This window comes from Streptomyces yangpuensis (genome assembly GCF_001005295.1).
GTDB classification, from domain to species: domain Bacteria; phylum Actinomycetota; class Actinomycetes; order Streptomycetales; family Streptomycetaceae; genus Streptomyces; species Streptomyces yangpuensis.
Genome location: NZ_LBMK01000011.1, coordinates 1 through 57,671, shown reverse-complemented (window position 1 = coordinate 57,671; position 57,671 = coordinate 1). Strand labels below are relative to the sequence as shown.

The window sequence follows — 57,671 nt, the reverse complement described above, 5'->3', positions numbered from 1 at the left end:
GTTCCTCCAGCCGGGCCCCGCCACCGGCGGCGGATCCGACACGGCGTCCCTGCGCGGCTGGCTGGGCGCGCGCCGGCCGTGCCGAGGAACTGGCCCAGAGCCTGCTGCTGTGGCGCGCCCGCAAGGACCTCGGCCAGGACGCTCCGTTGCCGTCGTACGAGACCACGCGCCGCCACCGCTGGACGGGCGCGGAGCTGGAGCGGGCCAAGGTGCACCGCACGGCCCTCGTCTCCGGGGCGCCCGAGCAGGTGCACGCCGTACTGACCGGGCTCGCCGCCACCCACGGGGTCGACGAGCTGATCGTCAACACCCTGACGGCCGACCCCGCCGACCGGCAGCGCTCCTACGAGCTGCTGGCCGAGGCCTTCGCCCTCCCGGCGGCCCGGCGGGAGGCGGCCGTGCCGGCCGTCGGCTGAGGCCGTGACCCCCGGATCCTGTGTGCCCGCGACGCCCGCACCGGGCGCCGCGGGCACGGGCCGGATGATCTACGGTGAGCGGCGGGGGCGCCGTCGGCCGGCGGCGCCCGAAGGCGAGGGGGAGCAGCGATGGACCGGCACGTCGCATTCGAGCGGCTGCACAACTTCCGCGACCTGGGCGGCTACGGGAGCCGTGACGGCGGGACCGTCCGGTGGCGGACCCTGTACCGCGCCGATTCCCTGGGCAAGCTCAGCGGCGCCGACTGGGACAGGTTCCTGGAGCTGGGCATCGGCACCGTGATCGACCTGCGCTACCCGTGGGAGATCGAGGCCAAGGGCCGGGTGCCGGAGGCGGAGCGGTTCCACTACGTCAACCTGAGCATCGAGCACCGGCCCTACGACCAGGCCGAGATCGACCCCGGCATCGACCCCTGGCGCTATCTCGCCGACCGGTTCGCGGAGGTCACCGAGGACGGCGCCGAGGAGATCCGGCAGGTCCTGGAGACCATCGCCGACGCGGACGGGCCCGTGGTCTTCCACTGCACCTCGGGCAAGGACCGGACCGGGCTGATCGCCGCGTTCGTCCTCACCCTGCTCGGCGTCCCCGAGGAGCAGGTCCTCGCCGACTTCGCGCTCACCGAGCTGGCCACCGAACGCCTCGCCGCCGACTGGCGGGCCGCCAACCCCGACCGGGTCATGAAGTGGCCGGGCTACGGCCGCGCCCCCGCGGTGGTCATGGAGCTGGTGCTGGCGGACCTGGAGGCCCGCCACGGCTCGGTGCACGGCTACCTCCGGGACCGGGTGGGACTGCCGGAGCGGACCGCGGAGCGGCTGCGCGCCCGGCTGCTGACCGCTGCCGCTTGACGACAGAGCCTCGGCGTGAACCGGCGTGCGCGCGGGCGCTGCCCGGCGACGCGAAGTCGCTCTGGTGGCGCTGCCGGAGGATCCCTACCATCGGAACAGGGGCGGGGGAGGGGGTGCGTTGATGGCAGCGCAGGTCGGGCGGCTGGAGCGCTTCGTGGCCTGGGTGCTGCGCAACGCCGATGTCGTCGTCGCCCTCTGTGTGGCGATGGGCATCGGCTTCCTGGAGATCTTCGGAGACGTCGTCAGCGACGATGTCTCCTCCGGTGCCACCCTCGTCGTCCTCGGCCTTCTCGCGACCGGCTCGATCGTCGAGCGCGTCCGCCGGCCCGCCGTCATCCACGAGGCACTGAGCGGGACCCGCCAGGCCCTGGAGGACCTCGCCATGGTCCGCTCACTCTCCGGCAACGAGGTCGGCGAGGCACTGCGCAAGGCCAGGCAGCACACCAACCTCTGGTACTTCAAAGGCGGTACGGGCACCTACCTCAGGGCGGTCACGCTGCCGCTGTGCGTGGCCGCCGCCAAGGAACAGCGCTCCCAGCTCAATGTGAAGATCGACATCGTCAACCCGGCCGACGAGCGCGCCTGCGCCGCCTACGCCCGGTTCCGGCAGATGTTCGGCGGGCAGCGCGGGGGCGACGAGGTGTGGACCACCGACCGGGTCCGCCGGGAGTCGTACGCGACCGTCCTCGCCGCCTGCTGGTACCAGCGGCAGCTGACCACCCTCGAGATCAGCGTGCACCTCTCGTCCGCGGTGCCCACCCTGCGCTTCGACCTCTCCGAAACCTGCCTCGTCATCACCCAGGACGACCGGTCCCGGGTGAACCTGCTGGTGGAGCGCGGACAACCGCTCTACGACTACTACGTCACCGAGTTGCACCAGAGCCGCGAGCAGGCCACCGTGCTCGATCTGCGCGTCGCGTCGCCCCTCGGCCAGGAACCCACCGTCGACGAAGTGCGGACGCTCTTCGACGACCTCGGGCTCCCGCTGCCGCGCGTCTTCACCGACAGCGACATCGGCAGGATCATCGAGAAGGCCCTGCACGCGGAGGACCCCTACAGGAGGTGAGGCGCTCCGGCGCGCGTGCCATGGACCACGAGCTCGAAAGGACCCTTGTCTCCCTGGAGGAGATCGCCTCCGGGGAACGCGAGTTACGGGCCGTCCGCCATCCCCTCGGGTTCCTGTGCCTGCCCCTGCTGAGAGAGGGCCTGCGCGGCACCTGCGTACACCTCTTCGAGGCCGGCAGCCGCGCCGAGCCCGACGCCTCCCCGATGCACGCCCACAGCTGGGAACTGCACAGCCGCGTGCTGTACGGCCGGGTCGCGAACCTGCCCGTGCGCACGCGGGCGGTGCCCGACGGCGAGGAGGGCGCCACCCACCGGGTGTTCGAGGTGCACAGCCACAGCGACGGCGTGGACGAGATCCGCCCCACGCCCCTGCTGGTGCGCAGCGAGCCCGGGCCCGCCCGCATCAGCACCGGCGGCGAGACCTACACCTTGCCCGCGGGCGAGTTCCACGCCACCGCGCTGGAGGGCCCGGAACCGGCGGCCACCCTCGTGCACGGCCTGTCGGTCCCCGGCCGGCGCGACCTCTCGCTCGGCCCGCTCGACGGCCGGCCGCGCCGCACGACCCGCCGGCTGTGCGACAAGGCGCAGACCGTGCACAGCGTCCACACCGTCCTCAGGAGGATCGATGCCCAACAACGGGCCTGATTTCGCCCGCGAGCGGCAGATCGCCGTCGCCGCGGCGGAGGAGGCGGGCGGTCTGCTGCGCAGGCGCTTCGGCGCGGTGCACTGTCTGCGGACGAAGGACGAGTACGGCGACGTACAGGTCGACCTCGACCTCGCCGCCGAGCAACTCGTCCTCGGCCGGATCCGGCGGCACTTCCCGGACGACCGGATCCTGTCCGAGGAGGCCGGGCTCCTGGACGCCGCCGGCGAACGCACCTGGCTGGTCGACCCGCTGGACGGCAGCAACAACGTCGTGATCGGACTGCCCGCCTACGCGGTCGGCATCGGGCTGTGCCTGGCCGGTGTCCCGGTGCTGGGCGTGGTGCACGAGCCGGTCACCGGAGAGACCTGGCACGCGGTCAGGGGCCACGGAGCCCACGGCTCCGCCGGGGCACTGGCCGGGCCCGCCCCCGGGTTGCCGGCCGCCGCACCCGTCGTCGCCTGGACCCAGGGGTACGCCGTACGGCGTGGGGACGCGACCGCGGTCGCACTGCGCGGCGTACTGGAGCTGCACTGCCGGCGGGTGCTGCAGCTGTGGGCGCCGCTGCTCGGCTGGAGCCTGCTGGCGCGCGGCACCATCGACGCCTTCGTCGGCTACCGGGCCGAGGGCGTGGACCTGCCGACGGGGGCGCTGCTCGCGGCCGAGGCCGGGGTGGAGCTGCGCACCCTGGCCGGGGCGCCGTTCACCCCCGGTTTCGCCGGGGACGACTCCGGGCGCAGCTTCGTCGCGGCGCGCGGCGAGACCCTGGCGTACCTGCTGCGGGAGGTCGGCGCCGTCATCTGAGGGGTGCCCTGCCGGCTCAGGTGGTGGCGGCCAGCGCCAGCGTCGCCGACAGGGTGCCGGCCACCGAGAGGACGAGTCCCGTACCGAGGAAACGGCGCAGGTCGATGCGGGTGCCGTGCCAGCGGCACCGCTCGAACCACAGCAGGGTGGCCAGGGACGCCCACGGTGTGATGACCGGGCCGACGTTGACGCCGATGAGCTGCGCCAGCAGCTGCTGGTGGTTGGCCTCCGGGATGGCCGCCTCGCCCGCCAGGTACGCCGGCAGGTTGTTGAGCACGTTGGAGAAGCCCGCGCCGACCGCCGCCGACCGCAGCATCCCGACGAGGCCGTTGTCCGACCCCATCGCCGCGGCCAGGAGGTCGTGCAGCCCGTGCGCGTTGACGGTCTCCACGACCAGGAACATGCCCGGCACCAGCACGAGCAGCCGCCACGGCACCAGGGACAGGCGCAGCGCCCCGCGGTTGCGGATCGCGAAGGCCGCGACCACGACCAGGGCCGCCGTCATCGACGCCGACCACAGCGGCACGTCGGCGAGGAGCAGCGCCACCAGGAACCCGCCGCACGCCACCGCGCACACCCGGAACAGGACACGGTCCTTCGGACTCGGCGGCGCCGGCGGCGCGTAGCTGACCGCGCCGCGCCGCCCCGGACGCCAGTAGAAGCCCCACAGGCAGGCCATCGTCACGGCTATGGCGGCCAGCTGCGGCGCCCACATGGTGGCGGCCATCTCCGACGGGGCCAGCGCGACCCGGTCGGCGGCCAGCAGGTTCGTCAGGTTCGACACGGGAAGCAGCAGGCTCGCCGTGTTGGCCAGCCACACCGTGGTCATCGCCAGCGGCACGGCCGCGATACCCACCCGCGTCGCCAGCGCCAGCATCACCGGGGTCAGCAGGACCGCCGTCGTGTCCAGGTTCAGGGTGATCGTCGTGACGGACGCGAACGCGACGCAGAGACAGAAGAGCAGGGCGTAGTTGCCGCGGCCCACCCGCGCCACCCAGGTGGCGACCACGTCGAAGACCTCGGCCTTGCCCGTGAGCTCGGCGAGGACGATGACGGTGGCCAGGAAGACCACCAGGGGCCCGATGCGTTCCAGGACGTCCCCGGCGGGTTCGCGCGGCAGCAGGCCGGTGGCGACGCAGAGCACCCCGAGGGCGAGCAGCCCGCCGGCCAGCCAGTCCAGTGGATGCAGACGCCTGAGGAGAGACACGGCGAACAGAGTCGCACACGCACGCGCCCCGGCGGCAGGCGGTCCCGGCCGGAACCGGACACCCCTGCCGGGCCGGGGTGAGCGGACCCGCACGCTCCGCGACGCCGCCCCGTCGGGACCGGGGCGCGGCCGGAGCCCCCGCCCTACCATGGTCCTCATGATGACGGACGGGCAATTCGGGGCGTCAGTACGGGAGTTCGACTTCTTCATCAGCTATTCGCCGGCGGACGAGCCATGGGCGGCGTGGATCGCCTGGACCCTGGAGGAAGCCGGCTACCGCACGGTCGTCCAGGCCTGGGACTTCGTACCGGGAACCAACTTCATCGACTTCATGGACCGCGGGGTCAGCGAGTCCGTCGCGGTGATCGCCGTCCTGTCGCGCCACTACGAACGCTCCACCTACGGGCGCATGGAGTGGCAGGCCGCGCTCCGCGCCTCCCCCGAGTCACCCGAACGACGTCTGCTGACCGTCCGGGTGGACGAGATGCCCATCGAGGGGCTCCTCGCCACCATCACCTACGTCGACCTGGTGGGCGTCGCCGACACCGACACCGCCCGCTCCCTGCTGCTCACCCGGGTCGAACAGGCCGTCGACGGACACGCCCGCCCCGGCCGGCGGCCCGGCTACCCCGGCAGCGCACCGGTCGGTGCGCAGGGCGGCGGACCGGGCGTCCCCCGCCTCCCCGCGCAGGCCCACCCCGGCGGACTCCGGCCGAGCGCGCTCGCCGGCCCCGGCTGGGCGGGCCGCCGCCGGCCGGCCCGCGCGCCCCTCTACCCGCAGGCCTCCCCGGGAGGCCTCCCCGGCCGCGCCCAGGAGGCCGTGACCGTCCTGCACCTGGCCGGGCCCGACTTCGGGCGGGGCCGCGAGCCCGACGCGCTCAGCCGCCAGATCCGCGGCGACCTCATCATGCTCAGGGACGCTGGAGCGCCGTCCCCGGACCTGATGGTGGTCACCGGCGACCTCACCGCCTCCGGCAGCCCCCGCGAATGCGACCAGGCCCTCAGCTTTCTCACCACCCTGCGCTCCCAGCTCGACCTGTCGCCGCAGCGGGTGATGGTCGTACCCGGCGCGCAGGACGTGAACCAGGCCGCCTCCCAGGCCTACTTCCACACCTGCGAGGCCGACGAGGTGGCACCGCAGCCGCCGTACTGGCCCAAGTGGCGCCACTACACACGCCTGTTCCGCGGCCTCTACCAGGGACTGGACACCGTCTTCGACAGCGATCAGCCCTGGACCCTCTTCCCGGTGCCCGAACTGAGCACGGTCGTCGCCGGATTCAACTCCTCCATCGCCTACAGCCACCGCCAGGAGGAGCAGTACGGCTTCATCGGCCGTGACCAGGCCGCCTGGTTCGCCGAGGCCATGCGCCGCTACGAGGACGAGGGCTGGCTGCGCATCGGCGCCCTGCGCCACCCGCTCACCGACGGCCGCCGCCCCGGCGACGCAGTCGGCGGCCCCGGCGGACTGCGCGACGCCGACACCTTCGCCCGGCTGGCCGCCCCACGGCTGCACCTGCTCCTCCACGGCCCGACCGGCGGCCCCCGCACCCTCTCCGCCACCCCCGCCCACAGCCGGCTCACCGGACCCGCCGGCGGGCTGCCGCTCTTCGGCTCCGCGGCCCCCGCCCGCTTCCAGCTCCTCCGGGTCACCGCGGACGCCGTCACCCGCTGGGACGACCGGATCACGTCGGACGCCGAGCGGTTCCCCGGCGAATGGCGGCACACCCGCCGGGTGTTCCCCGTCCCCGAACTGCCCCCCGTGATCAACGTCGAGCACGCCCAGGGCCGGGCCCCCCTCGACGACCCCGCCGCCGCGCTCGCCGAACGGGTCAAGGAGATCTGCCGGGTGCGCAGGCCGGGCGTACGGCTGCGCGACGTCCCGCGCCGCGAGCCGGGCGACATGGTCCAGATCATGGCCACCTGGCAGGAGCAGGAGGACGACGTCGTCCAGCAGCAGCGCATCGCCGTCCACCCCGGGACGCCCACCGAGGAGGAACTCGACCGGTTCGTCGGCCAGGTGCACGCCACCGACTCCGGCTCCGAGGCCGTCCTCGTCCACGGAGGTGACGCACCGGCCGGCGTACTGCGGCACCGGGCGGCCGCCCACGGCGTACGGGTCCGGGTGCGCAGCTTCATCGAATTCCAGGGCCTGCTCGACCTGCGCGGCTACGTCGCCGCACAGACGGCCCGGCTCAGCAGCAGCGAACAGTACGCCCCCGGCCTGTACCTGCCCCAGCGCTACCGCGACGCCGACCGCCCCGACGGACAGGAGCACGACGGCCTCGTCGAGGAACTGCTGGAGCTCCTCGAATCCGACCACGGCCGCTTCGTCCTGCTCCTCGGCGACTTCGGACACGGCAAGACCTTCGCGCTGCGCGAGCTGGCCCGCCGCATCCCCGAACAGCTCCCGCACCTCACGCCGCTGCTGATCCCGCTCAACACCCTCGACCGGGCGCACAGCCTCGAAGGCCTCGTCGCCGCCCACCTCGCCGGCCACGGCGTCGACACCATCGACCTGCGGGCCCTGCGCTACATGCTCGCCCAGGGCCGCGTCGTCCTGCTCTTCGACGGCTTCGACGAACTGGTCCACCGGGTCAGCTACGACCGGGCCGCCGACCACCTCCAGGTCCTCCTCGACGCGGCCGTCGACAACGCCAAGATCGTGGTCAGCAGCCGCACCCAGCACTTCAAGTCGCACGCACAGGTCCTCACCGCGCTCGGCGAGCGCGTCGGACTGCTCCCGCAGCGCCGCGTCCTGTCCGTGGAGGGCTTCACCCCGGCGCAGATCCGCTCCTACCTCGTGCGCAGCTACGGCGACGAAGGCGCCGCCGACCGGCGCTACCAGCTCCTGCGCAACATCCCCGACCTGCTGATGCTCTGCCGCAATCCGCGGCTGCTGTCCTTCGTCGCGGATCTGAGCCAGGACCAGCTCCGCGCGGTCGCCGGAGCGGGCCGCGCGCTCAGCCCGGCCCGGCTGTACGAGGACGTCTTCACCTCCTGGCTCGGCCACGAGGAGGCACGCGGCCAAGGCGGGCCCGGCGCCCCGCCCGGACTCACCGTCGACGAGCTCTGGGCGGCCGTGACCGCGCTGGCCTGGCGGCTGTGGGAAAGCGGCCGCAGCGCCCTGCGCCTGGACGAGCTCACCGAGACCGTCGCCGCCACCCTCAGCGAACTCACCGAGTCCCCGCTGACCCCGTCCGAACGGGCCCAGGCGGTCGGCGCCGGCAGCCTGCTCGTCCGCAGCTCCGACGGCGTCTTCCAGTTCATCCACGGCTCCGTCGTCGAATGGCTCGTGGCGCGCGAGGCCGCCCACCAGCTGGGCCGCGGCAGCCACGCCCTCCTCGTCGCCCGCCCGCTCAGCCAGCTCGCCGTCGAGTTCTTCTGCGACCTCGCCGACCACGAGCTGTGCGCCCGGTGGGTGCGCGAGGTCCTCGACGCCCCCAGCCGCGGGGTCAGCGACGCCGCCCGCGCCAACGCCGTCCGCATCAGCGACCGCCTGCGCGTGCCGGCCAACGCCGACCTGCGCGGCGCCAGGCTGGCCGGTGAGGACCTCTCGCACCGCGACTTCTGCGGGGTCGACCTCTCCGACGCCGATCTGACGGACACCCGGCTCATCGGCGCCAACCTCTCCGGGGCCCTGCTGCGCGGCACCCGGCTGACCGGCGCCCGCCTCGACCGGGCCGACCTCGGCGGAGCCGACCTGACCGGCGCGAACCTCAGCCGGGCCCGCCTGACCCGGGCCGACCTGCGGGGCGCCGTGCTCACCGGCAGCCGCTGGCACCGGGCCGCGCTCATCGACGTCCGCCTGGACGACGCGGTACGGGCGGCCCCCGAACTCGCGACCGCCGCGATCGCCCCCGGCATGCCGGTGGACGCCGGATTCCGGCCGTCGGCGGTCGGCGTCCCGTACGGCTTCGGCATGCGCACCGGCCGGCTGCCCGAGCCCATCGCCTACAGCGCCGACGGCGAACTCCTCGCGGTCGGCAGCGAGGACGGCTCCGTCCTCGTCTGCGGCGCCGACGACGGCCGGGCGGTGCGCACCCTCCAGGGCCACGAAGGACGCGTCTACGCGGTGAAGTTCCGCCCCGACGTCATCGCCACCGGCGGATCCGACGGCACCGTACGCCTCTGGGACCCGGTCACCGGCGCGTGCCGCCACAGCCTGCCGGTCCACCCCGACGGGGTGTGGCCGGTCTCCTTCGACGAGGCGGGCACGATCCTCGCCACCGGCGACAGCGAAGGCCTGGTCACGGTCTGGGACGTGGCCGCCGGCCGCCCCGTCCACCGGCTGCCCGGCCACACCGCACCCGTCTACACCGCCGTCCACAGCCGCGACGGCCATCTGCTCACCGGCGACGCGGCCGCGAAGGCACGGCTCTGGGACCTGAGCACCGGAACGTGCGTCCAGGAGCTCGACGGTCACCAAGGGGCCGTCTACCGGGCCCGGTTCAGCCCCGACGGCACCCTCTTCGCCACGGCGGACCGGGGCGTGGGCGGACAGGGCGGCACAGTACGGATCTGGCGGACCTCGGACGCCCGCCTGCTGCACGAGTTCACCGGCCACACCGGCCGGGTCTACGTCCTCGACTTCCACCCCGACGGCAACCTCCTCGCCAGCGGCTGCACCGACGGCCAGGTCCGGCTCTGGGACCCGGTCGTCGGCACCCCCGCCGGCGTGCTCGAACGGGGAACGGGCGCCGTCTACCAGGTGCTGTTCGGCGACGACGGCAGGCTCCTGACCGCCTGCGACAGCAACGGCGCCGTCCGGCTGTGGACGGTCACCGGCCGCCCCCACGGCTACACGATCGCCCTCCACGCCCAGCAGCCCGACGACCACCGCGGCACCGCCTGGGCGTGCGCCTTCCGCCCCGGCGACACCCAGCTGCTCACCGTCGGCAACGACGGCGGCGCCCAGATCTGGGACACCGCCACCGGCCAGGGCAAACGCATCCTGCGCGGGCACGGCCGCAGGATCAGCACCGTCGCCTTCGGTGCGGACGGCTCCCACCTGGCGACCGCCGGCAACGACGGCGTCGTACGGCTCTGGGACACCCGCACCGGACGGTGCACCGAGGAGCTGTCCGGCCGCGGCGACCGGCTGGTCTCGGCGGCGTTCAGCCCCGTCGAACCCCTCCTGGTCACGGCCAGCAACGACGGCGACATGTACCTGTGGGACCCGGTGGGCGGCCACTACCTGCGCGAGCTGGACGCCGAGACCGAGCACGTGTGGGCGGAGGCCTTCAACGCCGACGGGACCCTGCTCGCCACCGCCAACGACGACGACTCCGTCCGCGTCTGGTTCCGCCCGACCGGCTCACCCGTGTCGAACCTGGCCGCGCACCGGGGCCGGGTCCGGTCCATCGCCTTCCGCTCCGACGGCGACGTCCTGGCCACCGGCTGCGACGACAGCGTCGTACGGGTCTGGGAGGCCAGGAGCGGCCGCCTGGTGGAGGAACTCGGCGGCGCCGCCGGCCACGCGGACCGGGTGTACGGCGTCGCGTACGGCCAGGGCGGCGCCTGGCTGGCGAGCGCGAGCTGGGACGGCAGCGCCGTCGTCTGGCGCGACGGGGAGGCCCGCCTGCGGCTGCGCGGCCGGGGCGGACGGCTGTGGGCCGTGACCGCCCACCCGGACCGGCCGCTGCTGGCCGCCGCGGGCGACGACCGGGCGGTCGCCCTGTGGCACGCCGAGACCGGCGAGCGGGTCACGAACCTCGTCGGCCACACCGGGCGGGTGCTCTCCCTCGCCTTCTCCCCGGACGGCGGCCTGCTGGCGAGCGGCGCCGAGGACGGCACCGTACGGCTCTGGAACATCCCGGCGGACGGGGGGACGCCCTCGCTGCGCGCCACGCTGATGGGCATGGCGGGCGGCTGGGCGGCGCTGACCCCGGCCGGCGGCTACAAGTACGAGGGCGACGTCGCCGGCGAGTTCTGGCACGTGGTGGGCATGTCCCGGTTCGCACCGGGGGAGCTCGACGAGTACCTGCCGGGCATCCACCGGCTGCCGCTCGGCGAGGAACTCTGACGCGCCGCATCCGGCCGCCGCGAGACACCCCCTGAACCGCAGCCGAGGTCCGAGGCGGTCGGTACGACCACCCCGTACCGGTCGGCGACGGTCGCGAGGGCGGCGTGGTGGATCTGTCCGGCGGACAGCTCGACGCCCACCGGCCGCAACGGCCGGGTCGCGCAGGCCGCGGCGGCCACGGTGGGCCGGTTGCCGCGCAGGAAGGCACCCTCGCTCGAATCCACCGGCGCCACCCTCGACCGGATCGCATCCGCCTGCGGTTCACTCCACCGACACCCTGATCCGGGCCTTCCGCCGCACACTCGCCACGACCCACACGGAGTACCGCAACCGCTTCCGTTCCACCATCCGGGTGACGGCTCCCCGCTGGTCGGCCCCCCCGTGCATCCGTCCCGCCCGCGACCGCGGAAGAGATGAGGGAAACCACCACGGTCGACGGCGGAACGGAGCACCTCCATGACCGACACCCCAGGGCACCCGGCCCGGCCCCCCGGACCGCTGTGCCTGGTCACCGGCGCCACCGGATACATCGGCGGCCGGCTCGTCCCCGAGCTGCTGCGGGCCGGACACCGCGTACGGTGCCTCGCACGCACCCCGGCGAAACTGCGCGACCACCCCTGGGCGGGGCAGGCCGAGACCGTCCGCGGCGACGTCACCGACGCCGCCTCCCTCGCCCCGGCCATGCGGGGCGTCGACGTCGCCTACTACCTCGTGCACGCCCTGGGCACCGGCCGCGACTTCGAGGAGACCGACCGCCGGGCCGCCCGCACCTTCGCGGACCAGGCCCGCGCCGCCGGCGTGCGCCGCATCGTCTACCTGGGCGGACTCACCCCCACCGGGGTCCCCGACCGCGACCTCTCGCCCCACCTGCGCTCCCGCGCCGAGGTCGGACGCATCCTCCTCGACTCCGGGGTCCCCACCACCGTGCTCCGCGCCGCCGTCATCATCGGCTCCGGCTCGGCGTCCTTCGAGATGCTCCGCTACCTCACCGAGCGGCTGCCCGTGATGGTCACCCCGAGCTGGGTGCGCACCCGGATCCAGCCCATCGCCGTCCGCGACGTGCTGCGCTACCTGGTCGGCAGCGCCCAGATGCCCGACCACGTCAGCCGCGCCTTCGACATCGGCGGCCCCGATGTCCTCACCTACCTCGACATGATGCGCCGCTACGCCGCCGTCGACGGCCTGCCCCAGCGCCTGATCTTCCCCGTGCCCGTCCTCACACCGCGCCTGTCCAGCCACTGGGTCGGCCTGGTCACCCCCGTACCCCGGTCCATCGCCCGCCCGCTCGCGGAGTCCCTCAAGTACGAGGTCGTCTGCGACGAGCACGACATCGCCGACTGGGTGCCCGACCCGCCCGGCTCGCCCATCACCTTCGACCGGGCGCTCGCGCTCGCCCTCCAGAAGGTCCGCGACGCCCAGGTCGTCACCCGCTGGTCCTCCGCCTCCGTGCCCGGCGCACCCAGCGACCCGCTGCCCACCGACCCCGACTGGGCCGGCGGCAGCCTCTACAGCGACGTCCGCGAGCGCACCGTCGACGCCCCGCCCCAGGCGCTGTGGCGGGTCGTGGAGGGCATCGGCGGCGAGAACGGCTGGTACTCCTTCCCGCTCGCCTGGGCCGTCCGCGGCTGGCTCGACCGCCTCGTCGGCGGGGTCGGCCTGCGCCGCGGCCGGCGCGACGCCAGGCTCCTGCGGATCGGCGACTCCCTGGACTTCTGGCGCGTCGAGGAGATCGAACGGGGGCGGCTGCTCAGACTCCGCGCCGAGATGCGGCTCCCGGGCCTCGCCTGGCTGGAGATGTACGCCGAACACGACGACGAGGGGCGCACACGGTACCGGCAGCGGGCCCTCTTCCACCCGCGCGGCCTGGCCGGCCACGCCTACTGGTGGAGCGTCTCGCCCTTCCACGCCCTCATCTTCGGCGGCATGGCGCGCAACATCGCCCGCACGGCGGAGGCGGCCGCCGACGGCACCACCCAGGGAGCACGGTCGTGAACGCCTCGGTCGTCCTGTTCACCTCGGACCTGCGGGTCCACGACCACCCGCCGCTGCGCGCCGCACAGGGTCCCCGTAACGAGACCGTGCCGCTCTTCGTGCGTGATCCGGCGGTGGACCACGCCGGTTTCGCGTCGCCCAACCGCCTCGCCTTCCTCGCCGACTGCCTCGCCGACCTCGACCGGGGCCTGCGCGATCGGGGAGGCCGGCTCGTCGTCCGTTCCGGCGACCCCGTCGCCGAAGTGTGCGCCGTGGTACGGGAGGCCGACGCCGACGAGGTGCACATGGCCGCCGGGTGCAGCGCCTTCGCCCTGCGGCGCGAGCAGCGGCTGCGCCGGGCCCTGGAGGCCGACGGACGGCGCCTCTACGTCCACGACGGGGTCGTCACCGCACTGCCGGCAGGTGCCGTGACACCGAGCGGATCCGATCACTTCGCCGTGTTCACCCCGTACTTCAGGCGCTGGTCGGGCGCGCGCCTGCGCGCGCCTCTCGCCGCCCCGCGCATCGTCAGGGTGCCCTCCCGCATCCGCTCCGAGGGCCTGCCCGCGCGGCCGGCCGCCGGGGAGGTCTCGGCGGGCCTGGCCACCGGCGGCGAGGAGGAGGGCCGCAAGCGGCTCGCGTACTGGCTCGACCGGTACGCCGACGCCTACGAGGAAGGGCACGACGACCTCGCCGCGGACACCACCTCCCGCCTCTCCCCGTACTTCCACTTCGGCGCGCTGTCGGCGGCCGAGGCCGTGCACCGTGCCCGCGCCCGGGGCGGAGCGGGCGCAGAGGCCTTCGTACGGCAGCTCTGCTGGCGCGACTTCCACCACCAGCTGCTCGCCGCGCGCCCCGCGGTTTCCGACGCCGACTACCGCACCCGGGGCGACCGCTGGCGCAGCGGCCGGCAGGCCGAGGCCGACCTGCGGGCGTGGCAGGAGGGCCGCACCGGCTATCCCGTCGTGGACGCGGCGATGCGCCAACTCGCCCACGAGGGCTGGATGCCCGGCCGCGGCCGGCTGCTGACCGCCTCGTTCCTGACCAAGACCCTCTACATCGACTGGCGCGCCGGAGCCCGCCACTTCCTCGACCTGCTGGTCGACGGGGACGTCGCCAACAACCAGCTCAACTGGCAGTGGATGGCCGGCACCGGCACCGACAGCCGCCCCAACCGGGTCCTCAACCCGGTGATCCAGGGCAAGCGTTACGACCCCGAGGGCGCGTACGTACGCCGGTGGGTGCCCGAACTCGCCGGTCTGCGGGGCTCCGCAGTTCACGAGCCGTGGAAGCTGGCCGGCCCCGAGCGGAACCGGTACGACGGCTATCCCGAGCCGCTGGTCTCCCTCCCCGACGGGCTGGCCCGCTTCCGCAGGGCCCGCGGTCAGGACTGACCCCGTACGCCGGGCCGCCCCGACCCCGACCCCGACCCCGATCCCGTGCCCGCTCCCGCCGCCGCGTCGCAGAGCCCGCGCAACAGGGTCAGCGCCTCCCGCAGCCCGCCGGGTCGCACCGTGCCCGGGGCGAGGGGCTGTCCGGCCCAGCCCGGGCCCGCCGGCACCACCGCCGGCCGGGCGCGGGCGCCCTTGACGCCCCACGCCGTGTCGGCGACGTGCCGGGCCAGCGCGGGACTCGCGGTGGACCGGCCCTGGGACCACAGCACGACCGCGGCGGGGCCGGTCCGGCGTACGGCCTGGTCGAGGGCCTCGGGCGGCACGGCCGCCCCGAACATCAGGGTGGACAGGCCGACTTCGGCCAGTCCCGCCGCCAGCGCCTCCAGCGCGAGGGTGTGCTGCTCGCCCGGTACGCAGGCCAGCAGCACCGGGGGCGCGGCCGAGCGGGACACGACGGGCGGGGGCCCGGCGGCACGGCGCAGCGCGCTCGACACGTGCCAGGACAGCAGGTGCTCGACCTCGACGTACCGGTCGCCGGAGGTCTCCCACTTGCGGCCCACGGCGTGCAGGGTCGGCGCCATCACCTCCTCCCAGGCGGTGACCAGGCCGTACTGGGCGATCACCGAGCCCAGCAGGTCGTCCACGGCCCAGGCGTCGAGGCGTACCGCGGCCCGCCCCAGCCCGCGGCACTCCTGCCGTACGGCGCCCAGGCGCAGGCCGTTGCCCGAACCGGGCCGGCGGCCCGGCCGGGGGAGGGGATCCGGGGCGGCGGGCGGAGCGGCCTCCGCGGACGCCGGACCGGCCAGGGCGGCCCGCGCGGCCTCCGCGGGCGGGATCCCCGACGAGGTCAGCCGGCACATCTCGTGCAGGACGGCGAGGTCCTCGGGGGTCCACCGGCGGTGCCGGCCGTCCTCGCGAGCGGCCGGTCCGATGCCGTAGCGCCGGTCCCAGGAGCGCAGGGTCGTGGGCGCGACGCCCAGCCGACGGGCCACCGCTCCGGTGGTCAGGCCGTGCGCGGACGATGCGGACTGTTCGGACGGTGCGGACCCGGACGGTACGGGCACGGGCGGTGCGGACCCGGACGGTACGGGCTCGGGCGGTGCGGACTCGGACTGCGTCATGCCTCCATGATGCGACGCACAACCGACGCGAGTGGTGCCGAAGGGTGCGCGGGCCGGAATCTGGAGGGGCCCGCCCCGGCCCCGGCCAGGGGCGCACCCGTCCGGCCGACCGGCCGGTTCCGGTCCCGGCCCGAGGAGCAGCCGCCATGACCGCCCGGAGCGCCACCGTCCAGCCGTCCCCCGCGACCGGGGGCCTCCTCACCGACCACGAGGTCGCCGAGGGCTTCGTGCGCGGCGACGAGCAGTGCCTGACCGCCGCGTACCGGCGCTGGGGCGGCCTCGTCCACGCGCTGGCGGCCCGTACCCTCGGGGACCCCCGGGAGGCCGAGGACGTCAGCCAGCAGGTGTTCCTGGCCGCCTGGCGGGGCCGGGCCGGCTACCGGCCGGAGCGCGGCGCCTTCCCCGGCTGGCTCATCGGCATCACCCGGCGGAAGATCGCCGACGCGCTTGCGGAGCGCACCCGGCGGCTCGCCCTGGTCACCGCGGCCGGCGCCGCCCTGCCCCCGCCGGACGAGCCCGGTGCGTGCCCCGAAGCGGTGCTGGACCGGCTGGTCGTCACCGGCGAGCTGGCGCGACTGCCGCGCCCGCAGCGGGAGGTGCTGGCCATGGCCTTCTACGGGGACCTCACCCAGATCCAGATCGCCGAGCGCACCGGCATGCCGCTCGGCACGGTGAAGAGCCACACCCGCCGGGGCCTGCACCGGATGCGCCACCGCTTCGCCGCCGCGACGGCGGCCGCGGACCCGGCCGTGGCGGGGTACGCATGAGCCGTGCCGGGGGTGCGAAAATGACGGCGAGGCGTGCGGCGGAGGGAGCAGCGGTGACGGAGGCGGACGACCGGGTGCCCGGCCCGGCGCCGGTACGGGTGGACGGGCGGACCGAGCGAGGCCGCCGGACCCGGGACAGGATCGTGGACGCCCTGCTCGACCTGCTCGACGAGGGTGTCGTGGAGTTCCCGGCCGAGCGCGTCGCCGAACGCGCGGGCGTCTCCCGCCGGCTGGTCTTCCACCACTTCGCCGACATGTCCGAGCTGGTGGACCTCGCCATCACCCGGCGGCTGGAGCAACTGGCCGAGCAGATCCGGCCGTTGCCCGTGACCGGGCCCCGCCGGGTCCGGGTGGCCGCCCTGGCCGAACAGCGGGCCCGGATCCTGGAGTGGATCACTCCGGCACGGCTGACGCTGATGCGGATCGACCACCCCTCGCCGCGCATCCAGCAGGTGACGGACGAGGCGTTCACGGACGCCCGGCGCCGGGTCGCGGAGATCTTCGCGGAGGAGCTGGGCCGCCTGGACGAGAGCCGGGCGGCCGAACTACTCGACGGTCTGGACGCCGTCACCACGTGGGGGGCGTGGCACCACTGGCGCTCCGGCGGGAAGAGCCCTCAGGAGGCGCGTGCGGCGATGGAGGCCACCGTGCTGAACCTGCTGGCGGCGGGCGACCTACCGCACGGGTGAGCGCCGGGGCGGGAGCCGTCGGCGTCCAGGAGGCCGACGTCCCCGCGCCCGGGCCGTGGCCCGGACCCGGGCTGCTGCTCAGGCCGTCCTGACGTCCTCGGCCCGCGCGGTCACCGTCACGCCGTCCGCGCCCACCGACACGCCCGCGGGCCGCAGGCCCAGCGGCAGTTCGGGCAGGGTCCGGGTCTGCCGGGCGAGCGCCTGCGCGATGAGCGGGCTGTCCGGGTCCAGGGGCCGGCCGGCCACCGAGGCGGCCGTCGGACGCAGTGAGACGACGCCGTCGTGGAGTTCGACACCCGCCGTCAGTACCACGGGCGCGCCCAGCACGCTGCGCCGGATGAGCAGTTGGCCGTTGCCGGCGTCGGAGATCCGGGTGTCGCCCTCCGGCCCGTCGCCCAGCGAGGAGTACGGGGCGGTGAAGCGGGCCGACGCCGTGTCCGCCCGGTAGCCGTCGCCCTCGCGGGAGACGTTGTCGAGGGTGACGTCGGCCTTGATCCGGCTGCCGCGGTCGGTCGTCGCGTCGGCCCGGACCCGTACCTCGGGGTAGGTCTCGCGGGCGGCCCGGAGGAGGAAGGGCAGCCCCTCGATGGAGACGTCCGGGCGTCCCACGAGGTTCGTCTGCCGCTTGCCGATCCGGTCGGCGAGCCGCCCTTCGGCCAGGCCGCGGGCCACCGAGTCGGCGACGGGCAGCGCGAGCAGCAGCACGCCGGCCAGGCCGGCCGCGATCAGGGTGCGGCGGCGCCGGGAGCGGGGCGGCCGGGCGGCGGGCCGGGCCGGGCGGCCGCCCGCGGTGGCGCCGGGGCCTGGGGTGGTGCGGGGGAGCATGCGGTACCTCATCGGGTGGGAAGGGGGTCGCTGGCGGTGGTCCCGCCGGTTCCGGGTGCGGGGAGGCCGGCGGGCCGTCCGGCCGGCAGGGTGAGGGAGCCGCCCTCGATGTCGAGTTCGGGCAGGATCCGGTCGAGACGGCGGGGCAGCCACCAGCCGCGGTCCCCGAGCAGCGCCATGGTGGTGGGGACCAGCAGCCCGCGTACGACGGTGACGTCGAGGGCGACGGCCGCGGCGAGCCCGGTGCCGAACATCTTCACGACGGGGTCGTCCGCGAGCAGGTACGCGAGGAAGACGCTCACCATGATCAGCGCGGCGGAGGTGATGATCCGGCCGGTCGAGGCGAGGCCCGCGACCACCGCGTGCCGGCTGTCCCCGCTCGCCAGCCACTTCTCACGCACCGAGGTCAGGAGGAAGACCTCGTAGTCCATGGAGAGGCCGAAGAGCACGGCGAACATCACCAGCGGTACGTAGCCTGGCACGGGCACCGGCCCTTCCAGCCCGATGAGCCGCGCGCCCCAGCCCCACTGGAACACCGCGGTGAGCACCCCGTACGCGGCGGCCACCGACAGCAGGTTGAGCACGGCGGCCTTGAGCGCGAGCAGCGGCGAGCGAAAAGCCGCCAGCAGCAGCAGTCCGGCCACGAGCACGACGGTCCCGATCACGGCGGGCAGCCGGTCCGCGAGGCGGTCGTTGAGGTCGGCGGCCGTGGCCGCGGCCCCGCCGACATGTGCGGTCCCCGCGCCGTCGGCGGTGGCCGCCGGCAGGGTGTACGTGCGCAGGGTGTCGACCAGGCGGGCGGTCGCCGGGTCGCCGGGGGCGGTGGCGGGAGTGACCTGCCAGCGGACGGTCCGGCCGTCGGCGGTGAGCTGCGCCGGACCGACCGAGGCCACGCCGGGGGTGCCGGCCAGGGCGGTGGAGACCCTGGTGACCCGGGCGTCCTGCGGGCCGGCGGCGGGTGTCGCCAGGGTGTCGGTCACCTGGAGCGGGCCGTTGACGCCGGGCCCGAACGCGTCCGAGAGCTGCTCGTGGGCGGTCCGGCTGGCCGAGCCGACGGGTTTGTCGCCGGCGTCGAGCTGGCCGAAGGCCAGCTGGGTGGCGGGCGCGGCGAGCAGCAGGAGCAGGGCGAGGCCGGCCAGGAGATGGCGCCACGGGCGGGCCGTGACGCGCTCGGCGATCCGCTGCCAGCCGCGGGCGGGGGCGGTCGCGTCCTGCCCGTTCCGCTCGGTGGCGCCTTCCCCCCGGGCGGCGCCGAGGAACCGGGCCAGCAGGCTCAGCAGGGCGGGCAGCAGGGTGAGGGTCGCGGCCACCGCGACGAGCACCGCGATCGCGGGCGCCAGCGCCAGGGCGCGCAGCAGCGGCAGCCCGCCCAGCGCGAGCCCGGCCAGCGCCGCGATCACCGCGCACCCGGCGAACGCGGAGGCCTTCCCGGCGGTGGCCGTGGCCAGGGCGGCGGCCTCGGGAGCCGCCACGCCCCGGCCGCGGAACTCCCGGAACCGGGTGAGGCAGAACAGGGTGTAGTCGATCCCCACGCCGAGGCCGATCATCGCGGCGATGGTGGTGGCGGAGGACGGCATGTCCATCAGGTGCCCGGCCAGGCCGACGACGGCCAGCGACACGACCAGCCCGGCGACGCCGACGACCAGCGGGAGGCCGGCCGCGGCCGCCTTCCGGAAGCCGATGAAGAGGATCACGGCGGCGGCCCCGAGCCCGATGAGTTCGCTGTGCCCGGTGTCCGGCCGGTCCACGGCGGCCGCGAGGTCGCCGCCCGGGGTGACCTGGATCCCGGCCTCCTCGGCCGGCCCGGCCGCGTCGGTGATCCGCTCCGACAGCTCGGGGGTGATGTCGCGGCCGGTCACGTCGAGGCCGACGGAGAGGTAGGCGGTGTGCCCGTCGCGGCTCATCGCGGCGCCGCCGGCCCGGTCGTAGGGCGAGGTGACGCTCACGACGTGCGGCAGCCCGGCGATGGCCCGGGCGCTGCGCTCGACGCCGTCCCGGGCGCTCCCGCCGGTCAGCGCCGGGCCGTCGGGTCCGGTGTGCAGGACGAGCGGCTGCCGGCCGGAGGCGGGTCCGGGAAAGGCCGTCGCCGCCGTGTCGAGGGCGGCCTGGCTGTCACTGCCCGGGATGGTCACCGCCTCGCTGGTCGCACGGCCGTACACCATGACGGCGCCGCCGAGCACGAGGAGCAGCACCAGCCAGGCCCCGATCACCCGTCTCGGCCGACGGGCGCACCAGCGCCCCATCGTCAGGAACATCCGGGCCCTCCAAGATCCGAAGACAATATATTGCACTCTGTGTGCAGCTTTACGCTTGCACTCGGAGTGCAATCATGTCAATCGGGGGCGGGGGCCGGACGGGAGCGCGGCCACCCCGCCGGCCGCGTGCGAAATCGGCCTCGGGCGGATACCGGCCGTCCGGGACGTGCCTTCCCGGTGTGCACCCGCTCGGGCAAAATGCCTGGTGTCACCGGCAATTGCGGGCTTCGTGGCGCATCCGTCCCCCTCGGTGCGCCCCCGGGACCCCGGCGCCCTCGGCTTGGGGAGGAGTGGTCCTGGCGTTGCAGTCCTTACAGTTGCGCCGCATACGAGCGCTGCGCGGAACGGCCTCGGTGCGGTCGGGGACGCACCGGGCACAGTCCTTCCTGATCGTGGCCACCCTGCTCTACCGGGGCAGCCACCTCACGGTCGCCGTCATGGCCGTCGTCCACCGCCCGCGGCACCTCCCCCTGCAGCACCTGGGATTCGCCGCCGCCCTGGGACTCAGCGTGCTGGCCTACGGAACGGCCCTGCGTCGCGGCTGGTTCGACCCCCGGCACATCTGGGCCGACATCCTCGTCACCGGATGCGTCCTGCCCCTGGCCCTGTGCGCCTGGGGAGGCGTACGCGAACCCCCCACCATCGCCTGGGCGATGCTCCTCGGCGGATCGGCGAGCGCCGCCGCGGCCATCACCCTCGACCGCCTCCACGCCGTCGCCGCGGTCGCACTGCTCGTCGTCACCCACTTCATCGGCTACCAGGCCGTGGGCGCGACCCCCGCCGTCGTCGTCGGCCACCTCAACTCGCTGGTGTCGTCCGCCGTGATGACCTGGGTCTTCCGCTGGTACCTGCTGCGCCAGGGCCGTCTCCTCGACGAGGCCAACGCCCGCGCGCTGGCCGCCGAGGCGCACAAGGCGCGCTACGCCGAACGCCTCGAACACCACCGGGCCCTCCACGACACCGTCCTCGCCACCCTGACCACCCTGGCGGCCGGCGCCGTCGACGCCAACGCCCCCGAGGTCCGGCAGCGGTGCGCCCACGAGGCCGCCTACCTGCGCCGCCTGATCCAGCAGACCGCCGATGAGGTCCCCCACCGGGAGATCGGCGCCGCCCTGGAGGAGGCCGTCCGATCCGTGGAGAGCCTCGGACTGCGGGTCACCGCCCAGTACCACGCCCTGCCGCAGGTCCCGCCCGAGGTCGCGGCCGCACTCGGCCACGCCGTGCGGGAGGCCCTCAACAACGTACGGCGGCACGCCGGCACCGGCCACGCCTACCTCACCGCCACCGGCGACCCGGACGGCAGCGGCGGAGCCGTCGTCACCGTCGTCGACCGCGGCCCGGGCTTCGACCCGGAACAGTGCGACGCCGGCCTCGGCCTGCGCGGCTCGGTCCACGGCCGGATGACCGAGGCCGGCGGCCGCGCGACCGTGGACACCGCCCCCGGCGAGGGAGTACGGGTGGAGCTGAGATGGCCCGGGTGATCACCGTCGCGGTGGTCGACGACGACCGGATGCTGCGCGACGGACTGCGCGCCTGGCTCGCAGACGTACCCGACCTGCGGCTCGTGGCGACCGCCGGCACCGTCGCGGAACTCCTCGCCGACCCCGTATGCGGCCCGGGCTCCCACGGCCCCGGCGGGACGGGCGGCCCCCCGGCCGATGTCATCCTCCTCGACCTCGTCCTGCGGGACGGCTCGGACCCCGCCGACAACATCCGCAGGCTCCTGCGCACCGGCGGCCGCATCCTCATGATCAGCACCGTGCCGGACCGCTCCCGGATCATCGAGGCGATCCGGGCCGGAGCCGACGGATACCTCACCAAGGACCACGACCTGCCCACCCTGGTCGCCGCCGTCAAGGACCTCGCGGAGGGCCGGGGCGCCCACTCCATGGAACTCGCCTTCGCCTGCGCCTACGACGACAGCCCCGCCCGCCCCCGGCTCTCCCCCCGGGAACGGCAGATCCTGCTCGACTACGCCTCCGGCATGACCCTCAAGTCCGCCGCCCGGCGCGCGGGCATCACCGTCCACACGGCCAAGGACTACCTCGACCGCGTCAAGGCCAAGTACCAGCAGGCCGGCCGCCCCACCTACACCAAACTCGACCTCGCCCTCCGCGTACGGGAGGACAGCCTCGACGGGGGGTGACCCCGCCGCAAGCCCCCCAAACGGACGGCTACAGGGGGCACCCGCGCCCCGCATATCGTCGACCCGGCGGCGCCCCGGACGGCCCGCCGGGAAGGGGACGAGCCGGTGACCGCACTCTGGCCGGCACGGCCTGCACGGCCTGCCGAACACCGCACCGCCACAGGGCACCTCTGCGGACCCCACCGGGGACGGGGACGCCTCATCGGACGCGGCGCCGAGATGGGACGGATCACGGCCGCACTCGCCGCCGCCCGGTCCGGGCAGGGCGGAGCCCTCTTCGTCACCGGCGAGCCCGGCATCGGCAAGACCCGGCTCGCCACCGCGGCCCTCGCCGCGGCCGCCTCGGCCGACATGGTCACCGTACGCGGGCGGGCCAGCACCGTCGGCCCGCCCGTCCCCTACCGGCCCCTCGTCGAGGCGCTGCTCCTGCTCGCCCGCGCCGGCCTGCTGCCCGCCCCGGAGGAACTGGACGGCTACGGCCCCGTCATGACCCGCCTGCTCGGCGGCACCCCCGGCAGCGCAGGCCGCGAGACCTCGCACATCTCCGTCGCCGAAACGATGCTGCGCCTGCTCACCGCCGTCGGCCGGCAGCGGGGCTGCCTGCTCGTCCTCGACGACCTGCACGACGCCGACGCCGGCACCCTGGCCGTCGTCGAGTACCTCCTCGACAACATCGGACAACAGCCCGCCGTGCTCCTGCTCGTCGCCGGCCGCGCCCCCCGCGCGGCGGCCGAGCTGGCCCGGCGCGCCCGCCAGCGGGAAGCGGCGCAGATCCTCGACCTGACCCCCCTCAGCCACCCCGACGTACGCCTCCTCGTCGCGGCCGAGCTGGACGCCGCACCGGCAGAGGTCTGCCCCGAACTCCTGCACCGGGCGGTCACCGGCGGCGCCGGCATCCCGTTCGTGGTCAAGGAACTCGTCCACGACCACGCCGACCACCCCGTCCACCACGGCGACCGGACCCCGCCCGTGCCCGCCACCGTCGCCGACGACATCAGGCGCCGCACCACCTCGCTCGGGCCGCTCGGCACGGAATTCCTGGGCACGGCCGCCCTGTTCGGCCGACGCTTCCCCCTGCCCGTACTCGAGCATGCCATCGCCGCCGACCCCACGGCCCTGTCCGAGGTCCTGCGCGCCGCCCTCGCCTCCAGCCTGATCACCCCGGACGGGCCCGGCACCCAGTGGTACGCCTTCCACTACCCGCTGGCCGCCCAGGCGCTCCTGGCCGACCTCGGCCCGGGCCAGCGCGCCCGGCACGCCCGACGCGCGGCACACGCACTCGCCCGGCTCCACCCGGGACTGCCCGGAGCCTGGCGCGCACACGCCGCCCGGCTGCACGAGCACGCCGGCGAACCCTGCGAAGCCGTCCGCCTGTACTGCGAGGCGGCGCAGCGGGCGATGGACGAGGGCGCCCTGGAACGGGCCCTGGAACTCCTCACCCGCGCCCATCCCCTCCTCGAACCCGGCACCGCACCCGAACTGCACGCCACGGTCCTGGAACTGCTGCTCGACGCCGCCGCCCGCTCGGGCCGCCTCGACCGCCTGCCCACCCCGCCCGCCGCCGGTCACGCCGTACCCGCCGCACGACGCGCCGGGATCCACGCCCGGCTCAGCGGCATCGCCACCCTGGCCGGGCGTCCCGCCGAAGCCCTGCACCACCTCGACACCGCCCGCGCCCTCCTCCCCGACCATCCCGCCGACGGCCGCACCGCCCTCGTGGACCTCGCCGCGGCCCACGCCGAGCTGAGCCGGCCCGCCCCCGACCGGCTGCACACCGCCGCCCGCCTCGCCCGCCGGGCCGTGGACGCCGCCCGCGGCGACGACCGGCCGGACACCGCCTGCGAAGCCCTGCTGCTGCTCGGCCGGCTCGCCCGGCAGCAGGACGAGCCCGCGGCGACGGCCCACTTCAAGCGGGCCCGCGCGATCGCCCTCGCCCACCGGCTCCCCGTACCGCGCACGGCCGCCGAGGTGCAGCTGGCCCTCACCGAAGCCGGACACGACGACCGGCCGGGCCGCCTGGAGCAGGCCCGGCAGGAGGCCCACCGCAATGGCCTGCTGCCGCTGGCGCACGAGGTCGGCTTCGCCCTCGCCATCGAGCGGATCCGGCGGGGCGCCTACGACGACGCCCGCGACGGGATCATCGACGGCACGGCCGAGGCGTCCCGGCTGGGACTGGGCCGGCCCCTCGCCCTTTTCCGGCTCGCCGACGCCGTACGGTACGCCCACCAGGGACGGCGCACCGAGATGCGCGCAGCGCTCGAACGGCTGGAGCCGCACCTCGACGCCGCACCCGGCCTGCGCCCCCTGTCGTACGGGCTCGCCCGGGCCTTCTGCTCCCTGCTGGAGGAACGCCGCGACGCCGCCGAACAGGAACTCGCCCAGGCACTCGCCCACGACACCGAGAACCCGGCCGCCGACGACTTCGGCCGGCACGGCCTCGCCCTGCTGCTCGGCGTACTGGCCGGACGACTGGGCCGCGGGCACTGCGCGGGCATCGCCGAGGCCGGCGCCGAAGGCACCCGCTGGAACCGCCAGTTCGCGGGCCTCGCCCACGCCGTGCTGCTCGGCCGGGAGGGGCACCGCGAGCGGGCGACGGCAGCCGCGGACCGGGCGCTGGCCGCGGCCGGCCCGTACCCCCTGGCCCGCCGCCTGTGCCTGCGACTGGTGGCCGGGCCCGCGTACGAGGACGGCTGGGGTACGCCGGTCGAGTGGCTGCGCGAGGCCGAGGAGTACTTCCACGGCGCCGGCCTCCACCCGGTCGCCGCCGCGAGCCGGGCCCTGCTGCGCGGCATGGGCGCCCCCGTCCGGCAACGGCGCACGGGCACCGAGCAGGTACCGCCGCACCTGCGCAGGTCCGGCATCACCGTCCGCGAATTCGAAGTGGCCCGGCTGGTCGCGGAACGGATCAGCAACAAGGACATCGCCGGGCGGCTGCACATCTCGCTGCGCACGGTCGAGAAGCACGTGGCGAACGTCCTGCACAAGACGGGCCACCCGAACCGCAGGGCCTTCGCCACCGCCGCCCGCGACCTCACGGCCCGCGACCTCACGGCCCGCGACCTCACGGCCCGCGACCTCACGGCCCGCGACCTCACGGCCCGCGACCTCACCGCCCCGGCCTGAGCGCCGGCCGGCAGTTCCAAAGGGATGCTGGGATCGAGGGAAACGCGCACGCACCGCGCGCGGGTCCCCGCGTCGAAAGGGTGGGAACGACAGGATCCGGGCGGGGGCACGGGGGAGCGCCCCCGACCGGATCCGTCGGGTCAGTTCAGGTATCCCGGGCCGCGCTGCGTCCTGCGGGCCGCCGTGTTCTGGGGCTTGAGTACGCTCACCCGGTGCACCTCCTAGAAGGTCGAACGCGCGGGACGCGCGGCTGGATCAGGACTGGTGCCTGCCGATCGGCACCTCCGACTCAACGCCATCCGCGCCGCCCGCACATGGGCGCCGACCACGGAGGTTTCCCGCCCGCACCACCCATCCCGGCGCCGGCCCGCCGCACCCTGAATGGTGGTGCTCCGCCCCCTCCCGCCACCGCCCCGGATGTGGTAGCGGGAGCGTGCGCAGGGGCCGATCGGTAGAATTCCTGCTGAGGAAGGGGGCGCCGGATGGGCGCGGACCTGAGTCAGTACACGGGCCGGCCCTCCGGGCTGGTCGGGAAGCAGATCGCCGGCTACAAGGTCGAGCGCATGATCGGCCGGGGCGGCATGGCCGTCGTCTACTGCGCCAAGGACCTGCGCCTGGACCGCACGGTCGCGATCAAGCTGATCGCCCCGGAGCGGGCCCGCGACGACACCTTCCGGCGCCGCTTCACCCACGAGTCCAGGGTGGCCGCCTCGATCGAGCACCCGCACATCGTGCCGATCTTCGAGGCGGGCGAGACGGACGGCGTCCTCTACATCGCCATGCGGTACGTGCCCGGGCTGGACCTGCGCGGACTGCTGGACCGGGAGGGCCCGCTGCCCGTGCCGACCGCCCTGCGGATCGCCGCGCAGGTGGCCTCCGCCCTGGACGCCGCCCACGACCACGAACTGGTGCACCGGGACGTCAAGCCCGGCAACATCCTCGTCGCGGCCGGCCCCGACCGGGACCACCCCGAGCACATCTACCTCACGGACTTCGGCCTGACGAAGAAGTCCCTGTCGCTGAGCGGCTTCACCACGGCGGGGGAGTTCGTCGGCACGCTCGACTACATGGCGCCCGAGCAGATCTCCGGCCGTCCGGTGGACGGCAGGTGCGACCTCTACAGCCTGGCCTGCGTCGTCTACGAGAGCCTCGCCGGCGGACCGCCGTTCGTGCGCGAGGAGGACGCGGCCCTGCTGTGGGCGCACCAGTACGACCCACCGCCTCCGCTGACCGAGCGGCGGCCCGACATCGCACCCGCCGCCGACAAGGTCTTCGCGAAGGCCCTGGCGAAGGTGCCCGAGGACCGGTACGGATCCTGCCTGGAGTTCGTGGCGGCCCTGCGGCGCGCCACCGAGAAGGGCCCCCCGACGGAGCAGCGGCCCCGGCGGGCCCAGGAGGAGACCGCGGCGCCACCGGAGCCACCGGAGTGGGCCCTGCCGGTCTTCCGCTCCCCGGCCGGCCGGACATAGTGCTGTGGCCGGAGCCCTCAGAACCCCAGGAGCGACTGCTCGGCCCAGATCGTCTTGCCGACGGGCGCGTGCCGGGTGCCCCACCGCTGGGCGAGCTGGGCCACCAGCAGCAGGCCCCGGCCGCCTTCGTCGAAGGTCCGGGCCCGCCGCATGTGCGGGGCGGTGCTGCTCGCGTCGGACACCTCGCAGATGAGGGTGTCCTTCTCGTGGATCAGCCGCAGCTGGATGGGCGGCTCGCCGTACCTGATGGCATTGGTGACCAGCTCGCTGACCAGCAGCTCGGTGACGAACGAGGCCTCCTCCAGCCCCCACTGCGCCAGCTGGTCGGTGGTCTGCCGACGGGCCTGGGAGACGTTCGAGGGATCGGACGTCAGGTCCCACACGACGACCTTGTCGGCGTGCAGGGCCCGCGTCCGCGCGACGAGCAGGGCCACGTCGTCGTCGGGGCGGTGGGTCAGCAGGGCCGTCAGCACCCGGTCGCAGACCGTGTCCAGCCTGGAAGCGGGCTGGGCGAGCGCGGCGAACATGGCGTCCAGCGCCTCGTCGATGTCCCGCTCGCGGGGCTGGAGCAGTCCGTCGGTGTAGAGGGTCAGCACGCTGCCCTCGGGAAGGTCGACGTCCAGCGTCTCGAAGGGCAGGCCCCCCAGCCCCAGCGGCGGCCCGGCCGGGACGTCGAGGAGGTACACGGAGCCCTCTGGGGAGACCACCGCCGGCGGCGGGTGCCCGGCCCGGGCGAGCGTGCAGTGCCGGGTCACCGGGTCGTAGACCACGTACAGGCAGGTCGTACCGATGCCCCCGGCGCTCTCGTCGACGGCCTCCCGGCCGCCCTCGTCCGCGGACAGGTGGATGATCAGGTCGTCGAGGTGCGTCAGCAGCTCGTCGGGCGGCAGGTCGACGTCGGCCAGCGTGCGCACCGCGGTGCGCAGCCGGCCCATCGTCGCGGAGGCCCGGATGCCGTGGCCGACGACATCGCCCACGACCAGAGCCACCCGCGCGCCGGACAGCGGGATCACATCGAACCAGTCGCCGCCCACACCCGCCTCGGTGCCGGCCGGAAGGTAGCGGGAGGCCGTCTCCAGCGCCGGGTGGTCGGGCAGCGTCTGCGGGAGCAGGCTGCGCTGGAGCGTCATGGTGCTGGTGTGCTCCCGGGCGGACCGGTGCCCGGCGTGGATGCTCGCGGCCGCCCGGCCCGTGAGATCCTCGGCCAGCGCCAGGTCCTCCGGCAGGAACGGCTCCCGGCTCCGGCGGCGGCCGAAGACGGCCACGCCGAGGCTGACGCCGTCGGCGTGCAGCGGCACCACCAGCATCGAATGGGTCCCGTGCGCACCGAGCCAGGCGGCCGCCGGGTCCTGGGCCATCCACTGGGCGACCGCCGGTGCGGTCGACGCGTACACGGCGCCACGCCCCGAAGCCAGGCACTCCGCGGGCGGCGACAGCGGGGGATAGACGGCCGTCTCGCCGACCGCGACCCGGCCTTCGGAACTCCCCTCGACGGCCGAGCGCACCGCCGTACGGCAGACGGTGACCGGCCCCGACGGCGGGCCGGAGGAGTGGCTGTTGCCGCGCGGAAGGGGTTCGAGCAGGTCGACGACGGCGAAATCGGCGAGCCTCGGGACGACCACGTCCGCGAGTTCCTGCGCGGTGCGGGTGCTGTCCTCGGTGGTGCCGATCCGCGCGGCGGCGGCGTCCGGCATGAACATCTGCTGCGTCTCGACCTCGGCTCCCGTCCGGTCGTGCGCGGCGAGGCACACGGCGCGCACCACGCCGTCCGGATCCCGCAGCGGGGCCACCGACGTCGCCCAGCCGTGCTCGGCGCTGACGCCCGTGGCGCGTACGAAGGCCTCCATGTGCTGCGGCTCGCCGGCCTCCAGCGCCAGCCGCATCCGGCGCTCGGTCTCCTCGCTCACCGGGTCGGGGGCGATCTCCGGCAGGCGCAGCCCGAACATCTCGGATTCCGTGAGGGACAGAGTGCGTTCCATGCCCGCGTTCGCCCGGACCAGCCGCAGGTCCGCGTCGAAGACCGCCAGAAAGCACGGGGACTGGGAGAACGCCCACTCATGCAGCGGATCGCCCCACGAGGAGCCGTCACCGCCCCGTACGCCCGCCACCGCGGACACCACGTACCACAGGGTGCCGCCGCCGGTGGAGGTCCAGCGGTGCGCGAGCAGCGACTGCTCGATGCGGCTGCCGTCCCGGTGCCGCAGCGCCACGGCGCCGCTCCACCGCTCCTGCTCCGGCGGGATCCGGCGCGCCTCGTCGCCGACGGGACCGGCCAGCAGGAACGCGGCGTTCCGCCCCACCACCTCGGCGGACGCGTAACCGAGCAGCCGAGCGGCGCCTTCGCCCCACTCGGTGACGATGCCCTGCTCGTCGACGGCGGCCGTCGCCGTGTACGCGGGGTGCTGGAAGGCATCGGTCTGCTCCGGCCGCTCTCCGGGAGAGGTGGGAAGTTGCTCCATCGCCGCTCATCTCGCCCTCGCTAGATCCGTCCCTGCTGTCCCACGGGACCTGCACGGCCAGGGGCCCCACTGACAAGCATCATCCGGCGGGGCAAGGAGCACCAACGCAGTGCTGCCACGGGTGTCAAGTCACGCGTTCACGGGCCGTGACGCCCACCCCGGCGCCGGGGTCCAGTGGGAGTACGCCTCCGTGCGGAGAGCCGGAGGGAGAGGAGGAGAAACGTCGTGTCCGAGTTCTCGTGGATCCGTGGTGTCGTGCTGGCAGCGGCCTCCGTGCTGCTGCTGGGCATCGGTATCGGCCTGCTGGCGACCTCGATGGGCGTCCCCGCCACCCCCGTGCCCCGGCCGGCGGTGCTGCTTCTGCCCCAGGACGGCGGCGCCGTCCACACGGGCCACTCGGCCGTGACCGTGAAGCAGCCCGGCTTCGAGGAGCGGCTGAAGGGGGACCTCGGGGCCCGGCCCGGACGGTGACGGCCGCTGCCCCGCCGGCTCAGGTCTCGCGGGGATCCACCGCGGTGACGTCTCCCGGGCGGCGTCGGTGCCGGCGGATTCCGGGCTGCCGGCCGCGAGGAGCTGCCCGCGCCGGGTGCCGCCCGAGACACGGTGGAGGCCGTACGGCCCAGGCCCGCGGCCTGGCAGCTCATCCGCAGGGGCAGGTCCGCGGGCCCCGAATAACCGTATGACCCGCACCACGTCCTTGGCGCCGTACTGCGTCTCAGCGCAGTACGGCCGCCAGCAGGTCGGCCCCGAGAGCCGTGAGGTCGGGCAGGTTGAGGGTGTAGCGGACGTACCGGCCGCGCCGCCGGGCCGTGAGCAGGCCGGCGCGGCGCAGGACGGCGAGGTGACGGGACACCTCCGGAGGTGAGAGCTCCCAGGCGTGGGCCAGTTCACGGGTGGTGTGCGGGCCGCGGGCCAGGGTGCGCAGCAGCCGCAGCCGTACCGGGTGCGCGAGCGCCTCCAGCCGGAGGGTGACCGTCTCCAGCGACACCGGCTCCGACGGAGCGGGCTCGGCCACCGGGTACTGCACCACCGGCTGCCAGCCGGGCGCGTGCACCACCGCGAGGTGCGGGCTGCCGAACACGCTGGGGATGAAGGTGACTCCGGTGCCGTGGGCGGTGGTCGCCTTGTCCGGCAGCTTGTCCACGACGATGCGGTCCCCGTCCGGTGCCAGGGAGACCGCGCCGGAGACCGCCGCGAGCGCCGCCCCCAAGCCGTGCCGCCTGTGCAGGTCGTTCTTCACGCGCAGGTCGGTGGCGAGCCGTACGGCGACGTCCGCCCAGGCGGCGTCGAAAAAGGCCTCGGCGCACTGCTCAAGGGTGCCGCGCACGCGTGCCCGGACGGCCGCCGGGTCCGCGAGCAGCCGTGCCGCGAAGGCCTCCTGCCGTATGCCGCGGGCCTGCGCCAGGTCCAGGGCGCGCTCCCGCGCGACCGCGTCCGTCAGCGGCGAAGGCGCCCCGAAGCGGACCCGGCTGCTGCCGCACGTGGTGACGAGCGCCGCCGTCACGTACACCTCGTCGTCGATCCGGTCCACGTCGTCCAGCTCCTCCGCGAGGGTCGGCCGGGGCCGGGCGGGGAGCAGGAAGTCGGCCTGCGAGGAACGCCAGAGGAAATCCGCCTCGTGCAGGCGCTCGGCCAGCTCCGGCGGCATCCCGGCCCAGACCTTCCGGGCCCGGCCGGCGAACTGCGGATGGTGCCCCGGCTCGGCCAGTACGTGCAGCATCGCGGTCAGTTCGGCCAGCGGGGAAGCGGCGAACCGCAGCTTTCCGGACGGCAGGCCGCCGATGTCGATCCTCAACGTCACCCGCCCAAGCATCCCCGACCAGGCCGCCCGCGACGTCACCGGGTTGACGATGTCCGTCAACCCACGTGCCCGGCCCGGCGGTCGACCGCACGGTGACGCCATGGAAACCGTCACCACGATCCGGCCCCGCGCCCTCGTCCGGGCCTCCGGTGGTCCCCGCTACGCCGTCGCCCTCGCCGTGGACGCGCTGGGCACCGGCCTGCTGCGGCCGTTCCTGCTGCTCTACGGGGTCATGGTGCTGCGGCTGTCCGCGCCCGCCACCGGCATCGCCATGACAGCCGGGATCGTCGTCGGGCTGGTGTGCATGCCCGCGGTGGGCCGATGGCTGGACCGGGGCGCACGCAGCACGGTCGTGGCGGCGTCGATGCTCGTGCGGGCGCTGGGCGTGGCGCTGCTGCTGGCCACCCCGGCCGGGCACGTGTGGCCGTTCGCGGCGGCGGCGCTCCTCCTCGGCGTCGGCAACCAGGCCTGGCCGGCTGCCCACGCGGCCCTCGTGGCAACGGTCGCCCACGGCCGGGAACGCGACACCGCCCTCGCGGCGGGCCGAGCCCTGCGCAACGCGGGCCTGGGCGTGGGCGCGCTCCTCGCCACCGCCTGCCTGGCCGGCGGGGCCACGGCCCTGCGGGCGATGGCCGTCGCCACCGGGATCGCCTACCTCACCGCTGCGGCCCTGGCATGGTCGGTGCGCCTGCGGGCGCGTCCGGCCGTCGCCCCGGAGGGGGACGCGGCCGCGGGGCCCGCGCCCCGGATGCGCGGACTGCTCGCGGCCAACGTGGTCTACGTCTTCTGCCTGAACGTCCCCGAAATCGCGCTCCCGCTGGTGCTGGTGACGCAGCTGCACGCCTCCCCGGTGTGGCCGGCGGCCGTCTTCGTCGCCAACACGGTGCTCGTCGTCACCCTCCAGGTGCCGGTCACCGTCCTGCTGTCGCGGTTCCCCCGGCGCAACGTGCTGGCCCTCGCCGGTGTGCTGCTCGCCGTGTCCTATCTCGGCTTCCTCGCGGCGACCTCACCGGGCGGCGGCTGGGGCGCCCCCGCCGTTGCCGCCGTGTCCGTCGTCTGCACCCTCGGGGAGATCGTCTACGCCGGCAGTGCCACGGCGCTGGTCACCGCCCTCGCCCCGGCCCACGCCCTCGGCCGCGTACTCGCCCGCTTCGAACTCTCCACGGGCTTCGGCCTCGCCGTCTCCCCGGCGGTCATCACCGCGCTCGCACCCCACGGCCCGACCGCCCTCTGGGGTGGCCTGGCCGGTGCGACGCTGCTCTCCGCCTCCGCCGTCGCCGCCGAGAAGGACGACGACGCCGGCCTCGGCCGACGCTGACGCCCCGCTCCGCCGGCCCGTGCGCGACGGCGCGGGGCAGGAACCGCCGGGCCGTGTGCTCGTACGCGTTCGGGTGCCGGCCGGCGCGAGCCGGAGCCGGGCGGAGGCCGCCCCCGGCCGGCAGGCCCGAGGGGGCGGGCCGCCGTGCCGTGCGGCGCGTTCCGCCCGGCCCGACGGATGGAACAGCAGCAGGCCGCAGCCCCCGTGCGCCGGTCAGCCGAGGCGGCGGGCCCCCGGCGACGGGACGGCCTCCAGTACGGCCGGTGCTGCGAAGCCCGCCGCCGCGAAGGCGTCCGTGACGGCCCGCGCCACGCTCCCGGCCGCCGCGGCCGGGACCAGTGCGATCACGGAGCCGCCGAAGCCGCCGCCGGTCATCCGGGCACCCAGGGCGCCGGCGGCCACCGCGGCCGCCACGGCCAGGTCCGTCTCCGGGCAGGAGACCCGGTAGTCGTCCCGGAGGGAGGCGTGGCCCGCCGTCAGCAGGGGCCCCAGGGCCTCCGGCTCGCCCGCCGCCAGAGCGGCGACCGCCCGGCCCACGCGGGCGTTCTCGGTGACCACGTGCCGGACCAGCGGCGCCAGCCCGTCGGGCAGTCCCGCGAGGGCGCCCGGCAGCTCCGCCTCCGCGAGGTCCCGCAGGGCGGCCAGGCCCAGCAGCGCCGCCGCCCGCTCGCACCCCCCGCGCAGTGCCGCGTACGCCCCGTCGGCGAGGTCGTGCGCGACACCGGTGTCGAGCACCAGCAGGCGCAGCCCGTGCCCGGTGAGGTCGAAGGGGACCTGCCGGACCTCCAGGGTGCGGCTGTCGAGGTGCAGGGCGGCGCCCTCGGCGCAGCAGACCGACGCCATCTGGTCCATGACCCCGCAGGGCACGCCGGCGAAGGCGTTCTCGGCGTACTGCGCCACGCGCGCCAGCTCCGGCCGCGACAGCCGCAGCCCGTACAGCTCGTCGTAGGCGACGGCCAGCGCGCACTCCAGGGCCGCGGAGGAGGACAGGCCGGCGCCCGTGGGCACCGTGCTGTCCAGGTGCACATCGGCGCCGCCGACGGGCAGGCCCCGGTCCCGCAGCGCCCAGACCACACCGGCGGGGTAGCGGGCCCAGCCGGCGACCGCGCCGGGGACGAGGTCCGCCACCGCGAGCTCGGTGATCGCGCCGTCGCCCTGGGCGCTGTGCAGGCGCAGCAGCCCGTCCGCGCGGCGCCGGGCCGCCAGCACGGTGGTCTGCGGCAACGCCATCGGCAGTGCGAAGCCGTCGTTGTAGTCGGTGTGCTCACCGATGAGGTTGACCCGGCCCGGAGCCGCCCAGACCCCGTCGGGGGAGCGGCCGTGGATCCGAGCGAACTCACGGCGTACGGTGGCGGCTTCGGCTGCTGCCCCGGTCACAGGGCCTCCCGCAGCCGCCGGGCCGCCGCCTCGGGCGCGACGTCGTTCATGAAGGCGTCCATGCCGGCTTCGGTCCCCGCCGTGTACTTGAGTTTGTCGGCGCTCCGCCGGACCGTGAACAGCTCCAGGTGCAGCGCCAGTTCCCCGCCCCCGACGAGCGGCGCCTGGTGCCAGGCCGCGACGTAGGGGGTGGGCGCCGCCAGCCCGAAGAGCCGGTCGAAGCGGCGCAGCAGGTCCAGGTACAGGCCGGGGAACTCGGCGCGCTCCGCCTCGCCGAGCCGGGTCAGGTCGGGGACCCTGCGGTGCGGGTACAGGTGGACCTCGTACGGCCAGCGCGCGGCGTACGGGACGAAGGCCGTCCAGTGCTCCCCGGCGAGCACCATGCGTTCGGTGGCCGCGCGGGCCTCTTCGAGGACGTCCTCGAAGAGGTTGCGCCCGGTGCGGGCGCGGTGCGCGGCCGCGGCGGCGATGTGCTTGGCGGTGCGCGGGGTGGTGGTGGAGAAGGCGTAGATCTGGCCGTGCGGATGGGCCAGCGTCACACCGATCTCCGCGCCCCGGTTCTCGAAGCAGTACACCTGCCGCACGCCGGGGCGGGCGGACAGTTCCGCGGTGCGGTCGGTCCAGGCGTCCAGGACCAGCCGGGCCCGCTGCGGGGTGAGGCCGGCGAATCCGGCGTCGTGCTCCGGGGTGAAGCACACCACCTCGCAGCGCCCGGCCTCGCCGGCCAGGGACGGGAAGCGGTTCTCGAAGACGGCCACCTCGTAGTCGGCGGCCGGGATCTCGCTCGGCCGGCCGTCCCGCGACGGGCAGAGCGGGCAGGCGTCCGCCGGCGGGTGGTGGGTACGGGACTGGCGGTGCGCGGCGATGGTGACCCAGTCGCCGGTGGTCGGGTCCCGGCGCAGCTCCGGGGCGCTCTCGACCCGGTCCGGTGGGCGCCGGTCCTCGGCCCCGCGGTCCCGGCCGGGGCCGCTGTCGTAGTAGATGAGCTCGCGGCCGTCCGCGAGTTCGGTGACGGTCCTGTGCACGGGCACGTCCTCGCCTGTCTCGTCGGGGTGACGGCCGGGGCCGACGCGTCCGGCGATCATACGGCCGTCCCGGGGAGTGGATCATCCGACGGCCGCGCGGCCCGGGCCGCGCAGCCGTTTGTCCGCCGCCCGAAGGGGCAGGCGCACAGCGCGGACGGGGCGGGCAGGAGGCGCACCAGCGTGGAAGGGACGTGACGGCGATGAAGGTGGCGTTTCTCGTGGCGCCGGAAGGAGTGGAGCAGGTCGAGCTGGAGAAGCCCTGGCAGGCCGTGCAGGACCAGGGCTGGCAGCCTCGCCTCGTCTCGACCGAGAGCGGCGAGGTCCAGGCGTTCCACCACCTCGACAAGGCGGACACCTTCCCCGTCGACGACGTGGTCGGCGTGGCCGGACCGGAGGAATACGACGCCCTGGTGCTGCCGGGCGGCGTCGCCAACCCCGACGCCCTGCGCATGGACGGGCGCGCGGTCGCCTTCGTCCAGGGCTTCTTCCGCACCGGCCGGCCGGTGGCGGCGATCTGCCACGCCCCGTGGACGCTCGTCGAGGCGGGCACGGTCCGGGGCCGGACCCTGACGTCCTGGCCCAGCCTCGCCACCGACCTGCGCAACGCCGGCGCCACCTGGGTCGACGAGGAGGTACGGGTCTGCCGCGCGGCGCCCGGCACGCTGATCACCAGCCGCAGGCCCGACGACCTGGACGCCTTCTGCGCCGCCTTCGTCGAGGAGTTCGGCGCCGGTCCGGTCGCCGCCGGCCCGGCCCGGCCCTGACGGCGCGGGTGTACGGAAACCCTGCGGTGGAGCCGAGACCGGAGGTGGGCAGTGAGCGGCGGCGGTGAGGGCGGCCTGGCGGATGCGGGCGCGCGCCCCGAGGGCCTTCGGCCGCGGGACGAGGCGGACGACGCGCTGCACGAGGTGCACGAGGCGCGGGCCGACGGGCACGAGGCGCCGGGCGGCGGGCACGACGCGCCGGACGATGCGCACGAGGCGCCGGACGGGCACGACGCGCCGGGCGATGCGCACGAAGCGCCGGACGACGCGTACGAGGCGTTCGGCGACGCGGACGACGCGTTGGACGAGGCGCTGACCGGGACGATCCGCCGGACCGGGGCGTCCGCCGGCGGGGTCCACCTCTGGGCCGGCCCGGAGCACACCCGGCTGGCGCTCGTGGTGCTGTGCGGCGTACCGACCGAGGTGGCGTGGCCGTGGCACCGGATCTCCCCGGCCGACTCCAACCCGGTGAGCGACGCCGTGCGCCAGGACCGGCTGGTCTGGATCGGCTCGCAGGAGGAGCTCGCCCACGACTACCCGCAGGCCGCCGTCAGCCTGCCCTACGAGTTCTGCCTGGCCGCGGCGCCACTGAGGGGCCGGCGCGGCTCCCACGGCGCCCTGCTCCTGGTCTGGCCCGCCGGCCGGGACCGCACTCCGACCCCGCGCGAACAGCACCACATCGTCGCGGCCGCCCGCCGTATCGCCCGGACACTGGACGAGGCCGCCGGCCTGCCCGCGATCCCCGAACGGCCCCGCGTCATCCCCGCCACGTCCTTCCCGGCGTACGCGGGCCGGCCGGCCCAGGCGGCCGCCGACTGGGCCGAGCGCCTGCCGGAGGGCGCCCTGGCCCTGGACCTGGAAGGCCGGATCACCTTCGTGGACGGGACCGCCGCCGCCCTGTTCGGCCGCGGCTCCGGCGAGCTGCTGGGCACCTGGCCCTGGCAGTCCCTGCCATGGCTGGACGCACCCCTGGTCGAGGACCGCTACCGCTCCGCCGTCCTCAGCCGCGAGCCGGTCGAGTTCACCGCCCTGCGTCCGCCGGACGTCCCGCTGCGCTTCCAGCTCTATCCGGACTCCAGCGGCATCAGCGTCCGCGTCACCCGCGCCGCCCGGCACGAGGAGACCCCGCCGTCCGGCGGGCCGACGGGTACCCCCGTCCCGCACACGGGCCGGATCCACCAGCTCCTGCACCTCGCCGCCGCCATGACGGAGACCGTCACGGTCCGCGACGTCGTCGAACTGGTCGCGCACCAGGTGCTGCCGGCGTTCGGAGCCGACGCCCTCGTCCTGTCCGCCGCCGACGCGGGCCGCCTCAGGATCACCGGGTACCACGGGTACGACGCGCGGACCATCGAGCGGCTCGACGGCCTGCCCCTGGACACCGGGCTGACCCCCGCCGGGCAGGTACTGGCCGACGGCGTTCCCGCCTTCTTCGGCGACCGGGCCGCGATGGCCCGCGCGCACCCCGGCGCCACGCGGGTCAGCGGCAAGGAGGCCTGGGCGTTCCTGCCGCTCACCATCTCCGGCCGCCCCGTCGGGTGCTGCATCCTCTCCTACGAGCGGCCGCACACCTTCACCGCCGACGAGCGCGCCGTCCTCACCTCCCTGGCCGGACTGATCGCGCAGGCCCTGGACCGGGCCCGGCTGCACGACGCCGCGCACGACCTCGCCCACGGCCTCCAGCAGGCCCTGCTCCCGCACACCCTGCCCGTGGTGCCGGGCCTGGAGGCCACCGCCCGGTACCTGCCCGCCGGCCACGGCATGGACATAGGCGGCGACTTCTACGACGTGATCCCGCTGGACGCCACCAACGTGGCGGCCGTCATCGGCGACGTCCAGGGGCACAACGTGGCCGCGGCCGCGCTCATGGGCCAGGTCCGCACCGCCATCCGGGCCGCCGCGGGCGGCCCGCCCGGCGCGGTCCTGGCCCGCACCGGCCGTCTCCTGTCGGGACTGGACACCGATCTGCTCGTGTCCTGCCTCTACGTCCACATCGACCTCGCGAGCCGGTGCGCGACCCTGTCCAGCGCCGGGCACCCACCACCGCTGGTGCACGCCCCCGGCTCCCGGCCGCAGCGGGTGGAGGTCGATCCCTGGCCGCTCCTGGGCATCGACACCGGCACGCGGTGCCCCGTCACCCGCCTGGAGCTGGCGCCGGGGACCCTCCTCACCCTCTACACCGACGGGCTGGTCGAGAAACCCACCGCGGCCGGCATCGACGCCGAGCGCGGTACCGACGACATCGCCGCCGTCCTTGCCGAGCACGACGGGGCGGACCTGGACGACATCGTCGAGGCCCTGCTGCGCGGTATCGGGGCGGCCTCCGGCCACACGGACGACATCGCCCTGCTCCTCCTGCGTCTGTGACCGCGCGAGGAGCCGCGCCTTACCCCGGGTCGACCGGTACGGGGCTACAGGTACGGGTCGAAGGGGATGCCCGCCGGCTTGGCCTTCGCCAGGTGGGAGGCGAAGGAGGCGTCCTTCAGGCCGAAGTGCGCGCTGCCGAAGTCGGCCTGGCTGAGCTTGTCCCGGAGCGTCGCCGGGTATCCCGACCAGCCGACCAGCGGGGGGTACTGCCAGGTGCCGCGGTGGTTCTCCGGCGGCTCGTCGTTGCTGTTCGCCGCGCGGAAGCAGTGCGTGCCGACGCCGTCCTTGTGATAGACGATCTTGGGGTGGGTGCCGTCCCAGCGGATCCGGTCGCGCGCGTGGACCACGAAGTCACCGTGCGCGGATGTGGCGACGTACTTCGCCTCGTCGCCCTGGATCCACACCACCACGTGCTCCCAGTCGTGGCGGTGGCCGCCGAGGCTGATGCCGGGGATCGCCTGGTCCTTCTCGAAGTAGAGCGCGTAGACCACGGCGCACCAGCCGTTGTTGCACTTCCAGCGGGAGTACCCGTTGGTGTTGGCGAGGTCCGAGGCGTCCCGGCAGTTGCCGTCGAGGGCCCCGGTGGGCTTGAGTCCGCCGTTGAGCACCCCGGTGGGGCCGATGGCGGGTGTCGGATAGCAGCCGTCGGTGTCGTAGTCGTAGGCGGGCTGGAAGGTCCGCTCGATCGCCTCGGCCTGGCCGGGCAGTGCCGCGGGCGGAGCTGCGAAGGCCACCTGCGGGACGCCGACGACGAGCGCCAGGGCGGCGCCGACGACGACGAGGGATCTCCGGACGTGACGGTCGGTCCGCACAACAGGCCTCCTGGCCGGTCGGGTTCGAGGGTCGCGGGCCGGCGACGGCCACCGTCGACCGGCACGCCCGGAGCATCATTCGCGAACCGGCTCGGCACGGCAAGGGTCCGCGCAGCTTCTTCTGCGCCCGCGCGGGCTCGAACCACCCGTCAGAACAGGAGAGTTGATGACATGTCAGAAATGGCGCCACGGGGGCCGGGGCGCGTGCCGGGGCCGGGAGCGGCCCCCGTACGCACGAAAGGTCCGCCCCCTGCGAGCAGGGGGCGGACCGGGGCCTCGGCCGGGCGCCGTCACACGGTCACAGGCCGGCCGTGTTCATCAGGATGATGGCCGCCAGGTTCAGGAGGATGACCGTGACGACGATGCCGATCCCGATCCAGGCCTTCCGCGATTCGTCCATGGGCGAGGGGCACCTCCCGACAGGGACGCGCCGCCGCGCGGCGCTCCGCCGGCCGGACGGTGCTCCGTCCGGCCTCCTCCCATGCTGACCCCCCGGCCCGCGAACCGCAGGTCGGCCGCGGCGCCGGGCGGCGGGGCCGGATCCGTCAGGCCACCCAGGTGCCCGTCATGCCGAGCACGGCCGCGCCGTCCTGGTCCGTCAGCTTGGTCCCGGTGAAGTCGCGGGCCCACTGCGAGGTCTGGATGCGGAAGGCGGGACGGTCGGCGGTCAGCGCCTCCATCACGGCCTCGGCCGCGCCGGCCGGGGTCTGGGCCGATCCCTCCGTGAACTGGCTCACCGTACGGTCGATGTAGGTGCGCAGCGCGCCGGCGTACGGTCCGGCCGCGGCGATCCGGGCGTCGAGGTCGAGCCCGATGTTGTTGACGAACTCGGTGGCCACCGCGCCCGGCTCGATGACGGACACGGCCACGCCGAGGGTGCTCGCGACGGGCGCCAGGCTCTCCATGTACCCCTCCACCGCGAACTTCGCCGCGCAGTAGGCCTCGTTGAAGGGCTGGCCGATCACGCCGCCGACGCTCGTGACGGTGATCAGGCGGCCGCCGGTGGCCCGGAGGTGGGGCAGTGCCGCCTTGGAGACGTTCAGCACGCCGAAGAAGTTGACCTCCATGACCTCGCGGACGTCGGCCACGGTTTCCAGTTCCAGGGTGCCGAGGTGTCCCGCGCCGGCGTTGTTCACGACCGCGTCCAGGCGGCCGTAGTCGGCGATCACGCCCTCCACCGCCGCGGTGACGGACTCCTCGTCGACGACGTCGAGGTGGCGGATGTCGATCTCGACACCCGCCTCGGCGGCGGCCTCGCGCAGGGCGTCGGCCCGTCCGGTGTCGCGCAGCGTGGCGACGGTGCGCCATCCGGCGCGGGCCGCGGCGACGGCCGCGGCCAGCCCGATGCCGGAGGAGGTGCCGGTGATCAGGACGGTACGGAGGGAGGCGTCGGCGGTGGCGGGGGCGGTGGGGGGCGTGGACATGGCGTTCCTCTGGAGACTCGGATTTATGTGCGTGCACACACACTTTAAAGTTATGTGCGTGTGCACGCAACCTCTAGACTGTGCGACATGCCGAAGAAGCTCACAGAAGCCGAGATGCCGACGGCCGACCACGCCTTCTACGGGCTGGTCTGGGCCGGCACGACGATGACGGACTGCGTGGACAAGGCCCTGGTCAAGGCCCACGACCTGCCCGTGTCCTGGTTCGAGGTCATGCTGTGGCTGGCGTCCAGCCCCGAGCCGGTGCCCGCCTCGGTCCTCGGGAACAGCACCCTGCTCAGCCGCAGCCAGGTCTCCCGGGTCGTGGACGCGTTGCAGAGCCGCGGCCTGGTGACGCGTACGCCGTCGGCGCGCGACGCGCGCTCGGTGGAGGTCGCCCTCACCCCGGCCGGACGCACCCTGTTCGCCGCCGCGGACACCACGCGGCGTGAGGCCCTGGCGCCCGTCTTCACCGACCTCCTCGACACCGAGGACCTGGAGGCCCTCGGCAGGGTGTGGCGCAAGCTCAAGGCGGCCAAGGCCGCCCAGGCCGGCTAAAGGGCGTACGGCCGGGCGGGCGGCGTCGGCGGCTACCTGTTGCGCGGCCAGACCGGGCGGCGGCGGGAGGACGCGCGCGGCCGGCGCAGCCTGCGGCCGGAGGGGGCCGAGGGGGCCAGCGCGAAGGTCACCGTGATGCGCGCACCCCCGAGCGGGCCCCGGGCGATGCGCATCGAGCCGCCCGTGGCGCTCGCCGCGCGCTGCGCGATGTCGAGGCCCAGCCCGGTGGATCCGGTGCTGCTCCCTCGGGAGAGGGCCCGGTCCGGATCGGGGATGCCGGGGCCGCCGTCCTCCACGACCAGCTCCACGGCCTGGGCCGTGCGGAGGACCTGGACGCCGAAGGGGGTCCCCGGCGCCGTGTGCCGGAAGATGTTGCCGATCAGCGCGTCCACCACGGCGGCGATGTCGTCGTCGGAGAGGCTGACGGTCGTCGGCTCCTGGGTCAGGTCCAGGGTGCAGGACCGGTTCTGCTGTTCCGCCAGGACCGTCCAGAAGGAGGTGCGGCGGCTTACGACGTCGGCCGCCTCGCAGCGCGCACCGGCGGCGGCCCCCGCACCGGCCGCGGGCCGGGCCGCCGCCGGTTCCGCACCGAGCAGGCCCTGGCCCATGGGGCCCACGGCGAGCGGGGTGCGCGCCGCGGCGATGATGGCCTGCAGCTCCGTCTCCAGCTCGCCGACCGCCGCCTCGACCCTGGCCGACTCCGGTGTGCCGGCCATCCGTTCCGACGCGAGGTGCAGGGCGGTGAGCGGGGTCCGCAGCCGGTGGGACAGGTCGGCGACGAGTTCGCGTTCGACGGCGAGCAGCTCGGTCATCCGGTGCGCCATCGCGTTGAAGGCGAGGCCCGCGTCCCGCAGCTCCTTGGGGCCCATGGGGTCCACGCGGGTGTCCAGATCGCCCCGGCCCAGCGCGTGCGACGCCTGCGCCAGCCTCTTCGAGGACCGGACGACCTTCGCGCCGAGGCGGTCGGCGACCAGGACGGAACCACCGACCAGCCCCACCGCGAGGAAGAGCATCACCGCCCACGATTCCTTGACCCCGCGGGTCAGTTCCGCCTCGGGGACGAAGTTCTCGATGACGGCGACCTGATCGCCGGGGAGCACCACCGGCTGGAGGCAGATCCAGCCGTCCGGGATTTCCTGGGAGATGGACTCGCGCCCCTCCTGGGCCCGTTCGAGCAGCGTTGCCGGGGCCCTGGAGGTGCCGAGGGGCCCGGAGCCCGGCAGGTGCACGACCAGGTAGTCGGACGCGTCCAGGCTCGCAGCGGACTCCCGCAGCGCGTTCGGGTCCGTGGTGAGGGTGAGGACGGGTGCCAGGGCGGCGGCGCGCTGTTCGGCCGCGTTGACGCCCTGCTCCTTGACCAGCGACAGCACCAGCGCGGCCAGCGGTATGAGGAAGGAGAGGGCGACCATCGAGGTCACGGCGAGGGCCACTCCGGCCAGGGAGCGCCTCAACGCGGGGCCACCAGTTTGATGCCGACGCCGCGGACGGTCAGCAGGTAGCGCGGGGCCGCGGCGCGTTCGCCGAGCTTGCGCCGCAGGGAGGACAGGTGCACGTCGACGGTCTGGTCGTCCACGTACGGCTCCCGCCAGACCTCGGTCAGCAGCCGGCGCTTGGAGACGACCTGCCCCGAATGGTGGGCGAGGAAGGCCAGCAGGTCGAACTCCCGGCGGGTGAGGCGCAGCTCCCGCCCGGCCAGATACGCGGTGCGCGCCCCCGGGTCCACCGCCAGCTCGCCCACGACGGTGGCCCGCAGCGGCTCGGCGGCCGCCGCGACCGGTGCGCCCGCGGCGCCGGCCCCGGCGGGCGGAACGTGGCTGGTGCGCCGCAGGACGGCGGACAGCCGGGCGACGAGCTGACCGCCGGAGAAGGGCTTGACCAGGTAGTCGTCCGCGCCCGCGTTGAGGATCTTGATGATTTCCGACTCGTCGTCCCGCGCGGTGGCCACCAGCACGGGCACGGAGGATATGCCCCGGATCATGCGCAGGGCGTCCCCTCCGTCCAGGTCGGGCAGCCCGAGGTCGAGGACCACGGCGTCGACCGGCGTCTGGGTGACCTCGCGCAGCGCGCCGAACCCGTCGGCGGCGCTGCGTACGGCATACCCGTGTTCCGTCAGGACCTCGATCAGCGACTGGCGGATGCTGGGGTCGTCTTCCACGACCAGGACGCTCGGCATGCGGACACCTTAGGGGCTCGGCCGGCCGGGGCTCACCACCAGTACTGCGGGTAGCGGGTGCCGGTGCGGTGGGCGCGGGAGAGGGCAAAGCCCGCGAGGACGACGAGCACGGCGGCTCCGGCCAGCAGCGGGACGAACGTGCGCGGGTCCGGCGTACGCAGGACGATGACGACGGCGGTGGCGCAGGCGGGGGAGTGCGGGGTCCGGGCCAGGGTCATCACGGCGAGCGCGAGGCCCGCCGCGACGGCCGCCACCCAGGGCGAGCTGCCGAAGGCGGCGAGTCCCGCGTATCCGACGGCGGCGCAGAGCAGGTGACCGCCGATCACGCTGCGCGGCTGGGCCAGCGGCAGGGCGGGCACGCTGTGCACGATCGCCGCGGACGCGGCCAGCGGGGGGATGAGGACGGGTTCGTGGATGGCCGCGCCGATGGCCACCAGGCCCAGCATGACGGCGGTGGCACCGCTGACGCTGTGCAGGACGGTGCCCGGCGCCGGAGCGGGGGCGCGTCCCGCGAGGCGCGGCAGGACGCGGGCGCGCGGGGCCGCGGACGGGCCGGGACGCGCCCGTTCGGGGGCGATCTGGTCGGTGCTCAAGGGGGATGACGTCTTCGGGGCAGGGCCGGCGGGCATACGTCCGTACGGCGGTGAACGGCGGGAGGGCGGGCCGATCCCCTCGGCGGCCCGTGCAACCGGCGGGTCGGCGGTCGGCGGGGCCGGGGGGCTGTGGCCCGGGGGTGCGGCGGCCCGGGGTGGGGGCGGCCGCGAACCTCCTGGATCATACGAACCCTCCCGAACCGGGCAGTCGCCGGGTCGGCGCGCCTGCCCGGTCCGCCGTCAGGAAGCTTCGAACGTCGGCCCGTCGCCGGTGATGCGCAGCCGCACCGGGCGGTCGGACACCGGGATGGTGCAGCCGTCCCGCGTGCTGCAGCTCGCGTAGCCGACCAGTACCGTCGCGTCCCCGTTCCCGTCGGCGCGGACGGGCAGCGTCGTGGTGACCGGGCCGTCGGGGTAGACGGGGACCTGGGCGTCGACACCGGGCACGCTGATCGACTTCACCTCCGCGGCCGCCTTCAGACCGCCCCGGGCCTTGAGCGCCCCGGTGACCGCCACGGTGGTCGGCCGGCCGACCCCCTCGATGCCGGTGGCGGGCAGCTCGGTGCTGTAGAGGTGGAAGCCCTTCGCCTCGGGGGTGAAGACCGCGGTGAGGGTGCCCCCCGAGGCCTTCCAGTCGGTCACCGTCAGGGTGACGGTGACGCCGTTCTCGGAGAAGCGCGTCGTGGGCGCGGAGCCGGCGGAGTCCGCGGCGGGCTGTCCGCCGCACGCCGACAGCGCGGCCAGGGAGAGGAGGGCGGCCGCGACGCGGACCTTGCGGGAGCGCCTCACCTGCGTGGAAACGTTCATCTGTGCCTCTGTGGTGCGTGTCGCGTGCGCGCACTTGCGCTCGTCACGCGATCGGGTCGGATCGGTCTTGGTTCTCGGGGCGAACGGAGCGAATGGGGTGAACGGCCCGGCTAGAAGACGGCGGTGAAGTTCGCGCTCCACAACTGCAGGCTGTAGACCATGTCGTTCCACACGCCGGTGGCCAGCAGCAGACCGACGAGTACGAGCATCCCCCCGCCGATCCGCAGGACCCACGGGTAGTGGCGCTTGACCAGCCCGAAGGCGCCCAGCGCCCGGCGGAAGGCCAGCGCGGCCAGGACGAAGGGCAGCCCCAGCCCCAGACAGTACGCGGCCATCAGCAGGGCGCCACGGCCCGCGCTCGCCTCGGTCCAGGCCAGCGCCTGCACGGCGGCCAGCGTCGGCCCGATGCACGGGGTCCAGCCGACCGCGAACACCGCCCCGAGGGCGGGGGCTCCGGCGAGGCCCAGGGCGGGACGCCGGTGGCTGCGCAGCTCCCGCTGGGTGAAGCCCGGCAGGAACCCCATGAAGGACAGCCCCATGAGCACGGTGAGGACACCGAGCACCTGGGTGATCACCTCCTGGTGGGCCAGCAGGCTCCGGCCGAAGTAGCCGAACAGGGCGCCGCCGGAGACGAGGACCGCGGTGAAGCCCAGGACGAACAGCAGCGCGCCGGTCGCCATCCGGCTGCGGCGCCCGCCGCTCGCCTCCGCCAGGTCGGCGACCGACAGGCTGGTCACGTAGCTCAGGTAGCCCGGTACGAGGGGCAGCACGCACGGCGAGAGGAAGGAGACGAGTCCCGCCACGAACGCCACGGGCGCCGCGATCGCGAGGGTTCCGTTCACGAGGGAGGAGGTGTCCGTGACGGCGAGCGTCCACTGCGCGGCGGCCGTCACGACTCCTCCTCCAGGACCCGTGCGAGCAGGGGCCGCAGCTGCTCGTCGGTGACGGCGCCCCCGATGGCGGCGGCGACGCGTCCGCGGCGGTCGATGACGAGGGTCGAGGGGATCGCCTGCGGGTTGACCAGGGCGGGAGGGAAGCGGAGCAGGAGCTCGCCGTCCGGGTCGTGGAGGCTGGGGAAGGTCATGTCGTGGGCCCGTACGAAGGACCGTGCCGCGGCCCGGTCCCGGTCCCGGGTGTTGATCCCGAGGAAGCGGACCCCGTCGGCCCGGGTCTGCCGGCTGAGCCGCTCCAGGCCGTCCGCCTCCGCACGGCAGGGGCCGCACCAGGAGCCCCACGCGTTCAGGACGACGACCTGGCCCCTGAAGTCGCCGAGCGCGACCTGCTTCCCGTCCAGGTCGGCGCCGGCCAGGGCCGGCGCCTCCCGCCGGGCGCCGGGGTCCATGACCTTCGCCCCGGCCGCCGCGGCGATCGCGTCCGGCCGCCCGGCCCTGGTCCCCGCGGCGGCGCCGTCGTCCGTCCACAGGCCGGCGGCGGCCAGGACGGCCGCCACCGCCAGGCCGGTGGCGGCCGGGACGAGGACGGACGCCCGTACCGGTCTTCTCATGACGCCCACTGGCGCAGGAAGGCGTTGATGCCGTCCGCGGTCAGCGACGGGTTGCCCGTGACGTGGGTGTCGGTGCGCACCGTGCCCGACGGCGAGACCACGACCAGGACGGGCATCTTGTAGGTGCCGCCCGAGGGGCTGTACTTGCGCAGGAGCGCGGAGTTGGCGGAGCTGTTCCCGCCGATGTCCACCTTGACCATGTGGTACGAGGCACCGAGGATACCGGCGGTCTGCGACTGCGCGAACACCTTGTCGGCGGCCTTGCAGTTGCCGCACCAGTTCGCGCCGAAGTCGAGCAGGACCATCCGCCCGTCCGCCTTGGCCGCGCGCAGTGCCGCGTCGATCTGCTTCTGCGCGTCGGCGGAGCTGTCGTAGCCGGGGCCGGGGACCTTGGCCGGCGCGGGGGCGGCGGACGTACGGGCCGGCTTGGCGGAGCCGCCGCCGGACGAGGCGGAACCGGACGGCGTACGCGAGGCGGTCGCCGAGGCGGAGGCGGAGGCCGAGGCGGACGCGGACGGCGAGGCCGACGCCGTCGGGGACGTCTCGGCGGTGGGCGTCGCGGACTGCGACCCGGAGAGGGCCTGCGCGGACTGGCCGGCGGTGGCCGCGGCGGCGGAGCCGGCGGGCTCCGAGGACGGTCCGCAGGCCGCGGTCAGGCCCGCCGCGACGACGGCCGCGGCGACCAGCGGCAGCCGCCTTCCCAGGGGCGCGGCGGGGCGGGGCGACGTCGTACGGCGGTCGGCGCGGACGGGTCGGAGCATGCGAGAACTCATGGCGGAGACACCCCAGGGCACGGTTCGGACTGCGGGACGGGCGGGTAGCCCCCCGGCTCGGTGAAGACGGCGGCCCGCCGCTGCTCCCGGGTGTCACACCCCGGAGCCGACGGCCGCTCGGCTGACGCGAGCATAGGACCGCGCGGGGCCCGTGGGACCCTGTCGGGGGCGATCTTGAGCTTGCCCTAAGGAAGAGCTCACCTTCCGCTTCGCCGGGCCCCGGCCCACGGGCGCACACAAGGTGGCGATCACCGCGAAAGGGGCTGGACACCCCTGGAAGGGCCGAGCGGGACAGAACGCCCGCGACGGCAGGCCGGGCCCTCAGAAGGAGGATTCGCGCACGCTGGCCTTCGCGCTCGGATCGATCGTCGCGGTGATGACGGACCGGTGGTCGGCGCTGGTGAACGTGACCGTGAGGGTGCTGTCCGAGGTCTGCGACGTGGTGGTCCTGAAGCCGCGGCTGGGGACCGCGGAGATCAGGCACACACCCCGGCTCCCGTAGCGCACCGTGACCTTTCCGCCCTGTGCGGGAACGGTGTACAGGCCCGCCCCGCCCTCCTCGCAGTCGACCTTCCTCGGGGCAGCGGTCCTGGGCGCGCTGGACGTGGCCTTGACGGGGGTGGGGGCGGCCGTCGTGGGGGAGGGGCTCTGCGAGGCCGTGGGCGAGGGGCTGGACGACGCGGTCGGGGACGGCGTGTCCGCGGGCGGGCTGCCCGCCTGCCAGGCGGGAGGCGTGTCGATGACCGTCGGGGCGGACCGTGCGACCGGCGGTGTATGCCGGGTCGTGCCGACCACGAACTGGACCGTCGCGAGCACGGCGGTCACGCTGGCGGCCGTGCAGGACAGCCATATGAGCAGGTAGCGCGGAGTTCGGGGCACGGCCCCATAGTGTCCGACGCGCCGGCCGGTCTGTCACCGGCTCCCCCCGAAATAGCCCGGACCGGTGTGTGGGGTCGCGGGCGAACGCCGACGTCCTCCCACCCGGGTGCGGGTGGGAGGACGTGGCTGTGGGGGGTGGTTCAGGGGGGAGCAGGGGCGTTCGCCCGGTAAGTCCCTTGTGCGGTAGGTGGTTACCTCGGGGCGCCGAAGTTCTGCGTCCACCACGGGCCGCCGTCGCCCTTGTGGACGCCGATGCCGATCTCCTTGAAGGCGCAGTTGAGGATGTTGGCCCGGTGGCCGGAGCTGTTCATCCACGCCTTCATGACGGCGTCCGCGTCGGCCTGCCCGCGGGCTATGTTCTCGCCCAGGTTGGACCACTTGTAGCCGGCGGCCTCCACCCGGCTGGTCATGGTGGACCCGTCCGGCCCGGTGTGCGACATGACACCGGCACGGGCCATGGTGTCGCTGTACCCGCGTGCGGCGGCGCTCAGCTTGGCGTTGGAGGTCAGAGCGCCGCACCCGGCGGCCGCCCGCTCCTTGTTGACCAGGGCGAGCACGGCGGACTCGGCGTTGGTGTTGACGGTGCCGCCGCCCCCGCCCGTGCTGCCGCCCCCGCCGGTGCTCCCGCCGCCCCCGCCCGTGCCGCCGGAGCCGCCGCCCGTGGTGGTGGCGGGCTTGCGCGTGGGCTTCGTGGCCGGGGAAGGCTCCGACTTGGTCTCGGCGTCCTGCGCCGTCGCGGGGTCCGTGGGGGTGGCGGACGCCGAGGCGGAGGCGGAGGCGTCGGGCGTCGGGGACGCACTGGCGCTCGCGGTGGCCGCGGCGTCGGTGGTGGGCGAGGCGGCGTCGGGGGTGGGAGTCGCCGTCCCGGAGGACGTTCCGGCGGCGTCGGTACGCCGGTCGGTACGCGTGTCATCGCCGGAGTCGGCCACCGCGACCCCCACCGCCACCACCGCGGCGGCCGTGGTGACGGACAGCACGACGCGCGTGCGCATCGTCTTCTTCCGTCGGGCCTCGACGCGGGTCTGCGTTTGGGGAGTTCGGCTGCGGCTCATGCCGGTAACACCTCGCAAGAGAAGGGGAGGAGGGGACTCCGCCCGAGCCTAGGCCGGTGACCAGCGAAAAGATCCCCCTGGAGGCGTTCTTCAAGTTCCCTTAAGGAAGCCCGCAGGGTCAACACAGGGACGAGTCGGGCAATCGTGCCAACTCGGCCTGGCGCCAGGGGTGGTGACCTGTCCCGGCCGAGGCCGGAGAGCTCCCCGCCCGCACAAGAACGTGCCCCGGGGCCGGTGTTGCCGTCCCGGGGCACGTAGGTGATTCCCTGCCCGTTCCGCTCTTCTGCCGGAAGAGAGGGCCTAACCCCCGAAGTCGGGCAGGACGAGGGAGCCGTCCTCGGTCAGGGTGAAGCCGGGGTTGTGGGCGATCTCCCAGGCGTGGCCGTCGGGGTCGGTGAAGACGCCCGAGTAGAAGCCGATCGCGTTGACGGCGGCCGGCCGGGTGACGGTTCCGCCGGCCGCCGCTGCCGCGTCGAGGACGGTGTCCACCTCGGCGTCGGCGCGTACGTTGTGGGCGAGGGCGATACCGCCGAAGCCGGCCGGCGGCGCGTCGGGAAGACCGCAGTCCGCGGCCAGTTTCCCGCGGTCCCAGAGGACCAGGGCCAGGCCGCCCGCCTGGTGGAAGACCGTCTCCTCGACCTCGGTGCCGCGCCAGCCGAGCGCCGTGTAGAAGCGCTTGGCGCGGGCGAGGTCCGCGACCCCCAGGGTGACCAGGCTGATCCGCTGTTCCATACCGCCACCGTAACGGCCGGGCGGGGGATCCGCTCAGGCGGCGGGCTTGCCCGGCTGGTCGTGGGTCGAGCAGTGGATGCCGCCGCCGCCCGAGGCGATCGTGTCGATGGCGACCGGCACGATGTCCCGCTCGGGGAAGTGCTCCTGGAGGATGCCGCGGGCCCGGTCGTCGGCCTTGCGGTCGCCGAACTTCGGCATGAAGACCGCATCGTTGGCGATGTAGAAGTTGGCGTAGGTCGACACGAAGTCGTCGCCCTCGCCCGTGATCCTGTTCAGGTCGGGCTGCGGCAGGTCGATGACCTCGAAACGCCGCCCGCGGGCGTCCGTCGCCTTCGACAGGACGGACTTCGCCTGGTCGGCGGAGCGGGACCACGAGTCGGCCGGGGTGCTGGGGTGGGCGCGGTCCAGCAGCACGACACCGGGGGCGGCGAACCGGACGAGGCTGTCCACATGGGCGTCGGTGATGTCCTCGCCGCGTACACCGGCCAGCCAGACGACCTTCTGGACGCCCAGGGTCTGCCCCAGCTCCGCCTCGATCACGTCCCGGTTCTTGCCCCGGTTGCGGTTGTCGTTGACGATCGAGCTCTCGGTGACCAGCAGGGTGCCCTCGCCGTCCGTCTCGAAGGAGCCGCCCTCGGAGACCAGCGGGGCCTGGATCCGGGGGATCCCGTACTTCTGGAGCAGGGTACGGGCGACCGCCCCGTCGTTCTTGTGCTCCTGCTTGTTGCCCCAGCCGTTGAAGTTGAAGTCGACGCCGAGGACCTTGCCGCCCTCCTCGACGAAGACGGGGACGGTGTCACGCGCCCACAGGTCGTCCACCGCGAGCGGGATGACCTCGACGTCGTTGCCGCAGGCCCGCTGGGCCGCCGCCACCTGGTCGGGCCGCGCCATCATGACGACGGCCTCGTACTGCCCGACCGCCCGGGCGATCCGTGCGATGTCCTCGCGCACGTGGCCCAGGTCCTCCTCCCACACTCCGGCGGCCAGGGCCGGCCAGGACATGAAGGTACGGGTGTGGCTCTCCCACTCGGCACCGAGGCGGCGCCCGTCGGCCGCGGGGGCAGACCCCTTCGTGGCCTCCGGCTGCACTCCGGCGGCGGACGGGCCGCAGGCCGAGGCGCCGGCGACGGCCGCGCCGATTCCGGCGAGGGTGCGCAGGACGGTCCGGCGGGTGGGGGGAAGGAAGGGCACGGGGAACTCCGATCGTGGGCTGGCGGGGGTACATCCGGCCAGGGCGGGCGCGAGGTATCACATAGGCCGACAGACCGGGCCCTACGGACAAGGGTGCGCGCTCCGCACCGCGAACGGCCGCTCTGCAGGGAGAAGTGATGCGGCCTCGTGTCGCCACTGTGGCACTGACTGGAAATTCAGTCAATTCGAGGAGCAGGGGAACCCAGTCGGCCCAATTCCACTCCGATGGCCTCGCGCACCAGGTCGCGAGCGTGTCGCAGGGGGAGGAGGCCGCTGAGCCAGCGGACGCTGAGCCCCTCCAGCAGAGCCGTCAGCCGCTCCGCGGCCGCGGTGACGGCGCCGGGCGGGGCGGCCGGGCAGAGCTCGGCGAGGTGGCCCGCGATCTCCGCCGCCCAGGCCGCACCCGCGGCGGCGAGTTCCTCGCGCAGCTCCGGGTCGAAGACCGAGTGGGCACGCAGCTCGCCCCAGGCCGTACTGTTCTCGCGAACTTCGGGCAGGTCCTGGAACTCCAGCAGCAGGGTCCGATCCAGCAACTGCCGCGGACCCGGCGGCGGGGCCCCCGGGCCGGTGTGCCGGGTCGTGGCGGTGTAGCGGCCGGCCCGGTCGCCGATGAACGCCAGCGCGTGCCGCAGGATGCCGGCCCGGTCCTCGAAGTGGTAGTAGATCAGGGCGGTGGACACGCCGGCCTCGGCCGCCAGGTCCGCCATCCGCAACCCCCGGACGCCCTGACGTGCGATGACCCGCGCGGCGCCGATGAGGATTTCTGTTCTTCGGTCGGTCACTGCGTGATCCCTCCTGGCCGGGTGCGTCTCGCATTGTCACACATTGACTGAAACTTTAGTTAGCAGCACGATGCGGCCAGATCATTGCCGCATCGTTGAAAGAGCTACCGCATGTCCGAGCGCCATCCCGGAGCGCAGCCTGCCGCCGCACCTGCACCCGCCCCCACCCCTGCGGCGCCGGCCGCCGACGACCCGTACGAGATCGGCGGATACCGCCTCCACGCCCGCCTCGGCGCCGGCGGCATGGGGGTGGTCTACCTGGCGTACACGCCGGGCGGCCGCCCCATCGCGCTGAAGGCCGTCCGCAGGGAGTTCGCCGCGGATCCCGAGTTCCGGGAGCGGTTCGCCCAGGAGGTGGCCAGCGCCCGCCGGATCCACGGCCTGTTCACGGCCCAGGTCGTCGACTCCGGTGTCGACGACCGCACCCCCTGGCTGGCCACCGCCTACGTGCCCGGCCCGTCCCTGCATGAGGTGGTACGACGGCACGGGCCGCTGCCCGCGCGCACCGTCCTGCTGCTCGTCGCGGGCATCGCCGAGGCGCTCCAGGCCATCCACCGGGCGGGCGTGGTCCACCGCGACCTCAAGCCGGCCAACGTGCTGGTGGCCGGGGACGGGCCGCGCGTGATCGACTTCGGCATCGCGAGGGCGGCCGACGCGGCCGCGCTCACCGGCACGGGGCTGCGGATCGGCACCGCCGCCTTCATGGCCCCAGAGCAGGCGCTGGGGCACCGGGTGACACCGGCCACCGACGTCTTCGCGCTCGGCGCGCTCGCCGGGTACGTGGCGGGCGGCGTGCCGCCCTTCGGGAACGGCCCCGAGTCCGGGGCGCTGTACCGGGTGGTCCACGAGTGCCCCGGCCTCACCCGCGTACCCCCCGACCTGCACGACCTGATCTCTTGGTGCCTGGCCAAGCGCCCGGAGGACCGCCCCGCGACCGTCGAGCTGATCGCGTCCGTGCACGCGCACCCTGAGGTGGGCCCCCGGCCGGAGTTCAACGACGGCTGGCTGCCCGTCCGGGTCCGGGACGAGGTCGGGGACCGGCCCGGCGCCGGGCCGTCCGCGCCGCTCCATGTCCATGCCGCGAGGGCGGCCCCCGTCCGGGCCGCCGCCGGGGTGCACGCGCCGACCCTCGCGGAGGCGGCCGGGCCCGGCCACGCGCAGGACGCCCCGGCATCGAGACACGGCCGGCCGCCACCCTGCCCTTCGGTGTTCTCGCCAAGGCGCGGCCGTTCTGCGTGCGCAGTCCGGACCGCGGCGAGATCGCGATCGTGCGCCTGGTGGAAGCGGGCGCCGACGGCTCCGTCACGATCGTGGCGGACCAGTACCGCCGCACCTGAACGACCCGCCCCTCCTCCCCTCCACCTCTTGACTGAATTTTCAGTCAACGCAAGGATGCCGAGCCATTCCGCCTCTTCCCCTCAGGAGGACCCATGGACACGTCCCGCACCACCCGCCGCCGACTGCTCCGGTTCGGGGCGGCGGCCCTGCCGCCGTGAACGGCGCGGTCGTCGCACCGGAGTTCGGCGACGGCCACGCCGACGGCCTGGCGTACGCGATCCTCCAGGCCGCCTACCCCGACCGGCAGGTGGTCCAGATCGCCATCGACAACGTCGCCGCCGGGGGCGGCGGCATCCACTGCGCCACCCAGTCCCACCCACCCGGCCGTGCCGCCCGCCCTCTGATGACCGCCGCGCCCGCACCGGCCCGCAGGCCCCGCGCCGGGCCGCGTATGCCCGCACCCGAACGCCCCGGTAAGGTGCGGTCCATGGCGTCTCGCAGCACTCAGATCCTGGAAGCGGCCGCCCGGGTGATCGCCCGGCGCGGGGTCCGCGGGCTGCGCGTGGAGGAACTCGCGGCCGAGGCGGGCGTGTCCACCGCCCTGATCTACTACCACTTCAAGGACCGCACGGGGGTCCTGCGCCAGACCCTGGAGTTCATCAACGACCGGGCCGAGCGCTACACCACGGACCGCGACCCGGACGCCCCGCCGCTCTCCCCCCGGGAGGAGCTGGAGGAGACCCTGCTCCTGGAGCTCCAGGACACCGTGGAGGTACGGGAGAACAGCTCGGCCTGGGGCGAACTGCGGGCGAGCGCCGTCTTCGACGAGGTGCTGCGCGAGGACCTGGCCAGGGCCACCCTGGTCTGGGTCCAGGAGGTCGCCGCGCTGCTCGGCCAGGTCCACCCGATGGCCCCCGCCTCGTCGCTGGCCGCCGCCGCGGAACGGCTCACCGCGCTGCTCGAAGGGCTCAGCATGCGCTGGCTCAGCGGCGGCATCAGGATCGGCCATGCGCGGGAGCTGATGAGCGGCGCCATCGACGCCGAACTGGCCGGCCTCCGCCAGGGCTGACCCACCCGTTCCGACGGCCCTGGGGCAGGAGCCGAACCCGCCCCGGGATGGCCTGCCCCTTTCGCTGCGCTTTCTATCGGCGGTGGTGGCCACCAGGTCAGCCGGGGTGCAGGAGAGGATGTCGCAGAGCGCGGCCATGACCTGCAACGACAGGCGTTCCGGGGTGCCGGAGACCAGGCGGTGGACCTGAGAGGCGGACAGGTCGATGCCGCGCTCGCGCAGCAGGCGACGCCAGTGGTGGGCCGGGCGATCCCGCACCGAGGAGACGCCCTCGGCAATCACTTTGTTGACCGTGCGGACCCAGGAGCTGGGGACCACCTTGGAGCGTCGCTGGTCGGTACGAAGCTGGATCGCCGCGGCGAACGCCGCGCTGATCGCCGCCCAGGCCGAGGTGCCCATCGTGAAGTTCTGGGGTGACGGCCTGCTCGCCTCGGTGGAGACGGGCTGCGGTTCGTCGTTCCCGTGCGGACCGTGAGCGCGGCGCCGTCGCCGAAGTACCTCGGGTTCAAGCGCGGCGTCACCTGGCTCAACGCAGTCAACGACCAGGTCGCGGGCATCGGGCAGATGGTCGTCCCCGGCACCCCGTGCGACTCCCTGCACATCCTGGAGGCGTTGCTGAACCTCGACGGCGGCGTGAAGCCGGAGATGGTGGTTCGACCGACAACGCCTCCTACTCCGACATGGTGTTCGGCCTGTTCAAGATCCTCGGCTACAACTTCAGCCCCAGGTTCCGTCGCACTGGCCGGGACATGCTGAAGGTAGCCGGGTCCTTGGTGACCAATCAGGTCCGCGCCTACGACCTGCTGCGCATGTTCGGCCGCGACGGCCGCCCGACCCCGCTGGGGGCGGCGTTCGCCGAGTACGGGCGCATCGCCAGGACCGAGCACCTGCTGCGCGTGGTCGACCCGGTCGATGACACCTACCGCCGTCAGACGAACCGGCAGCTCACCGTGCAGGAGTCCCGTCACAAGCTGGCCCGCGACGTATGCATCGACGCCGTCGTCGCCCAGCTCCAGGCCGAAGGTCCGCGAGGAGGACGTCACTCGGCTCTCCCCGCTCAAGCACCGCAACCTGAACCTGCTCGGCCGCTACAGCTTCACCGCCTCGACCCCGGCCGCCGACGCCCTGCGCCCACTGCGCGACCCGGACGCGCCCGAGCTGGACGAGGACGACGAAGGCGTGGACTGAACGCCCGCATCGGGGTGACGCGGGCATATCAGGTGGCCGAGGTGCTCGGACATCGCGAGCGCTGGTGGGGAGCTGATGTCAGGCTGCCTGGTATGCCGTACATGGGTAGCAACCCGAATACTCCGGAAGGGGCCGTGAAGCCGCGCAATTGCTGGTCGGGGCAATGTCGGGCAGCTGGTTCACGGTGGTTAGGCTGCTCAGGTCTTTGTCGCGTCGTGTTTCTTCGGGGTGTCAGTGACGTCGATCGACCGCACCGCGTACCCGCGGTTCGTACCTGAGGTGTTTCCCAAGGCTGGACCAGGTTCCCGGGTCCGCGCCGGCTCCTTCGCGTGGCGTGCTGGGGCTGGCCGAGGACGTGCCGTGCGTGGTGGACGCGGACCGGACTGGCAAGCGGCACGGCGGTGCAGTTGATGATCTTGCCGGGGCTCTCCGGCTCGCACTCCGAGTAGGGAGGAAGGCCGCATGGCCACCGGGATCGGTGCACGTCCGGCGCCCGCCTTGCGGCGGTACGTCGACTCGTATGTCGGCTTCGACCTCCGCGGGCTCGCGGCGGGAGTGCACTGCGGCACGCCGAGTCGCTTTCTCACTGCGGTGATCAGCCTGTCAGACCCTTTGGAGGTTGCGGCGGGCGTTGGCGACGGGTCACCAGTCACCCGATTCGGCAGTGTGGCCGGCGGTCTGATGGGCCGGTCCGTCGCGATCCACCACGACGGACGCCAGCAAGGTGTGAAGGTGGCGCTGACACCGCTCGGGGCTCGGGCCATCTACGGCATGCCCGCCGCCGTGCTCGCCCACCGACTGGTCCCACTGGACGAGCTTCTCGGAGCGCTTGGCGTCGAACTGGCCGACCGGCTCCGAGCGGCATCGACATGGGCGGCGCGGTTCACCGTACTGGACGAGTTGCTGCTGCGAGCTGTTGGCCAGGGCGCCGGCAGCGACCATGTGCGCCGGATGCGCCCCGAGGTGGCCGAGGCCTGGCGCCGACTCGTCGTCGCACGGGGCTGCGTCCAGGTCGGTGCAGTCGCCGAGGAACTGGGCTGGAGCCGCCGGCACCTCACCGAACGGTTCCGTGGCGAGCTGGGCCTGTCGCCCAAAGCCTTCGCCCGCGTTCTCCGCTTCGAGCACGCGCATCACCTGGCGACGGCGCGGGACCCGCTCCCATGGGCCGAGGTGGCGACCATCTCCGGCTACGCCGACCAGGCCCACCTCGTGCGGGACTGGAGCGAGTTCACGGGCCGAACGCCGACGGCCTGGCGTCACAGCGAGGTCCTCCTCGGGACCGGGTAGTCGCCGACCGCCCGTCGCGTCGGCTTGTGTTCCCATTCCTTCAAGACCACTCGGTCGCTGCGGTGTGACGATCGTCGGCATGAGACTCGTCAACGAACACAACACCATCGACCTGCGGACCACCCCCGTGCACCTCGGACTGGGATCGACAGCGAAACCCGTCGAGGGCTTCGCCTGGGCCCCGGAGGCGCTCCAGGCCTACAGCGCCGCGGTTGCGGCAGACGGCGCCGAGGGCCGGATGGTGATGATCTTCGACGGCGACGGCCCCGGCGACCATTGGGAGAGCCACCCCGCCGGCGACGAACTGGTCGTCTGCCTCAGGGGGTCGGTGACGGTCACCCGCGACCTCGACGGAGTGCCCGACCGCATTCTGCTCGGGCCCGGCGAGGCCACCATCAACCCGGCCGGGGTATGGCACGCGGTCGACATGACCGGGCCGACGTCCATCCTGACCATCACCGCCGGCCTCGGCACCGACCACCGTCCTCGCACCGGCACTCACCCGACCGAACGCGTCGGCGTGCCGGGACCGGAAGCATCATGACGACGCGCATCGCCTGCCTCGGCGACAGCCTCACCCGCGCGCTGATCAGCGTCGACTACCTGGACCTCCTCCGACGACGCCACCCACCCGGTGATCTGCAACTTGCTCGCTTCGGCGCCAACGGCGACTTCGCCTACAACCTCTTGCGGAGCCTCGACGCCGTCATCGCGAACCCGTCCGACGTCATCACCGTGTTGATCGGGACCAACGACGCCCGAGCGAGCCTTGCCGGCTACCGCGTCGATAAGGCCATGAAGCGCAAACAGCTCCCCGAACGCCCGTCAGCCGGCTGGTTCCAGCAGTGCCTGGGAGCCGTCGTCGAACGACTGCGAGCGGAGACCGACGCGACGATCGGTCTGCTGTCGCTCCCGGCTCTCGGCCAACAACTCGACGGAGCAGCGGCGCAGGCATCGCAGCGGTACAGCCGGATGATCGCCGAAGTCGCCACCACCAACAACGTGACTTACCTTCCCCTCCACGAACGCCAGATCGAGGAACTGCGCCAAGCGGACCCACCGCTGATTCCCTACCAGGAGGTGACCCTCGCAGCGAGCCTCGGCGTCCTCGTCCAACACGCCGTGCTTCGCTTCAACCTCGACACGATCTCGCGGCGCCGAAACCTCGTGCTCACGACCGACCACATCCACCAGAACAGCCGCGGCGCCACCCTGATCGCTGAGGTCATCGACGCCGGTCTCCTGACCGAGAACGCGTAGCCGGTTCCGGAGCCGCAGCCGGATGGATGCCAGCTACCGCGCGGAGGTGACGTGCGATCCAGACGCCGTGCCGGCGGCGAGCACGCCGGCACCGGCGTCTGGCGGCCGCGAGGGCGTAAGGCCGAACGGGGCGACGGGAAACGGGCAGGCTGGACACCCTCACCATGGTTCAACCCTGCGACCGGGGATCGAACCCCGCCCGAACCTTGTCCTGAACGAGGCCGGGATCGAGGACCCGGTCGCCTTCGAGGAGGACCCGGGCACCTCCAGCCGCCTCCACCCGCTCCAGCGCCCGAAGTTCAGCGTGATCTAGCGCGGAACCCCGGGCGTTCACGTCCGGGAGGAAGCGCTTCTTAACACTGCTCTGACCCGCGCGGGCGCACGGGTCTGCATTATTGACCTCAGCCGGGACGTTTCTGG

The 57,671-nt window shown here is 74.4% G+C and carries 46 protein-coding genes and 6 pseudogenes; 27 read left to right on the top strand and 25 right to left on the bottom strand.

Annotated elements, in window-relative coordinates:
• Window positions 1-146: 146 nt before the first annotated feature.
• From AAT21_RS37255 to AAT21_RS33080, 5 genes are all read left to right on the top strand, one after another.
• The gene (locus tag AAT21_RS37255; protein ID WP_052758094.1) at window positions 147-416 is read left to right on the top strand and encodes an LLM class oxidoreductase; all 270 of its coding nucleotides are present in this window, start codon (window positions 147-149) and stop codon (window positions 414-416) included.
• Between the two features lie 129 nt (window positions 417-545).
• Entirely contained in the window at window positions 546-1,280 is a 735-nt protein-coding gene (locus tag AAT21_RS33095) for a tyrosine-protein phosphatase (RefSeq protein WP_046780677.1), read from the top strand.
• 121 nt (window positions 1,281-1,401) lie between these two features.
• Window positions 1,402-2,346, top strand: a complete 945-nt coding sequence (locus AAT21_RS33090) for a hypothetical protein (RefSeq protein ID WP_052758093.1) — start codon at window positions 1,402-1,404, stop codon at window positions 2,344-2,346.
• On the top strand, window positions 2,343-2,990 hold the full coding sequence (locus tag AAT21_RS33085) for a hypothetical protein (protein WP_157879830.1): 648 nt from the start codon (window positions 2,343-2,345) through the stop codon (window positions 2,988-2,990). The genes AAT21_RS33090 and AAT21_RS33085 overlap by 4 nt, the downstream gene beginning before the upstream one ends.
• The gene (locus AAT21_RS33080) at window positions 2,971-3,792 is read left to right on the top strand and encodes an inositol monophosphatase family protein (protein ID WP_046780675.1); all 822 of its coding nucleotides are present in this window, start codon (window positions 2,971-2,973) and stop codon (window positions 3,790-3,792) included. Before AAT21_RS33085 ends, AAT21_RS33080 begins: the two co-directional genes overlap by 20 nt.
• 16 nt (window positions 3,793-3,808) lie before the next feature.
• Here AAT21_RS33080 and AAT21_RS33075 read toward each other — a convergent pair whose 3' ends face one another.
• On the bottom strand, window positions 3,809-4,999 hold the full coding sequence (locus AAT21_RS33075) for an SLC13 family permease (RefSeq protein ID WP_235439310.1): 1,191 nt from the start codon (window positions 4,997-4,999) through the stop codon (window positions 3,809-3,811).
• A gap of 157 nt (window positions 5,000-5,156) precedes the next feature.
• On the opposite strand from AAT21_RS33075, the gene AAT21_RS33070 reads away from it, so the two are divergent.
• Complete coding sequence (locus AAT21_RS33070) at window positions 5,157-11,021, top strand: WD40 domain-containing protein (RefSeq protein ID WP_046780797.1); 5,865 nt, start codon at window positions 5,157-5,159, stop codon at window positions 11,019-11,021.
• Window positions 11,022-11,065: 44 nt separating this feature from the next.
• Here AAT21_RS33070 and AAT21_RS39555 read toward each other — a convergent pair.
• A pseudogene (locus tag AAT21_RS39555) lies at window positions 11,066-11,239 on the bottom strand (cysteine hydrolase); the annotation flags it as partial.
• Here AAT21_RS39555 and AAT21_RS39550 point away from each other — a divergent pair.
• The 3 genes and pseudogenes from AAT21_RS39550 to AAT21_RS33060 all read left to right on the top strand — a co-directional run.
• A pseudogene (locus AAT21_RS39550) lies at window positions 11,235-11,481 on the top strand (hypothetical protein); the annotation flags it as partial. The pseudogenes AAT21_RS39555 and AAT21_RS39550 overlap by 5 nt on opposite strands.
• Window positions 11,478-13,013, top strand: coding sequence for an SDR family oxidoreductase (locus tag AAT21_RS33065; RefSeq protein ID WP_046780674.1), 1,536 nt, complete (start codon window positions 11,478-11,480; stop codon window positions 13,011-13,013). The pseudogene AAT21_RS39550 and the gene AAT21_RS33065, both read left to right, overlap by 4 nt.
• The gene (locus AAT21_RS33060) at window positions 13,010-14,386 is read left to right on the top strand and encodes a cryptochrome/photolyase family protein (protein WP_046780673.1); all 1,377 of its coding nucleotides are present in this window, start codon (window positions 13,010-13,012) and stop codon (window positions 14,384-14,386) included. Before AAT21_RS33065 ends, AAT21_RS33060 begins: the two co-directional genes overlap by 4 nt.
• Here AAT21_RS33060 and AAT21_RS33055 read toward each other — a convergent pair.
• On the bottom strand, window positions 14,377-15,507 hold the full coding sequence (locus AAT21_RS33055; protein ID WP_079026124.1) for a MerR family transcriptional regulator: 1,131 nt from the start codon (window positions 15,505-15,507) through the stop codon (window positions 14,377-14,379). The genes AAT21_RS33060 and AAT21_RS33055 overlap by 10 nt on opposite strands.
• Before the next feature lie 146 nt (window positions 15,508-15,653).
• On the opposite strand from AAT21_RS33055, the gene AAT21_RS33050 reads away from it, so the two are divergent.
• Together AAT21_RS33050 and AAT21_RS33045 are read left to right on the top strand one after the other, a co-directional pair.
• A complete protein-coding gene (locus AAT21_RS33050) occupies window positions 15,654-16,274 on the top strand; it encodes a sigma-70 family RNA polymerase sigma factor (protein ID WP_046780672.1) in 621 nt (206 codons plus the stop codon).
• Window positions 16,275-16,327: 53 nt separating this feature from the next.
• Window positions 16,328-16,963, top strand: coding sequence for a TetR/AcrR family transcriptional regulator (locus tag AAT21_RS33045; RefSeq protein WP_235439309.1), 636 nt, complete (start codon window positions 16,328-16,330; stop codon window positions 16,961-16,963).
• A 78-nt stretch (window positions 16,964-17,041) separates the two neighbouring features.
• Here AAT21_RS33045 and AAT21_RS33040 read toward each other — a convergent pair whose 3' ends face one another.
• Window positions 17,042-17,788, bottom strand: a complete 747-nt coding sequence (locus AAT21_RS33040; RefSeq protein ID WP_052758092.1) for an LmeA family phospholipid-binding protein — start codon at window positions 17,786-17,788, stop codon at window positions 17,042-17,044.
• An 8-nt stretch (window positions 17,789-17,796) separates the two neighbouring features.
• Window positions 17,797-20,043: an MMPL family transporter gene (locus AAT21_RS33035; protein ID WP_046780670.1), complete on the bottom strand. Its 2,247-nt coding sequence runs from the start codon at window positions 20,041-20,043 to the stop codon at window positions 17,797-17,799.
• 317 nt (window positions 20,044-20,360) lie between these two features.
• On the opposite strand from AAT21_RS33035, the gene AAT21_RS34810 reads away from it, so the two are divergent.
• The 4 genes from AAT21_RS34810 (at window position 20,361) to AAT21_RS33015 (ending at window position 26,781) form a co-directional block, all read left to right on the top strand.
• Entirely contained in the window at window positions 20,361-21,524 is a 1,164-nt protein-coding gene (locus AAT21_RS34810) for a sensor histidine kinase (protein ID WP_157879829.1), read from the top strand.
• Window positions 21,512-22,189 carry a response regulator gene (locus AAT21_RS33025; protein ID WP_046780669.1) on the top strand — a complete coding sequence of 226 codons (678 nt, stop codon included), beginning with the start codon at window positions 21,512-21,514 and terminating at the stop codon, window positions 22,187-22,189. Before AAT21_RS34810 ends, AAT21_RS33025 begins: the two co-directional genes overlap by 13 nt.
• 105 nt (window positions 22,190-22,294) lie before the next feature.
• Window positions 22,295-25,312: a helix-turn-helix transcriptional regulator gene (locus AAT21_RS39785; RefSeq protein WP_268768223.1), complete on the top strand. Its 3,018-nt coding sequence runs from the start codon at window positions 22,295-22,297 to the stop codon at window positions 25,310-25,312.
• Window positions 25,313-25,794: 482 nt separating this feature from the next.
• Complete coding sequence (locus AAT21_RS33015; RefSeq protein ID WP_046780668.1) at window positions 25,795-26,781, top strand: serine/threonine-protein kinase; 987 nt, start codon at window positions 25,795-25,797, stop codon at window positions 26,779-26,781.
• Window positions 26,782-26,798: 17 nt separating this feature from the next.
• Here the strand turns inward: AAT21_RS33015 and AAT21_RS33010 are convergent, their stop codons facing one another.
• A complete protein-coding gene (locus tag AAT21_RS33010) occupies window positions 26,799-29,240 on the bottom strand; it encodes a SpoIIE family protein phosphatase (RefSeq protein WP_079026122.1) in 2,442 nt (813 codons plus the stop codon).
• 225 nt (window positions 29,241-29,465) lie between these two features.
• Here AAT21_RS33010 and AAT21_RS37240 point away from each other — a divergent pair, with 225 nt between their 5' ends.
• Window positions 29,466-29,711, top strand: a complete 246-nt coding sequence (locus AAT21_RS37240) for a hypothetical protein (protein WP_046780667.1) — start codon at window positions 29,466-29,468, stop codon at window positions 29,709-29,711.
• A gap of 244 nt (window positions 29,712-29,955) precedes the next feature.
• Here the strand turns inward: AAT21_RS37240 and AAT21_RS33000 are convergent, their stop codons facing one another.
• Entirely contained in the window at window positions 29,956-31,041 is a 1,086-nt protein-coding gene (locus tag AAT21_RS33000; RefSeq protein WP_046780666.1) for a helix-turn-helix domain-containing protein, read from the bottom strand.
• Window positions 31,042-31,141: 100 nt separating this feature from the next.
• Between AAT21_RS33000 and AAT21_RS32995 the strand changes: the two genes are divergently transcribed.
• Window positions 31,142-32,359, top strand: coding sequence for an MFS transporter (locus AAT21_RS32995; RefSeq protein ID WP_046780665.1), 1,218 nt, complete (start codon window positions 31,142-31,144; stop codon window positions 32,357-32,359).
• 213 nt (window positions 32,360-32,572) lie between these two features.
• On the opposite strand, the gene galK is transcribed toward AAT21_RS32995, so the two are convergent.
• Together galK and galT are read right to left on the bottom strand one after the other, a co-directional pair.
• Complete coding sequence (galK, locus tag AAT21_RS37235; protein ID WP_046780664.1) at window positions 32,573-33,736, bottom strand: galactokinase; 1,164 nt, start codon at window positions 33,734-33,736, stop codon at window positions 32,573-32,575.
• The gene (gene galT, locus AAT21_RS37230; RefSeq protein ID WP_046780791.1) at window positions 33,733-34,761 is read right to left on the bottom strand and encodes a galactose-1-phosphate uridylyltransferase; all 1,029 of its coding nucleotides are present in this window, start codon (window positions 34,759-34,761) and stop codon (window positions 33,733-33,735) included. The genes galK and galT overlap by 4 nt, the downstream gene beginning before the upstream one ends.
• Window positions 34,762-34,961: 200 nt before the next feature.
• On the opposite strand from galT, the gene AAT21_RS32980 reads away from it, so the two are divergent.
• Both AAT21_RS32980 and AAT21_RS32975 read left to right on the top strand, forming a co-directional pair.
• Entirely contained in the window at window positions 34,962-35,525 is a 564-nt protein-coding gene (locus AAT21_RS32980) for a type 1 glutamine amidotransferase domain-containing protein (RefSeq protein ID WP_046780663.1), read from the top strand.
• A 300-nt stretch (window positions 35,526-35,825) separates the two neighbouring features.
• Window positions 35,826-37,892 (top strand): SpoIIE family protein phosphatase, encoded by a 2,067-nt coding sequence (locus AAT21_RS32975; RefSeq protein WP_046780790.1) that lies wholly within the window; start codon window positions 35,826-35,828, stop codon window positions 37,890-37,892.
• Between the two features lie 44 nt (window positions 37,893-37,936).
• Here the strand turns inward: AAT21_RS32975 and AAT21_RS32970 are convergent, their stop codons facing one another.
• Both AAT21_RS32970 and AAT21_RS32965 read right to left on the bottom strand, forming a co-directional pair.
• Window positions 37,937-38,704, bottom strand: coding sequence for an NPP1 family protein (locus AAT21_RS32970; protein ID WP_046780662.1), 768 nt, complete (start codon window positions 38,702-38,704; stop codon window positions 37,937-37,939).
• A 545-nt stretch (window positions 38,705-39,249) separates the two neighbouring features.
• Entirely contained in the window at window positions 39,250-40,128 is an 879-nt protein-coding gene (locus AAT21_RS32965; protein ID WP_046780661.1) for an SDR family oxidoreductase, read from the bottom strand.
• An 87-nt stretch (window positions 40,129-40,215) separates the two neighbouring features.
• Between AAT21_RS32965 and AAT21_RS32960 the strand changes: the two genes are divergently transcribed.
• Window positions 40,216-40,683 (top strand): MarR family winged helix-turn-helix transcriptional regulator, encoded by a 468-nt coding sequence (locus AAT21_RS32960; protein WP_046780660.1) that lies wholly within the window; start codon window positions 40,216-40,218, stop codon window positions 40,681-40,683.
• A 32-nt stretch (window positions 40,684-40,715) separates the two neighbouring features.
• On the opposite strand, the gene AAT21_RS32955 is transcribed toward AAT21_RS32960, so the two are convergent.
• From AAT21_RS32955 to AAT21_RS32895, 12 genes are all read right to left on the bottom strand, one after another.
• The gene (locus tag AAT21_RS32955; RefSeq protein ID WP_046780659.1) at window positions 40,716-42,134 is read right to left on the bottom strand and encodes a sensor histidine kinase; all 1,419 of its coding nucleotides are present in this window, start codon (window positions 42,132-42,134) and stop codon (window positions 40,716-40,718) included.
• Window positions 42,131-42,856, bottom strand: coding sequence for a response regulator transcription factor (locus AAT21_RS32950; protein ID WP_046780658.1), 726 nt, complete (start codon window positions 42,854-42,856; stop codon window positions 42,131-42,133). Before AAT21_RS32950 ends, AAT21_RS32955 begins: the two co-directional genes overlap by 4 nt.
• 32 nt (window positions 42,857-42,888) lie before the next feature.
• Window positions 42,889-43,449: an HPP family protein gene (locus AAT21_RS32945; RefSeq protein ID WP_046780657.1), complete on the bottom strand. Its 561-nt coding sequence runs from the start codon at window positions 43,447-43,449 to the stop codon at window positions 42,889-42,891.
• A gap of 240 nt (window positions 43,450-43,689) precedes the next feature.
• Window positions 43,690-44,256: a hypothetical protein gene (locus AAT21_RS32940; RefSeq protein ID WP_046780656.1), complete on the bottom strand. Its 567-nt coding sequence runs from the start codon at window positions 44,254-44,256 to the stop codon at window positions 43,690-43,692.
• A gap of 110 nt (window positions 44,257-44,366) precedes the next feature.
• Window positions 44,367-45,149, bottom strand: a complete 783-nt coding sequence (locus tag AAT21_RS32935; RefSeq protein WP_046780655.1) for a cytochrome c biogenesis CcdA family protein — start codon at window positions 45,147-45,149, stop codon at window positions 44,367-44,369.
• A complete protein-coding gene (locus AAT21_RS32930; protein WP_046780789.1) occupies window positions 45,146-45,760 on the bottom strand; it encodes a TlpA family protein disulfide reductase in 615 nt (204 codons plus the stop codon). Before AAT21_RS32930 ends, AAT21_RS32935 begins: the two co-directional genes overlap by 4 nt.
• Entirely contained in the window at window positions 45,757-46,521 is a 765-nt protein-coding gene (locus tag AAT21_RS34805; RefSeq protein ID WP_052758087.1) for a thioredoxin family protein, read from the bottom strand. Before AAT21_RS34805 ends, AAT21_RS32930 begins: the two co-directional genes overlap by 4 nt.
• A 333-nt stretch (window positions 46,522-46,854) precedes the next feature.
• Complete coding sequence (locus AAT21_RS39535; RefSeq protein ID WP_235439308.1) at window positions 46,855-47,412, bottom strand: hypothetical protein; 558 nt, start codon at window positions 47,410-47,412, stop codon at window positions 46,855-46,857.
• 191 nt (window positions 47,413-47,603) lie between these two features.
• Window positions 47,604-48,464 carry a CAP domain-containing protein gene (locus AAT21_RS32910; RefSeq protein ID WP_046780654.1) on the bottom strand — a complete coding sequence of 287 codons (861 nt, stop codon included), beginning with the start codon at window positions 48,462-48,464 and terminating at the stop codon, window positions 47,604-47,606.
• Between the two features lie 300 nt (window positions 48,465-48,764).
• A complete protein-coding gene (locus AAT21_RS32905) occupies window positions 48,765-49,196 on the bottom strand; it encodes a VOC family protein (protein WP_046780653.1) in 432 nt (143 codons plus the stop codon).
• 33 nt (window positions 49,197-49,229) lie between these two features.
• A complete protein-coding gene (locus AAT21_RS32900; RefSeq protein ID WP_046780652.1) occupies window positions 49,230-50,387 on the bottom strand; it encodes an agmatine deiminase family protein in 1,158 nt (385 codons plus the stop codon).
• 176 nt (window positions 50,388-50,563) lie between these two features.
• Window positions 50,564-51,169 (bottom strand): TetR/AcrR family transcriptional regulator, encoded by a 606-nt coding sequence (locus AAT21_RS32895; protein WP_046780651.1) that lies wholly within the window; start codon window positions 51,167-51,169, stop codon window positions 50,564-50,566.
• Window positions 51,170-51,280: 111 nt separating this feature from the next.
• Here AAT21_RS32895 and AAT21_RS36345 point away from each other — a divergent pair.
• The 3 genes and pseudogenes from AAT21_RS36345 to AAT21_RS32885 all read left to right on the top strand — a co-directional run.
• A pseudogene (locus tag AAT21_RS36345) lies at window positions 51,281-52,060 on the top strand (serine/threonine-protein kinase); the annotation flags it as partial.
• A 601-nt stretch (window positions 52,061-52,661) separates the two neighbouring features.
• Window positions 52,662-52,814: pseudogene (locus AAT21_RS39530) on the top strand (agmatine deiminase family protein); the annotation flags it as partial.
• 120 nt (window positions 52,815-52,934) lie between these two features.
• Window positions 52,935-53,516: a TetR/AcrR family transcriptional regulator gene (locus AAT21_RS32885; RefSeq protein WP_200904500.1), complete on the top strand. Its 582-nt coding sequence runs from the start codon at window positions 52,935-52,937 to the stop codon at window positions 53,514-53,516.
• Between the two features lie 135 nt (window positions 53,517-53,651).
• Here AAT21_RS32885 and AAT21_RS40120 read toward each other — a convergent pair.
• A pseudogene (locus AAT21_RS40120) lies at window positions 53,652-53,915 on the bottom strand (helix-turn-helix domain-containing protein); the annotation flags it as partial.
• Between AAT21_RS40120 and AAT21_RS39520 the strand changes: the two are divergent.
• From AAT21_RS39520 to AAT21_RS32860, 4 genes and pseudogenes are all read left to right on the top strand, one after another.
• Window positions 53,869-54,704 (top strand): annotated as a pseudogene (locus tag AAT21_RS39520) (Tn3 family transposase); the annotation flags it as partial. The pseudogenes AAT21_RS40120 and AAT21_RS39520 overlap by 47 nt on opposite strands.
• Window positions 54,705-55,166: 462 nt before the next feature.
• The gene (locus AAT21_RS32870; protein WP_046780647.1) at window positions 55,167-55,991 is read left to right on the top strand and encodes an AraC family transcriptional regulator; all 825 of its coding nucleotides are present in this window, start codon (window positions 55,167-55,169) and stop codon (window positions 55,989-55,991) included.
• Between the two features lie 79 nt (window positions 55,992-56,070).
• Entirely contained in the window at window positions 56,071-56,535 is a 465-nt protein-coding gene (locus tag AAT21_RS32865) for a cupin domain-containing protein (RefSeq protein ID WP_046780646.1), read from the top strand.
• On the top strand, window positions 56,532-57,251 hold the full coding sequence (locus AAT21_RS32860) for an SGNH/GDSL hydrolase family protein (protein ID WP_046780645.1): 720 nt from the start codon (window positions 56,532-56,534) through the stop codon (window positions 57,249-57,251). Before AAT21_RS32865 ends, AAT21_RS32860 begins: the two co-directional genes overlap by 4 nt.
• Window positions 57,252-57,420: 169 nt before the next feature.
• Here AAT21_RS32860 and AAT21_RS39515 read toward each other — a convergent pair.
• Window positions 57,421-57,671 (bottom strand): hypothetical protein (locus AAT21_RS39515; RefSeq protein WP_235439307.1); only part of this gene is annotated, 251 nt, incomplete at its 5' end.

Bases quoted from the DNA above. Each gene is read 5' to 3' on its own strand.
- AAT21_RS32940 (WP_046780656.1), bottom strand. From the start codon at position 44,256: ATGAACGTTTCCACGCAGGTGAGGCGCTCCCGCAAGGTCCGCGTCGCG.
- AAT21_RS32965 (WP_046780661.1), bottom strand. From the start codon at position 40,128: ATGTCCACGCCCCCCACCGCCCCCGCCACCGCCGACGCCTCCCTCCGT.
- AAT21_RS33035 (WP_046780670.1), bottom strand. From the start codon at position 20,043: ATGTTCCTGACGATGGGGCGCTGGTGCGCCCGTCGGCCGAGACGGGTG.
- AAT21_RS32950 (WP_046780658.1), bottom strand. From the start codon at position 42,856: ATGCCGAGCGTCCTGGTCGTGGAAGACGACCCCAGCATCCGCCAGTCG.
- AAT21_RS32960 (WP_046780660.1), top strand. From the start codon at position 40,216: ATGCCGAAGAAGCTCACAGAAGCCGAGATGCCGACGGCCGACCACGCC.
- AAT21_RS33040 (WP_052758092.1), bottom strand. From the start codon at position 17,788: ATGCTCCCCCGCACCACCCCAGGCCCCGGCGCCACCGCGGGCGGCCGC.
- AAT21_RS33015 (WP_046780668.1), top strand. From the start codon at position 25,795: ATGGGCGCGGACCTGAGTCAGTACACGGGCCGGCCCTCCGGGCTGGTC.
- AAT21_RS32905 (WP_046780653.1), bottom strand. From the start codon at position 49,196: ATGGAACAGCGGATCAGCCTGGTCACCCTGGGGGTCGCGGACCTCGCC.
- AAT21_RS33070 (WP_046780797.1), top strand. From the start codon at position 5,157: ATGATGACGGACGGGCAATTCGGGGCGTCAGTACGGGAGTTCGACTTC.
- AAT21_RS32885 (WP_200904500.1), top strand. From the start codon at position 52,935: ATGGCGTCTCGCAGCACTCAGATCCTGGAAGCGGCCGCCCGGGTGATC.
- AAT21_RS33050 (WP_046780672.1), top strand. From the start codon at position 15,654: ATGACCGCCCGGAGCGCCACCGTCCAGCCGTCCCCCGCGACCGGGGGC.
- AAT21_RS33080 (WP_046780675.1), top strand. From the start codon at position 2,971: ATGCCCAACAACGGGCCTGATTTCGCCCGCGAGCGGCAGATCGCCGTC.
- AAT21_RS32930 (WP_046780789.1), bottom strand. From the start codon at position 45,760: ATGAGAAGACCGGTACGGGCGTCCGTCCTCGTCCCGGCCGCCACCGGC.
- AAT21_RS33010 (WP_079026122.1), bottom strand. From the start codon at position 29,240: ATGGAGCAACTTCCCACCTCTCCCGGAGAGCGGCCGGAGCAGACCGAT.
- AAT21_RS32910 (WP_046780654.1), bottom strand. From the start codon at position 48,464: ATGAGCCGCAGCCGAACTCCCCAAACGCAGACCCGCGTCGAGGCCCGA.
- AAT21_RS32865 (WP_046780646.1), top strand. From the start codon at position 56,071: ATGAGACTCGTCAACGAACACAACACCATCGACCTGCGGACCACCCCC.
- AAT21_RS33095 (WP_046780677.1), top strand. From the start codon at position 546: ATGGACCGGCACGTCGCATTCGAGCGGCTGCACAACTTCCGCGACCTG.
- AAT21_RS32860 (WP_046780645.1), top strand. From the start codon at position 56,532: ATGACGACGCGCATCGCCTGCCTCGGCGACAGCCTCACCCGCGCGCTG.
- AAT21_RS32995 (WP_046780665.1), top strand. From the start codon at position 31,142: ATGGAAACCGTCACCACGATCCGGCCCCGCGCCCTCGTCCGGGCCTCC.
- AAT21_RS32870 (WP_046780647.1), top strand. From the start codon at position 55,167: ATGGCCACCGGGATCGGTGCACGTCCGGCGCCCGCCTTGCGGCGGTAC.
- AAT21_RS32980 (WP_046780663.1), top strand. From the start codon at position 34,962: ATGAAGGTGGCGTTTCTCGTGGCGCCGGAAGGAGTGGAGCAGGTCGAG.
- AAT21_RS34805 (WP_052758087.1), bottom strand. From the start codon at position 46,521: ATGCTCCGACCCGTCCGCGCCGACCGCCGTACGACGTCGCCCCGCCCC.
- AAT21_RS33090 (WP_052758093.1), top strand. From the start codon at position 1,402: ATGGCAGCGCAGGTCGGGCGGCTGGAGCGCTTCGTGGCCTGGGTGCTG.
- AAT21_RS33055 (WP_079026124.1), bottom strand. From the start codon at position 15,507: ATGACGCAGTCCGAGTCCGCACCGCCCGAGCCCGTACCGTCCGGGTCC.
- AAT21_RS33065 (WP_046780674.1), top strand. From the start codon at position 11,478: ATGACCGACACCCCAGGGCACCCGGCCCGGCCCCCCGGACCGCTGTGC.
- AAT21_RS33025 (WP_046780669.1), top strand. From the start codon at position 21,512: ATGGCCCGGGTGATCACCGTCGCGGTGGTCGACGACGACCGGATGCTG.